Annotated in this window: 53 protein-coding genes and 1 pseudogene (1 of these 54 running past the window's edge); 27 read left to right on the top strand and 27 right to left on the bottom strand. The window is 75.1% G+C overall.

Going from position 1 to position 55718, the window contains the following annotated elements:
• Positions 1–366: 366 nt before the first annotated feature.
• Positions 367–1758, top strand: coding sequence for a streptophobe family protein (locus ACFXPX_RS05450; protein WP_380639628.1), 1392 nt, complete (start codon positions 367–369; stop codon positions 1756–1758).
• A 32-nt stretch (positions 1759–1790) separates the two neighbouring features.
• Here the strand turns inward: ACFXPX_RS05450 and ACFXPX_RS05455 are convergent, their stop codons facing one another.
• The 4 genes from ACFXPX_RS05455 to ACFXPX_RS05470 form a co-directional block, all read right to left on the bottom strand.
• The gene (locus tag ACFXPX_RS05455; protein WP_380526417.1) at positions 1791–2165 is read right to left on the bottom strand and encodes a DUF1304 family protein; all 375 of its coding nucleotides are present in this window, start codon (positions 2163–2165) and stop codon (positions 1791–1793) included.
• Positions 2162–3235 (bottom strand): serine/threonine-protein kinase, encoded by a 1074-nt coding sequence (locus ACFXPX_RS05460; RefSeq protein WP_380526419.1) that lies wholly within the window; start codon positions 3233–3235, stop codon positions 2162–2164. The genes ACFXPX_RS05455 and ACFXPX_RS05460 overlap by 4 nt, the downstream gene beginning before the upstream one ends.
• The gene (locus ACFXPX_RS05465) at positions 3232–3828 is read right to left on the bottom strand and encodes a hypothetical protein (protein ID WP_380639630.1); all 597 of its coding nucleotides are present in this window, start codon (positions 3826–3828) and stop codon (positions 3232–3234) included. The genes ACFXPX_RS05460 and ACFXPX_RS05465 overlap by 4 nt, the downstream gene beginning before the upstream one ends.
• Before the next feature lie 109 nt (positions 3829–3937).
• A complete protein-coding gene (locus tag ACFXPX_RS05470) occupies positions 3938–6331 on the bottom strand; it encodes an FHA domain-containing protein (RefSeq protein WP_380639632.1) in 2394 nt (797 codons plus the stop codon).
• A 137-nt stretch (positions 6332–6468) separates the two neighbouring features.
• Here ACFXPX_RS05470 and ACFXPX_RS05475 point away from each other — a divergent pair, with 137 nt between their 5' ends.
• Positions 6469–7818: an acyltransferase gene (locus tag ACFXPX_RS05475; RefSeq protein WP_380526425.1), complete on the top strand. Its 1350-nt coding sequence runs from the start codon at positions 6469–6471 to the stop codon at positions 7816–7818.
• A 182-nt stretch (positions 7819–8000) separates the two neighbouring features.
• Here ACFXPX_RS05475 and ACFXPX_RS05480 read toward each other — a convergent pair whose 3' ends face one another.
• From ACFXPX_RS05480 to ACFXPX_RS05530, 11 genes are all read right to left on the bottom strand, one after another.
• A complete protein-coding gene (locus ACFXPX_RS05480; RefSeq protein WP_375886904.1) occupies positions 8001–8969 on the bottom strand; it encodes an alpha-ketoacid dehydrogenase subunit beta in 969 nt (322 codons plus the stop codon).
• Positions 8966–10006 carry a thiamine pyrophosphate-dependent dehydrogenase E1 component subunit alpha gene (locus tag ACFXPX_RS05485; protein ID WP_380639634.1) on the bottom strand — a complete coding sequence of 347 codons (1041 nt, stop codon included), beginning with the start codon at positions 10004–10006 and terminating at the stop codon, positions 8966–8968. The genes ACFXPX_RS05480 and ACFXPX_RS05485 overlap by 4 nt, the downstream gene beginning before the upstream one ends.
• On the bottom strand, positions 10003–10917 hold the full coding sequence (locus ACFXPX_RS05490; RefSeq protein WP_375886906.1) for a phytanoyl-CoA dioxygenase family protein: 915 nt from the start codon (positions 10915–10917) through the stop codon (positions 10003–10005). The genes ACFXPX_RS05485 and ACFXPX_RS05490 overlap by 4 nt, the downstream gene beginning before the upstream one ends.
• A gap of 26 nt (positions 10918–10943) precedes the next feature.
• Positions 10944–11954: a 4-hydroxyphenylpyruvate dioxygenase gene (gene hppD, locus ACFXPX_RS05495; protein WP_380526430.1), complete on the bottom strand. Its 1011-nt coding sequence runs from the start codon at positions 11952–11954 to the stop codon at positions 10944–10946.
• A gap of 80 nt (positions 11955–12034) precedes the next feature.
• Entirely contained in the window at positions 12035–13300 is a 1266-nt protein-coding gene (locus ACFXPX_RS05500) for a beta-ketoacyl-[acyl-carrier-protein] synthase family protein (RefSeq protein ID WP_380592042.1), read from the bottom strand.
• Positions 13297–14928: a class I adenylate-forming enzyme family protein gene (locus tag ACFXPX_RS05505; RefSeq protein WP_380639636.1), complete on the bottom strand. Its 1632-nt coding sequence runs from the start codon at positions 14926–14928 to the stop codon at positions 13297–13299. The genes ACFXPX_RS05500 and ACFXPX_RS05505 overlap by 4 nt, the downstream gene beginning before the upstream one ends.
• Before the next feature lie 217 nt (positions 14929–15145).
• Positions 15146–15664 (bottom strand): hypothetical protein, encoded by a 519-nt coding sequence (locus ACFXPX_RS05510; RefSeq protein WP_380639638.1) that lies wholly within the window; start codon positions 15662–15664, stop codon positions 15146–15148.
• An 18-nt stretch (positions 15665–15682) separates the two neighbouring features.
• The gene (locus ACFXPX_RS05515) at positions 15683–16879 is read right to left on the bottom strand and encodes a beta-ketoacyl synthase N-terminal-like domain-containing protein (protein ID WP_380639640.1); all 1197 of its coding nucleotides are present in this window, start codon (positions 16877–16879) and stop codon (positions 15683–15685) included.
• Positions 16876–17157: an acyl carrier protein gene (locus tag ACFXPX_RS05520; RefSeq protein WP_380639642.1), complete on the bottom strand. Its 282-nt coding sequence runs from the start codon at positions 17155–17157 to the stop codon at positions 16876–16878. The genes ACFXPX_RS05515 and ACFXPX_RS05520 overlap by 4 nt, the downstream gene beginning before the upstream one ends.
• A complete protein-coding gene (locus ACFXPX_RS05525) occupies positions 17154–17429 on the bottom strand; it encodes an acyl carrier protein (RefSeq protein WP_360243150.1) in 276 nt (91 codons plus the stop codon). Before ACFXPX_RS05525 ends, ACFXPX_RS05520 begins: the two co-directional genes overlap by 4 nt.
• Before the next feature lie 55 nt (positions 17430–17484).
• A complete protein-coding gene (locus ACFXPX_RS05530) occupies positions 17485–18918 on the bottom strand; it encodes a class I adenylate-forming enzyme family protein (RefSeq protein WP_380639644.1) in 1434 nt (477 codons plus the stop codon).
• A gap of 188 nt (positions 18919–19106) precedes the next feature.
• Between ACFXPX_RS05530 and ACFXPX_RS05535 the strand changes: the two genes are divergently transcribed.
• The 4 genes from ACFXPX_RS05535 (at position 19107) to ACFXPX_RS05550 (ending at position 23467) form a co-directional block, all read left to right on the top strand.
• Positions 19107–20207, top strand: coding sequence for an alpha-hydroxy acid oxidase (locus ACFXPX_RS05535; RefSeq protein ID WP_380639646.1), 1101 nt, complete (start codon positions 19107–19109; stop codon positions 20205–20207).
• Between the two features lie 42 nt (positions 20208–20249).
• On the top strand, positions 20250–21056 hold the full coding sequence (locus ACFXPX_RS05540) for a class I SAM-dependent methyltransferase (RefSeq protein WP_380526447.1): 807 nt from the start codon (positions 20250–20252) through the stop codon (positions 21054–21056).
• 114 nt (positions 21057–21170) lie between these two features.
• A complete protein-coding gene (locus tag ACFXPX_RS05545) occupies positions 21171–22106 on the top strand; it encodes an alpha/beta hydrolase (protein WP_380526449.1) in 936 nt (311 codons plus the stop codon).
• A 59-nt stretch (positions 22107–22165) separates the two neighbouring features.
• A complete protein-coding gene (locus ACFXPX_RS05550) occupies positions 22166–23467 on the top strand; it encodes a PLP-dependent aminotransferase family protein (protein ID WP_380526476.1) in 1302 nt (433 codons plus the stop codon).
• Between the two features lie 79 nt (positions 23468–23546).
• Here ACFXPX_RS05550 and ACFXPX_RS05555 read toward each other — a convergent pair whose 3' ends face one another.
• The 4 genes from ACFXPX_RS05555 to ACFXPX_RS05570 form a co-directional block, all read right to left on the bottom strand.
• Positions 23547–24311, bottom strand: coding sequence for an ABC transporter permease (locus ACFXPX_RS05555; RefSeq protein WP_375886935.1), 765 nt, complete (start codon positions 24309–24311; stop codon positions 23547–23549).
• Positions 24312–24353: 42 nt separating this feature from the next.
• Positions 24354–25328, bottom strand: coding sequence for an ATP-binding cassette domain-containing protein (locus ACFXPX_RS05560; protein ID WP_375886937.1), 975 nt, complete (start codon positions 25326–25328; stop codon positions 24354–24356).
• Positions 25329–25489: 161 nt separating this feature from the next.
• Complete coding sequence (locus tag ACFXPX_RS05565) at positions 25490–26674, bottom strand: glycosyltransferase (RefSeq protein ID WP_380639648.1); 1185 nt, start codon at positions 26672–26674, stop codon at positions 25490–25492.
• The gene (locus tag ACFXPX_RS05570; RefSeq protein WP_380639650.1) at positions 26671–26970 is read right to left on the bottom strand and encodes a hypothetical protein; all 300 of its coding nucleotides are present in this window, start codon (positions 26968–26970) and stop codon (positions 26671–26673) included. Before ACFXPX_RS05570 ends, ACFXPX_RS05565 begins: the two co-directional genes overlap by 4 nt.
• 232 nt (positions 26971–27202) lie before the next feature.
• On the opposite strand from ACFXPX_RS05570, the gene ACFXPX_RS05575 reads away from it, so the two are divergent.
• The 5 genes from ACFXPX_RS05575 to ACFXPX_RS05595 all read left to right on the top strand — a co-directional run bounded on the left by ACFXPX_RS05575 (position 27203) and on the right by ACFXPX_RS05595 (position 32068).
• On the top strand, positions 27203–28135 hold the full coding sequence (locus tag ACFXPX_RS05575) for a 3-oxoacyl-[acyl-carrier-protein] synthase III C-terminal domain-containing protein (RefSeq protein WP_375886944.1): 933 nt from the start codon (positions 27203–27205) through the stop codon (positions 28133–28135).
• Positions 28136–28227: 92 nt separating this feature from the next.
• Positions 28228–28518, top strand: coding sequence for a phosphopantetheine-binding protein (locus ACFXPX_RS05580; protein WP_375886946.1), 291 nt, complete (start codon positions 28228–28230; stop codon positions 28516–28518).
• A gap of 4 nt (positions 28519–28522) precedes the next feature.
• Positions 28523–29353, top strand: coding sequence for a hypothetical protein (locus ACFXPX_RS05585; protein WP_380639652.1), 831 nt, complete (start codon positions 28523–28525; stop codon positions 29351–29353).
• Positions 29350–30027, top strand: a complete 678-nt coding sequence (locus ACFXPX_RS05590; RefSeq protein WP_380526459.1) for a 4'-phosphopantetheinyl transferase family protein — start codon at positions 29350–29352, stop codon at positions 30025–30027. Before ACFXPX_RS05585 ends, ACFXPX_RS05590 begins: the two co-directional genes overlap by 4 nt.
• A gap of 100 nt (positions 30028–30127) precedes the next feature.
• Entirely contained in the window at positions 30128–32068 is a 1941-nt protein-coding gene (locus ACFXPX_RS05595) for a condensation domain-containing protein (RefSeq protein ID WP_380639654.1), read from the top strand.
• A 29-nt stretch (positions 32069–32097) separates the two neighbouring features.
• On the opposite strand, the gene ACFXPX_RS05600 is transcribed toward ACFXPX_RS05595, so the two are convergent.
• Both ACFXPX_RS05600 and ACFXPX_RS05605 read right to left on the bottom strand, forming a co-directional pair.
• A complete protein-coding gene (locus ACFXPX_RS05600; protein WP_380526463.1) occupies positions 32098–32766 on the bottom strand; it encodes a hypothetical protein in 669 nt (222 codons plus the stop codon).
• Positions 32767–32882: 116 nt separating this feature from the next.
• A complete protein-coding gene (locus tag ACFXPX_RS05605) occupies positions 32883–33515 on the bottom strand; it encodes an RNA polymerase sigma factor (protein ID WP_375886958.1) in 633 nt (210 codons plus the stop codon).
• Between the two features lie 223 nt (positions 33516–33738).
• Between ACFXPX_RS05605 and ACFXPX_RS05610 the strand changes: the two genes are divergently transcribed.
• The 6 genes from ACFXPX_RS05610 (at position 33739) to ACFXPX_RS05635 (ending at position 38366) form a co-directional block, all read left to right on the top strand.
• Complete coding sequence (locus tag ACFXPX_RS05610) at positions 33739–34542, top strand: SAM-dependent methyltransferase (RefSeq protein WP_380592062.1); 804 nt, start codon at positions 33739–33741, stop codon at positions 34540–34542.
• 177 nt (positions 34543–34719) lie between these two features.
• Positions 34720–35607 carry a hypothetical protein gene (locus tag ACFXPX_RS05615; RefSeq protein WP_380639656.1) on the top strand — a complete coding sequence of 296 codons (888 nt, stop codon included), beginning with the start codon at positions 34720–34722 and terminating at the stop codon, positions 35605–35607.
• Between the two features lie 94 nt (positions 35608–35701).
• Positions 35702–36493, top strand: coding sequence for an SDR family NAD(P)-dependent oxidoreductase (locus ACFXPX_RS05620; RefSeq protein ID WP_380639658.1), 792 nt, complete (start codon positions 35702–35704; stop codon positions 36491–36493).
• A complete protein-coding gene (locus ACFXPX_RS05625) occupies positions 36490–37269 on the top strand; it encodes a polysaccharide deacetylase family protein (protein WP_380639660.1) in 780 nt (259 codons plus the stop codon). The genes ACFXPX_RS05620 and ACFXPX_RS05625 overlap by 4 nt, the downstream gene beginning before the upstream one ends.
• Before the next feature lie 65 nt (positions 37270–37334).
• Positions 37335–37526, top strand: a complete 192-nt coding sequence (locus ACFXPX_RS05630) for a hypothetical protein (protein ID WP_380526474.1) — start codon at positions 37335–37337, stop codon at positions 37524–37526.
• A 564-nt stretch (positions 37527–38090) separates the two neighbouring features.
• A complete protein-coding gene (locus ACFXPX_RS05635; RefSeq protein ID WP_380639662.1) occupies positions 38091–38366 on the top strand; it encodes a hypothetical protein in 276 nt (91 codons plus the stop codon).
• Between the two features lie 7 nt (positions 38367–38373).
• Here ACFXPX_RS05635 and ACFXPX_RS05640 read toward each other — a convergent pair whose 3' ends face one another.
• The 3 genes from ACFXPX_RS05640 to ACFXPX_RS05650 all read right to left on the bottom strand — a co-directional run bounded on the left by ACFXPX_RS05640 (position 38374) and on the right by ACFXPX_RS05650 (position 41598).
• Positions 38374–39453 carry a hypothetical protein gene (locus ACFXPX_RS05640; RefSeq protein WP_380639664.1) on the bottom strand — a complete coding sequence of 360 codons (1080 nt, stop codon included), beginning with the start codon at positions 39451–39453 and terminating at the stop codon, positions 38374–38376.
• Between the two features lie 13 nt (positions 39454–39466).
• Positions 39467–40411, bottom strand: a complete 945-nt coding sequence (locus tag ACFXPX_RS05645) for an NAD-dependent epimerase/dehydratase family protein (RefSeq protein WP_380528584.1) — start codon at positions 40409–40411, stop codon at positions 39467–39469.
• Positions 40412–40473: 62 nt separating this feature from the next.
• The gene (locus ACFXPX_RS05650; RefSeq protein ID WP_375886979.1) at positions 40474–41598 is read right to left on the bottom strand and encodes a DegT/DnrJ/EryC1/StrS family aminotransferase; all 1125 of its coding nucleotides are present in this window, start codon (positions 41596–41598) and stop codon (positions 40474–40476) included.
• A 390-nt stretch (positions 41599–41988) separates the two neighbouring features.
• Between ACFXPX_RS05650 and ACFXPX_RS05655 the strand changes: the two genes are divergently transcribed.
• The 4 genes from ACFXPX_RS05655 (at position 41989) to ACFXPX_RS05670 (ending at position 47356) form a co-directional block, all read left to right on the top strand.
• Positions 41989–44205, top strand: coding sequence for an MMPL family transporter (locus ACFXPX_RS05655; protein ID WP_375886981.1), 2217 nt, complete (start codon positions 41989–41991; stop codon positions 44203–44205).
• Positions 44206–44456: 251 nt separating this feature from the next.
• Positions 44457–45920 carry a sensor histidine kinase gene (locus ACFXPX_RS05660; RefSeq protein ID WP_380639666.1) on the top strand — a complete coding sequence of 488 codons (1464 nt, stop codon included), beginning with the start codon at positions 44457–44459 and terminating at the stop codon, positions 45918–45920.
• On the top strand, positions 45917–46591 hold the full coding sequence (locus ACFXPX_RS05665) for a response regulator (RefSeq protein WP_380592073.1): 675 nt from the start codon (positions 45917–45919) through the stop codon (positions 46589–46591). The genes ACFXPX_RS05660 and ACFXPX_RS05665 overlap by 4 nt, the downstream gene beginning before the upstream one ends.
• Positions 46592–46702: 111 nt before the next feature.
• Positions 46703–47356: a hypothetical protein gene (locus ACFXPX_RS05670; RefSeq protein WP_380639668.1), complete on the top strand. Its 654-nt coding sequence runs from the start codon at positions 46703–46705 to the stop codon at positions 47354–47356.
• 86 nt (positions 47357–47442) lie between these two features.
• On the opposite strand, the gene ACFXPX_RS05675 is transcribed toward ACFXPX_RS05670, so the two are convergent.
• Together ACFXPX_RS05675 and ACFXPX_RS05680 are read right to left on the bottom strand one after the other, a co-directional pair.
• A complete protein-coding gene (locus ACFXPX_RS05675) occupies positions 47443–48192 on the bottom strand; it encodes a DUF4097 family beta strand repeat-containing protein (RefSeq protein ID WP_380639670.1) in 750 nt (249 codons plus the stop codon).
• Positions 48193–48369: 177 nt separating this feature from the next.
• Complete coding sequence (locus ACFXPX_RS05680) at positions 48370–49200, bottom strand: SAM-dependent methyltransferase (protein WP_380528576.1); 831 nt, start codon at positions 49198–49200, stop codon at positions 48370–48372.
• A 244-nt stretch (positions 49201–49444) separates the two neighbouring features.
• Between ACFXPX_RS05680 and ACFXPX_RS05685 the strand changes: the two genes are divergently transcribed.
• From ACFXPX_RS05685 to ACFXPX_RS05710, 6 genes and pseudogenes are all read left to right on the top strand, one after another.
• Positions 49445–49792 (top strand): PRC-barrel domain-containing protein, encoded by a 348-nt coding sequence (locus ACFXPX_RS05685; RefSeq protein WP_375886992.1) that lies wholly within the window; start codon positions 49445–49447, stop codon positions 49790–49792.
• Positions 49793–49891: 99 nt separating this feature from the next.
• Positions 49892–50158, top strand: a complete 267-nt coding sequence (locus ACFXPX_RS05690; RefSeq protein ID WP_030553044.1) for a metal-sensitive transcriptional regulator — start codon at positions 49892–49894, stop codon at positions 50156–50158.
• A gap of 329 nt (positions 50159–50487) precedes the next feature.
• Positions 50488–51921 carry an endonuclease/exonuclease/phosphatase family protein gene (locus ACFXPX_RS05695; RefSeq protein ID WP_380639672.1) on the top strand — a complete coding sequence of 478 codons (1434 nt, stop codon included), beginning with the start codon at positions 50488–50490 and terminating at the stop codon, positions 51919–51921.
• 14 nt (positions 51922–51935) lie between these two features.
• On the top strand, positions 51936–53936 hold the full coding sequence (locus ACFXPX_RS05700; RefSeq protein WP_380528571.1) for a phosphocholine-specific phospholipase C: 2001 nt from the start codon (positions 51936–51938) through the stop codon (positions 53934–53936).
• 96 nt (positions 53937–54032) lie between these two features.
• A pseudogene (locus ACFXPX_RS05705) lies at positions 54033–54505 on the top strand (VOC family protein).
• Between the two features lie 4 nt (positions 54506–54509).
• Positions 54510–54959, top strand: coding sequence for an SRPBCC domain-containing protein (locus ACFXPX_RS05710; RefSeq protein WP_375887002.1), 450 nt, complete (start codon positions 54510–54512; stop codon positions 54957–54959).
• 33 nt (positions 54960–54992) lie between these two features.
• On the opposite strand, the gene ACFXPX_RS05715 is transcribed toward ACFXPX_RS05710, so the two are convergent.
• Positions 54993–55718, bottom strand: partial view of an aromatic acid exporter family protein gene (locus ACFXPX_RS05715; protein ID WP_380639674.1) — the 3' portion only. The gene runs 522 nt beyond the window's last position; 726 of the gene's 1248 nt are visible here — the last part of the coding sequence; its start codon lies beyond the right edge, outside the window — the gene reads right to left on this strand; it ends in the stop codon at positions 54993–54995.

The following is a 55718-nucleotide window of genomic DNA, read 5'->3' on the forward strand; positions in this document are numbered from 1 at the left end:
CCCGCCGCCCCCGCCGGGCCCGGGGGCCCCCGCGGGGCGGGGGGGGGGGGGCGCCCCGCCCCCCCCCCCGCCGGCCCCCCCCCCCGACGGGGGGCCGGCCAGCGGGCCGGACGGGGGACCGGAGGGCGGGCCGTAGGGCGGCTCGCTCGGCGGGCCGGACGGGGGCGGTTGGGAACTCATCGAGGCTCCGTTTCGCAGGCGGCCGACAGGAACGGTCGGCACGGGAAGCTCCTGCCACTGGGTTCCATTTCTCCCCCGGTGCCCCGTTCGCCGCAACAGCAGGTGGCCCCGCCGTCGCCGAGCGTGCCCCGCGGCGGTCGGTCACCCTGGGAACGGACCAGGCCCGTTCGAGCAGAGGGAGGCGGCATGCAGCAGCCCACCACCGGGGCCGCCGGCCCGCCCGGAGCCGTCCGCGGCTGGCTGGACGCGCTCGCCGCGGTGCTGGCCGGACTCGTCGCGATGGCGGCGGTGGCCGCGCTGGGCCTCTGGCTGGCCGGGGCGAGCGACCTCCCGGAGGGCGGCTTCCCGCCGGTGCTCGCCGCGACGCTGGCGCTGGCCGTCGGCGGCTCGGTCCAACTCGACGGCGGCGCGGGCAGTTTCGCGGCGGTGGACGCCGGGGTCAGCGCGATGCCGCTGAGCGTCTCGCTGGTCGGCGCGGTGGTGATCGCCGAGGTGTTCCTGCGTCAACTGCGCTTCCGTGCGGTCGCGGGAGGCGGTGAACTGCTGGGCCGGATCGCCCGGACGGTGGTGCTCTGGCTGATCGCCCTGGTGGTGATCACCGTCACCGCCAAGCACACCTTCGTGATCCAGCTCGGCGGCAGCCTGGTGGAGACCATCGGCGGCGCGCTCGGGCTCACCCCGGAGGTCGGCTTCCACGCGGACGGCGCCACCACCATCGGCGTCGGGCTGGCCTGGCTGCTGCTGGTGTTCGCCGCGGTCTTCGCGGTCTCCCGCCGGGCGCCGCTGCCGCGCGGCCTGTTGCGCTACCAACTCGCCGTCCGCCCGGCCGCGTTCGCGCTCTGGACGGTCCTGCTCGGGTACGTCGCGATCGGCGCGGTGGCCGGGGTCGTCACCGCGCTCGTGCACGGCAACGCCCGCTCGACCATGGCGGTGCTGCTGCTGGCCCTGCCCGACCTGGTCTGGCTGGCCTTCGGCCTCGGCCTCGGGGCCGTCTGGCACGGCCGGCTGGTCGGCGCGCTCGGCCTGCCCGTGCCCCAACCGCTCAGCGCGGTGCTGCGCGCCCCCGGTGGGGGGTCGGCGACCATCGACCTCGGCACCCTGGCCGAGCACGACGCGCGCAGCTGGTGGCTGCTGCCGGTGGCCGCCGTGCTGCTGACCGCCGCCGCCTTCCTCGCCGCCCGCCGCTCACCGCGCCGCGTCCGGCTCTGGCAGCACTCCGTCCGCTTCGCGCTGGCCACCGCCGTCACCGTGCTGCTGGTGGGCCTGTGGACCCGGATGGACGCCGACTACGGGCTGTCCGTGCTGGGTGTCGGCCTCGGCGAGGGCGGACTGGGGGACCTGCTCGGCGCGGTGCTCGGCGGGGACAACCCGGTGTCGGCGCTGGGCAGCGGCAGCCTGACGCTGCGCCCGGAGCTGTGGACGGCGGTGCCGCTGGCGGCCGGTTGGGGACTGCTGACCGGACTGCTCGGGGCGCTGTTGGCGGCCCGGGTGCGGCACCCCGGGGAGGTCACCGGGGAGCTCGCCGGGGAGGGCGCCGGGGAGGGCGCGGAGAGTACCGGAGCGGGCACCGGCGGCTGAACCCGGAGCGGGCACCCGTACCCGCCCCGGGCTCAGAGCAGTTCGGCGAGCAGGACGGCCGCCGCCGGGACGGCCTGGGCGAGCGCGCCGCGCCACAGCTTCGGCTCCGAGACGAACAGGGTGGTCCCGCCGGCCACCAGGAAGGCCGCGATGTAGAGGATCACCGGCCGCCCCGCCCCGGAGTGCCCGGTGTGCAGCAGGACCAGCCCGGCGACCAGCCCGAGGGCCAGGAACAGGTTGTAGAAACCGACGTTGAACCGCCACAGCCGGACCTCCGGGGCGTCCGCCGTGCTGCCGGTGAGCAGGTAGCGCACCCTCGGGTGCCCGTACAGGTAGCTCTCCAGCGGCCACACCACGAGGTGGATCGCGGCGGCGAGCATGGCGAAGACCTGGCTCACGGCGTTCATGGTCGACGGCTCTCCAGAGCTTCCTGGGACGGGCCCTGACGGTCCCGGTACGGCGGGTGGACGACCGGGCCGGCCCAGGCGGGCGGGTCCGGCACCGGGGTGGGGCCGGAGGCGCGGGCGACCGCGGGGACCACCCGGGTGGGCGGGCCGTCCGCCGTCCAGGGCGCGGGCCCGGTGGACGCGCGCAGCTCGGCGACGAACTGCAGGCAGCTGTCGTACCGCTCCCCGGGCGTCTTGGCGAGCGAGCGGGCCACCACGGCGTCGACCGCCTCGGGGAGGTCGGGGCGGTGCCGGCGCAGTTCGGGCGGCGGGTCGTTGAGGTGGGCCCAGAGCAGTGCGAGGTCGCTCTCCCGGCGGAACGGCGGGGTGCCCGCGAGCATCTCGAAGACCACGCAGCCGAGCGCGTACTGGTCGCAGCGCCCGTCCAGCGGCCGGCCGGAGATCTGCTCGGGCGCGGCGTAGTCGAGGGTGCCGACGATCTGGCCGACGCTGGTCAGCCCGCTGAGCGAGAGGGACTTCTTGGTGAGGCCGAAGTCCGCCAGGTAGAGGTGCTCGGGGTGCTCGCTGTCGGTGCCGGCGGCGACCAGGACGTTGCCGGGCTTGACGTCCCGGTGCACCAGGTCGTGGTCGTGCGCGGCGTCCAGGGCGGAGGCGATCTGCAGGGCCAGCCGGGTGGCGCGCTCGATCGGGAGCGGGGCGTCCCGGTTGATCAGCGCGCGCAGGTCGCCGCCCTCGACGTAGCGCATCGCCAGGTAGAGGATGCCGTCGTGCTCCCCGGCCTCGAACACCGGGACGATGTGCGGGTGGTCGATGCCGGCGGCGGCCTCGGACTCGTGCATGAAGCGCTGCCGGAACACCTCGTTGCGGGCCAGCTCGGGGGCCAGCAGCTTGACCGCGACGGTCCGGCCGAGCCGCAGGTCCTTGGCCCGGTAGACCACGGCCATCCCGCCGCGCCCGATCTCCTGCTCCAGCCGGTAGCCCGCCACCCTCCGCCCGACCAGGCCGGCGGGCAGCCCGTCGGTCGAGGGCGAGGACGGGTCGGAGGCCGGGGGTGGCTCGGCCGGGGTCACGGCTCACCCGTCCGGGTGGGCGCGTACGGGCCATGCGTCTGCGGGTCGGGCACCGGTGCCGCTCCCGGCGCGCCCGCGGACCCGACGGCTGCCTGCCGGTCGGTGGCCGGTGGCCGGTCGGTGGCCGCGTAGGTCTGCAACTGGAGCCCGTCGCAGTAGCACCAGCGGTCGTGCACCGGGTCGAACACCCAGAGCGCCTCGCCGTCCGCGACCAGGCCGATCCGCAGGCCGCGGGTCCGCTCCCGGAAGGACTCCAGGTCCAGGGCGCCCGTGGCGAGGTCCTCCAGCAGGGCGCGGTGCCGGGCGAGTGCGGCCCCGGCCTCGGCGAGGGCGGGCCGGGGGTCGGCGGTGCGGGCGGGCGGTCCGTCCGCGGCGGGGGGCGGCTGGGGGAGCACGACCAGCAGCCGGGCGTCCACCCAGGCGGTCCAGCCGTTGGAGCAGAGCACCTGGGCCCAGTCGCCCTGCCGGGCGATCAGCCGGACCGGGAGCAGCGGGTCGAGCCGGGCGGAGGGCCGTGCCGGGTCCGGCGCCGTCCAGGTCGCCAGGCCGTCCGGCGGGGCGACGTGGGTGGGGCGGAACGCGAACTCGTCCATGGGCGGGTACATTCCCTCCGCCGCGCCGACCGGTGCCGGGGGGGCAGGGGTCGCGAGCGGCATTCGCACCGCAGTTCGTCTCCCACTCTACCGGCGGGGCCGGGGGCGGCTACTTGCGCATGACGCTCGGCTCGTGCCGCCGCAGCAGGGCGAGCACCGCCAGCCCGTACGCCGCCGCGAGGGCGGCCAGCGCGCCCATGGAGACCAGCCAGCCGGTGCGCTCGGGGCGGAACATCGGGTCCGCGGTGATCGGGCTCGGTACGGTGAGCCGGTTCAGGTCGACGGTGCGGGCCATCGCCGACAGGCCCCACCGGGACGGCACCAGCCAGGCGAACTGCTCCAGGCCGGGCACGCCGTGCAGCCGGAGCATCAGGCCGCTGAACACGACCTGGACGATCGCGAGGAGCACCAGCAGCGGCATGGTGGTCTCCTCCTTGGCGACCAGCGCGGACACCACCAGGCCGAGCATCATCGAGGTGAACGCCAGCAGCGCGACCGCGATGATCAGCTCCGGCAGCTGGGGCATCAGCACACCGGTGGTCACCGGCGGCGGGGCGTTCGGGCGGGGCTGCGCGGTGAGCGCGACCCCGGCCAGGCCGACCACCGTCAGCACCGCGGCCTGCGCCACGGTGACCGCGCCGAGCACCACCACCTTCGACACCAGGTACGCCGACCGGGACAGGCCGACCACCCGCTCCCGCCGGTAGATCGCGCGCTCCTTGACCACCTCGCGCACCGCGTTGGCCGAGCCGGTGAGCACCCCGCCGAGACAGAGCGTGAGCAGGCAGTTGATGGCGTTCTCGTCGGTGAGGCGGCTGCCGGCCATCGCCCGGCACATCAGGCCGATGACGAACGGCAGCACGATCATCACGGTCAGGAACAGCCGGTCGGCGGCGAGCACCGCGGCGTAGCGGCGCACCAGCGTGCCCAGCTGGGAGAACCAGCCCTGCGGCTTCTCCCGGCCGACGGGCCGCGCGGCCGCCCCGGCCGCCCCGGCCGACTCCGGCGGGCGGGCCGGGGGCACCGGGTGCGCCGCCTCGGCCGCCACGTACCGCTGGTACTGCGGCGAGGCGCGGAAACGCTGCCGGCAGAGCCCCTCGGCGTCGTTCTCGAAGGCCTCGAAGGCCTCCGGCCACTCCGCCTCGCCGAAGTACGCCAGCGCCTCGGTCGGCGGCCCGTAGTAGGCGGTCCGCCCGCCGGGGGCGAGCACCAGCAGGCGGTCGCACACGTTGAGGCTCAGCACGCTGTGCGTCACCACGACCACCGTGCGGCCGTCGTCGGCCAGCCCGCGCAGCAACTGCATCACCGAGCGCTCCATGCCCGGGTCCAGGCCGGAGGTCGGCTCGTCCAGGAAGAGCAGCGAGGGCTTGGTGAGCAGCTCCAGCGCTATGCTGACCCGCTTGCGCTGGCCGCCGGAGAGGCTGGCGATCACCTGCTGCTCCCGCGCCTCCAGGCCCAGTTCGCCGATCACCTCGGAGACCCTGCCCTCCCGCTCCTCCTTCGCGGTGTCCCCGGGGAAGCGCAGTTCGGCGGCGTACGACAGGGCGCGGCGGACGGTCAGCTGGGTGTGCAGGATGTCGTCCTGGGGGACGAGGCCGATCCGGCGGCGCAGCTCCGCGTAGTCGCGGTAGAGGTCGCGCCCGTCGTACAGCACGGTGCCCTCGTCGGCGGGGCGCAGCCCGGTGAGGGCGTTGAGCAGGGTGGACTTGCCGGCGCCGCTCGGGCCGGCCACCGCGAGCAGGGCCTTCTCGGCGAGCGGGAAGCCGACGTCGTCCAGCAGCACCCGGTGGTCCGGGCCGACCCGGACGACCAGGTGCTGGACGTCCAGCGAGACCTCGCCGGTGTCGGTGTACTCGACCAGCCGGCCGTCGGCCAGGCAGAGCGAGGAGTGGCCGATGCCGACCAGGTCGGCCGGGCCGACCGGGGCGCGGCGGACCGGGCGGCCGTTGAGGTAGGTGCCGTTGTGGCTGTCCAGGTCGACGATCTCGTGCCCGCCGTCGGGCAGTTCGCGCAGCTCGGCGTGGTGGCGGGAGACCACCAGGTCGTCCAGGACCAGGTCGTTGTCGGGGGCGCGGCCGATCCGCAGGGCGCGGCCGGGCAGTTCCAGCACGGCGCTCGGGCTGCGGAAGGTGCCGGAGCTGCGCGGGGCGAGCAGCACCGTGCGCTCGCCGGGGGCGGGGCCGGGCAGGCCGGCGAAGGTCGCGGACGGGCCGGTGGCCGGGTCGCCGAAGCGCAGCCGGGTGCCCGGGCCGACGTCCTCGTGGTCGATCCGGTGGCCCTGGTCGTAGGTGCCGTTGGTGCTGCCGACGTCCTCCAGCAGCCAGTGGCCGTCGGTGGCGCGCAGCACCGCGTGGTGCCAGGAGACCCGGGGGTCGTCCAGCACGATCTCGCTGGTCGGGTCCCGGCCCAGGTGGTAGGCCCGGGTGGGGTCGATCAGCCGGGATTCGTGGTCGGTGACCAGGACGAGGGGCGGCGCGGTGGGTGCGCCGGGGCGCTGTCCCATGCTCGGCATTCTATCGTCGGCGGGCCCGAACGGCCTTTCCGGATCCTGACATTGGACTGGACCACTGCCTCGGCGTAGCACTATCGTTCGGCGTGCCCGCAGGCCGGACCACCGGCCGGACCACCGGATGGGAACCCATGACGATCTGGCCGCATCCGCGCAGCTCCCGGACCGTCCGCGCCGGCCGGGCCGACGGCCGGGTGCTGCGCCTGGGCCTGATGGACACCATGCTCGCCGACCTCGCCGTCTCCGTCGTGCTCTGCTTCGACCGGCCGCTGGACGAGGACCGGCTCGCCGCAGGCCTCGCCCTCGCCCTGGAGCGGGTGCCGGTGTTCGCCGGACGGCTGCGCACCGAGGACGGCGCGCTCCGGGCGGTCTGCGACGACTCCGGGGTGCCGCTCGCGGTCTACACCGTGGACGGCACCCTCGCCGAGGCGATGGGCCGGGTGGTGGCGGCCGGCTCCGAACTGGTCGACCCGGTGGACGCCGTCGCCGCGCGCACCGGCGGTGCCCCGCTGTTCACCGTACGGATCACCCGGACCGCCGACGGCGGGACGGTGCTCGGCTGCTCCTGGCACCACGCGATCGGGGACCTGCACAGCTTCGTGCTGCTGCTGCGGATCTGGTCCGCGGCGGTCGAGGGCGAGCCGCTGCCGGAGGCCGAACTCGTCGACGACCAGGACGCGTTGCTGGCCGCCGTACTGCCGGCCGAGGACTGCGGACGCCCCGGCTTCCGGCTGCCGGAACCGGCGGAGGCGGAGCAGCTGGCCCGCGAGGTCGCGGCCGGACCGCGCGCCAACCGGACCGTCCAGATCGCCTTCACCGAGGCCGAGGTCGACCGGATGCGCGAGGAGTTCGGAGCGGCCGCCGGGCGCCGGCTCTCAGCCGGGGACGCGCTCTGCGCCCATGTGCTCGCCACCCTGCGGGAGTTGGACGGTGACCAGGCCGAGCGGATGCTCACCGTGCCGGTCAACGCCCGCCGCTGGCTGGGCCTTTCGCCCGCCCTGGTGGGCAACCTGCTGAGCGAGGTGCACGTGCCGCACCGGCCGAAGGACGGCCCGGCGGTGCTGGCGGCCGCGCTGCGGACGGCGGTCGAGGAGTTCCCGACCGCCCACCTCAACCTGCGCTCCAACCTGGACTTCCTGGCGGGGCTGGGCCGTTCACGGATGGGGGAGTGCGTGCCGCTGGGCTTCGACCCGCAGCAGCGCCGGTTCAGCTTCTCCAACTGGAGCCGCTTCGGCACCTATCGGGTGAGCTTCCAGGGCCGCTCCCCGGTGTTCGTCAGTCCGGCCGCGAACTACCCGCTCCCCTGGGTGAGTTGGACCATCGAGGGGTACCGCGGCGAGGGGTGGCTCAGCACCGTGGTGCTGCCCGCCCGGCTCGCCGCCCGGGTCCGCGGGGCGGACGGCCGGGCGGCGCTGCACCGGTTCCGGCTGGCGGGCGACGAGCCGCCCGCCTCGGCGGCGGTGCTGCCGAAGGTGCTGTGAGCCCCTCCGGTGCGGCCCGGAAGGCCTGCTCGATCGCCCGGCGGCGCCAGGAGGTCCGCCACCGGGCGGGGGCCGACACCCGCCCGGCGCATGCCCTCGACCCACCGTCACGGTGGTGGCCGGGGGGCCGTGACGGCGGGCCGGAGGTGTCGGGGCCGGGGCTGGGGGTGCCGGGGCGGCGGTCAGCGGGCCTTCACGACGGACCGCAGTGCGTGCCGCAGCTGCTCGCGGCCGGGCTGGACGGCCCGGTCGAGGGCGGGGGCGAAGGGCAGCACCGCGCCGTCCGGGCGGGTGATCCGGCGCGGCGGGGCGATCAGCCGCATCTCCTCGGCGGCGGTGGCGAGCACCTCGGCGCCGAAGCCGCAGCTGCGGTTGGAGTCGTCCACGACGACCAGCCGGCCGGTGCGCTCCAGCGACTCGGCGAGCGCCGGCCAGTCGAAGGGGTGGACGGTGCGCGGGTCGAGCACCTCGACCGAGAGCTCCGGTGCCAGCTCCTCGGCGACGGCCAGGGCGTCGTGCACCAGGTGCCCGAGGGCGACCAGGGTGACGTCCGTGCCGGGTCGGTGGATCCGGGCCCGGCCGAGCGGCACCGGGGCGAGTTCCCAGGTCACCGTCTCGCGCACCGCCAGGGCGGCCGCCGGGGCGAACACCACCACCGGGTCCGGGTCGCGGATCGCCGAGCGCAGCAGCCCGTAGGCGTCGGTCGGGGTGGCGGGCACCACGGTCTTCACCCCGGCGTGCGCGAACAGGCTGTACGGGTGGTCGGAGTGCTGCCCGGCCCAGCCGTCCCGGGAGCCCGAGCCGGGCACCAGGCAGGTCAGCGGGACGGCCGCCTGGCCGCCGGTCATCAGCGAGAACTTGTGGGCCTGGTTGACGAGTTGCTCGAAGACCAGGAAGAGCAGCGAGGGGATCTGGAACTCCAGCACCGGCCGCCGCCCGGCCAGGGCGGCGCCCATCGCCATCGCGGTGAAGGCCTGTTCGGAGAGCGGGGTGTCCACGATCCGCTCCGGGCCGAAGCGGTCCAGCAGGCCCAGGGTGGGGCCGGCCAGGCCGGCGCCGATGTCCTCGCCGAACACGCAGACCGCCGGGTCCTCGGCGAGTTCGTCGGCCAGGGCCCGGTTGAGCGCCTTGGTGTACGAGAGCCTGGTCACGCCGACACCCCCGCCCGGGGCCGCAGACCGTCGGCGTACAGGTGGTCCAGCGCGCCGGCCGGGTCCGGGTGGGCCGAGGCCAGGGTGAACTCCTCGGCGGCGGCGAGCTGTTCGGCCACCGAGCGGTCCAGTTCGGCGACCGCGGCCCGGTCCAGCGGGGCGGCGGCCCGGGCCAGCGGGTCGCGCTCGCGCCAGGCCGCGACCTCCTCGGGGGTGCGGTAGCGCAGTTTCATCCGGCGTTCCATGGTGTGGTGGCCCTCGTAGCGGTAGGTGCGGCACTCCAGGAAGCCGGGGCCGCCGCCCGCGCGGGCCCGCTCGACCGCGCGCAGGGCGGCGGCCCGGACGGCCTCGGTGTCCATGCCGTCCACCTGCTCGGCGGGGATGCCGAAGGCGGCGGCCCGGCCGGTGGCGGTGCCCGCGACGGCGGTCGCGGCGGGCAGGGTGGTGGCGTAGCCGTTGTTCTCGCAGACGAAGAGCACCGGCAGCCGCCACATCGCCGCGAGGTTGAGCGACTCCAGCAGCACGCCCTGGTTGAGCGCGCCGTCGCCGAAGAAGGACACCGCGACCGGGCTGCCCTCGGTCCCGCTCTCGGCGTGCGTGGCGTGCGTGGCGTGCGTGCTGTGCTTGGCGGCCCAGGCGGCGCCCACCGCGATCGGCGCTCCGGCGCCGACGATGCCGTTGGCGCCGAGGATGCCCAGCGAGAGGTCGGCGGCGTGCATCGAGCCGCCCCGGCCGCCGTTCAACCCGTCGACCCGGCCCGCGAGTTCGGCGAGCAGCCGGTCCGGGGCGGCGCCCCGGGCGAGCACGTGGCCGTGGCCGCGGTGGGTGCTGGTCAGCCGGTCGGCCGGGCCGAGCGCCGAGCAGACGCCGACCGCGACGGCCTCCTGCCCGATGTACGGGTGGATGCCGCCGGGGATCGCGCCGGACTTCACCAGGCCGAGCGCCAGCTCCTCGAAGCCGCGGATCAGCCGCAGCATCCGGTAGCGCTCGGCCGGGGCGGCCAGCGGGGCGATCGCGGCCGCGGGCGGTGCCGTCACAGCGTTCCCCGCCAGACCGTCGGGCAGAACGCCGGGTCGGCGTAGTCCGGTCGGCCGTCGGCGGTGCGGCGCACCAGCACGTCGTGGTTGTACACCACCGGGCCGCCGTCCGGCCCTTCGTGCCGCCGGTACTCGTTGGCGCCGTCCTGGAGGTGCAGCGAGACGGCCCGGCGGGGGAAGGAGGCCAGGTTGGGGCCGCTGCCGTGGTAGGTGCGGCAGTGGTGGAAGGACATGTGGCCGCGCGGGATCAGCATCGGGACCTTCCGCACCCGCTGCCCGTTGAACGCGGCGTTGGCGTCCAGGATGGCGTCCAGCTCGGAGTTGTCGCGGTCGGCGAAGTGCCGGGTGGAGTCCTCGCCGGAGGGCATCTCCCGCCAGCGGTGGCTGCCGTCGACCATGGTGATGGTGCCGTTCTCCTCCCGGCAGTCGTGGAACGGGATGAAGGCGGTGAGCATGGACTGGGAGGTCGAGGTCTGCCAGTAGTGCTTGTCGAAGTGCCAGGGCACGTGGTTGCTGGGCTCCCCGGGCACCGGGGGCTTGTAGATCAGGGTGGCCTGGAAGATCCGGATCTCCTCGGCCCCGGCGAGCAGTGCGGCGACCGCGCCGACCAGCGGCTTGCGCAGGATCGCGCCGATCGCGTCGCTCTCGTGGTGGACGTAGTCGTTGTGCCGCTGGACCGGCCCGTGCGAGGGCTCCCAGGCGGCCAACCGGGGCGGGCGGACGGGCAGTTCACGGTCCCGGTGGCCCGCGTAGTACAGCTCGGTGGCGGCCTGGAGGGTGTCCAGCTCCTCGTCGGTGAACAGCCGGCGGGAGAGGTACCAGCCGTGCTCGCGGTAGTGCGCCACCTCCTCGGGGGTGGGCAGCAGGGCGTGCTCGGCGTCGGTGAGGCGGAACTCGGTGGCGGTGGTCATCGGTGGTGCTTCCCTTCTGGGGGCGGTCAGCGGGCGGCGGCGGAGGTCTGTCGCTCGACCGCCTCGTAGAGCGCCTTGATGTTCGCGGTGCCGAACGTGCCCGCGCCCTGGCGCTCGATCAGTTCCAGGAAGGAGGTGCGCCGCGGGTGGGTCGAGCGGGCGAAGATCTGGAACAGCTGGCCGCCGTGGTCCTGGTCCACCAGGACGTGCAGGTCGCGCAGGGTCTCCACCGGGATGGCCGTCCCGCCGAGCCGCTCGGTGAGCGCGTCGAAGTAGGCGCCCGGGGTGGTCAGGAACTCCACGCCGCGGGAGCGGGCGGTGCGCACGGCGGTGGCGATGTCGTGGGTGCTGAACGCCAGGTGCTGCACCCCGGCGCCGCCGTGGGCGGACAGGAACTCGTCGATCTGGCCCGGGCGGCGGGCGGTGTCGGGCTCGATCAGGGTGAAGGTGACCAGGCCGGAGGAGCTCTGCACCACGGTGGAGTCCATGGCCTGCTCGCCGACCTCGATGTACTCCTCGAAGATCGCGTGGAAGCCGAGCGCGGCCTCGCAGAACCGTACGGCGTCGGCGAGTTCGCCGCCGGGCAGGCAGATCGCGACGTGGTCGAGGGCCTCCAGTAGCCCGGGGCCGGTGCTCCCGGTCGCCCCGTCGGCCCGGTCCGCCCCGGCCGCGTGCATCGAGGTGAACCGCAGGGCGGTGTCGCCGAATCCGGCGATCAGGCAGGCCTCCCGGTCCAGCACCCGGGCGCCGTGCCGTTCGGCCCGCTCCAGGGCGGCCCGCGGGTCGGTGCAGCCGAGGGCGAGCGCGGCGACGCCGTCGCCGTGCCGGGCGACGTAGGCGGACACCGGGTGGCCGGGGTCGGCGGCGGCGGTCAGGCGCAGCCGGATCGAGCCCTGGGCGAGGTCGATGGTGCGGGTGCCGTCCGCCGAGGTGGTCGGGGGTGCGGCGGTGAAGTCGTAGTCGGCGTGCAGTTCGGCGGCGGTCTTGTCGGCGTCCGCGCAGTGGAACTCGACGCGGGCGATGGTCTGGATGGACAACGGGATCTCCCCCCGGAGGGATGGTGGTTCGAGGAGCGGCGCGCTGCCGGGCGGCGCTGCCCGGCGAGGACCCGCGGGAGCTAGCGCGTGGCGTCGACGGGGCGGACGGAGGCCGGGCCGAGGATCAGGCTGAGGTTGTGGCCGCCGAAGGCGAAGGCGTTGCTCAGCGCGGCGCGCACCGGGGTGGACCGGGCGGCGCCCCGGACGTGGTCCAGGTCGCAGGCCGGGTCCGGGTCGACCAGGTTGAGCGTCGGCGGCAGCGTCCCCCTCGCCACCGCCAGGGCCGTCACCGCTGCCTCCAACGCGCCTGCGGCGCCCAGGAGATGGCCGGTGGAGCCCTTGGTGGAGCTGACCGCAGGCCGGTGCGCGCCGAAGACGGCGTGCAGGGCGGCGGTCTCCGCCACGTCACCGAGCTTGGTGCCGGTGCCGTGGGCGTTCACGTAGTCGATGTCCTCCGGGGCCAGGCCCGCGTTGGCGAGCGCGGCGCGCATCGCGTCGGCGGCGCCGGCGCCGTCCGGGCGGGGCATGGTCGGGTGGTGGGCGTCGGTGGAGGCGCCCCAGCCGAGCACGTCCGCGTAGCCGGTGGCGCCGCGCGCGGCGGCGTGGCTCGCGCTCTCCAGGACGAGGACGGCGCTGCCCTCGCCCAGCACGAAGCCGTTGCGGCGGCTGTCGAAGGGCCGGCTGGACTGCTCCGGATCCTCCCAGCCCTGCGCCAGGGCACGGGCGTTGGTGAAGGCGGCGGCGATGGTCGGGTGCAGCGAGGACTCGGTGCCGCCGCACACCACCACGTCGGCGTCGCCCGCGCGGATCAGCCGCAGCCCCTCCGCGATCGCCTGGGCGCCGGCCGCGCAGGCCGTCACCACGGCCGAACTGTAGCCCCGGATGCCGTACTTGATGGCGATCCGGGCGGCGGCCATGTTGGAGAGCATGCCGGGCAGCAGGTACGGGCTGACGCCGGGGCGGCCGCGCTCCAGCCGGCGGTGCGACTGCTGCTCGAAGGTCTCCAGGCCGCCGCCCCCGGTGGCCAGCACCACGGCGGTGCGGTGCGGGTCGGCGTCACGGCCGACCACCAGGGCGGCGTCGGCGAGCGCGTCGTCGGCCGCGGCCAGGGCGAGCAGCACGAAGCGGTCCACGCAGCGGGTCTCGGTGGGCGGCAGCACCTCGCGGCCGTCCACGGCGGGGGCGATCCCGGCGGCGGGCAGCCAGCCGTGCGCGGGGTGGTCCTCGGGGACGGCCCGCAGGCCGGAGCGGCCGGCGGCCAGCGCCTCGAACACCTCGGCGGGCCCCCGGCCGAGCGGGGAGACCAGGCCGATGCCGGTGATGACGGCGGCTTCGCGGTCGGTCATCGGGCGCTCACCGCCGCCAGGTGGCGCTCACGCAGCAGGACCTTGCGGACCTTGCCGGTCGGGCCGAGCGGGATGTCGTCGCCGGTGACCACCAGGACCTTGCGGACGGTCGCGGCGGTGGCCTCGTCCAGGGCGGCGACGACGGCCTCGGCGCGGTCGGCCTCGGCTGCGGCGTCCCGGTCGGCGTCCTCGCCGAGGAGCAGCAGCACGTCGGTGACCACCTGCTCGCCGTCCCGGACGGCGACCACCGTGCAGTCCAGCACGTCCGGGCGGGCGGCCAGCACCCGCTCCTCCGACATCGCGGTGAACAGCCGCTTGCCGTCGGCGAGTTCGAGCGAGTCCACGGCCCGGTCGACGTGGTAGTAGTAGCCCTCCTCGTCCCGGTACATCAGGTCCCCGGTGAGGAAGCGGCCGCGCAGCCGGGTGCGGAAGGTGGTGGCCGAGTCGTTCCAGTAGCCGAGGGCCAGGGTCGGTGAGGCGGTGGCGAGTTCGCCGACCTCGCCGGGGCCGAGCGGTTCGCCGTCCGGGCCGACCACTTCGCAGTCGACGAAGGCGTGCGGGCGGCCGACGCAGCGGCCGTAGCGGTCGGTGCCGGGGCCGTGGGTGATGAAGAAGTGCGAGTGGCCCATCTCGGTGGAGCCGAGGCCGTCCACGAACAGCGAGCCGGGCTGCCGGGTGCGGCCCTGCCGGGTGACGGTCTCCCGGCTGCCGGTGGCGATCAGTCGGCGGATGTGCACCTCGTGGGCGCAGTCGCCGGTGTTCCACCAGAGTGCGACGGAGGCCAGGTCCCGTGCGGCCAGGTCGTGGTGGGCGAGGTCCGCCCAGGTGGCGGCGAAGCCGATCACCCCGGTGGGGTGCCACTGCTCGATCGCGTCCAGCACGCCGGCGCCGGACTGGCCGGACAGGCAGGCCAGTTCGGTGTGCGAGCTGAGCGCGAGGTTGAGCGCGATCAGGGTCGCGGCGTGCGGGGCGGGCAGGGCGCTGAGCATCCGGTCCTGGCCCTGCGGGCGGGGCAGCCGCAGCCGGTGGCGGATCGCCGCGTACAGGCCGGCGTGGGAGTGCACGACGGCCTTCGGCATGCCGGTGGTGCCGGAGGAGTGGGTGATCGCCACCGGGTCGCCGGACCAGTGCCGGTAGGGCTCCGGGGCGGCGTCCGGGTCGCCCGCGCCGAGGGTGGAGATCTCCGGCAGCAGCGGTGCGCCCGGGTCGTACTCGGCCAGGGCGGCCAGGTGGGCCGGGTCGGCGAGCACCCCGACGGCGCCGAGCCGGGCGATGTAGCGGGCGGCGCGCTCGGCGTCCAGGTTGGGGTTGAGCAGCGCGGGGACGGCGCCGAGCCGGGCCAGGGCGAGGAAGGCGAGCACGTGCTCGGCGGCGTCGCTCGCGTGCACCACGACCGGGTCGCGCCGGGTGATGCCGAGGCCGTGCAGGGCGGCGGCGCGGGCCCGGACGGCGCGGTCGAGCTCGCGCAGGGTGAGCGGCTGCCAGGCGGGGTGGCCGTCCACCGGGGTGTCGAAGGTGAGCAGCGGCTCGTCGAGCCCCTGGCCGAGGGCGATCCGGGCGGTCAGCACGTTGCCGGCGCCCACGTCGGGGTCGTCCGCGAGCTGGGTGCGGAGACTGCGGATGGTCACGGGGGTGGATCCCTCCCTCGGGGCCGGGGCGGCCCGGGCGGCTGATCGGGTGTCGGGGTGCGGCCGGCGCGGACGGCGGCCGGGCGGGGGTGGGGCGTCGGCCGTGGCGGGGCGTCGGCGGTGCGAGGGTGGGCCGGGCGGGTCGCTGGTGTGCCGGGTACGGCTGCGTCAGGCGGCGGGCCTCATCGATGGCTACGGGCGCCGCCGGCCCGCGGGTTCAGTCGGCGGGCCCGGCGAGCAGCACGGCCACGGCGTGGTCACCGTCGGGGCCCTGCTCGGCGGCGATCACCAGGACGTGGTCGGCGTCCCCGTCGGCCAGCAGCAGCGCGGCCAGCTCGTAGGCGTCCGCGGGGACGGTGCCGGGTACGGCCTCGACCGGGCTGATCGCCACGACGGGGCCGGTCAGGCCCCAGCGGGCGGCGATGTGCCCGAGGACGGCGTTGGGGTTGGACTGGAAGAACAGCAGCGGGGCCGGGCGGTGTCCGGGCTCCGCGCTCCGGTCGATGGCGCGCGCGGTGGCGAGGTCGCCGCCGGCGCTGGCGAGCAGCAGGGCGGTGCGCCCGGGGGCGGGCGGCGGGCCGTGGTGGGCCCGCAGGCAGTGGTCGGCGGTGTCGGCGATCAGCGGGGCCAGGCCGGCGGGGGTGAAGCCGGGCAGCGGTGGCGGGGGCCCGGGGAGGTCCGGGCCGGGGCGGCGGGCCTCGGCGAGGACGCGCGGGGCGGCGGCAGGGGTGGTCATGGTGTGTGGGTGTCCGGGTCAGGCGGCGGCCAGCAGCAGGGCGGTGTTGGCCCCGCCGAAGGCCGAGTTGAGGGTGAGCGCGTAGTCGGGGCGGGTGGTGTGCGGGCCGTCCAGCACGAGGCCCAGCCGGACGTCGGGGTCGGGGCCCAGCCAACCGGCGTTGACCGGGGTCAGTCCGCTCTCCAACGCTCCGACGGTGACGGCGAGTTCGAGCAGGGCGGAGGCCTCCAGCGCGTGGCCGTGCACCGATTTGCTGGAGCTGACCGGCAGTCGGTCGGTGTGCGGGCCGAACACCGTGTGCAGGGCGGTGGCCTCGGCCCGGTCGGCGAGCTCGGAACCGGTGCCGTTGGCGTTGACGTAGCCGACCTGGTCCGGGGTGATGCCCGCGCGGCCCAGTGCGGCCTCGATCGCCCGGGCGACCCCGGTGCCGTCCGGCTCCGGTCGGCAGACGTGGTGGGCGTCCCCGGTCCGGCCCCAGCCGGCCAGCCGGGCGAGTGCGGGAGCCGAGCGCCGTTCGGCGGCCGGGGCGGACTCGACCAGGACGGCGACGGCCGCGTCGCCGAGCAGGGTGCCGGTGCGGCCGGCGCTGAACGGGCGCAGTTCGCCGTCCCGGGCCAGGGCGCGTCCGGCGTCGAAGACGGCGAACACCCCGGGCTCGACCAGGTGGCCGGCCGCGACCAGGACCCGTTCGTGCCGACCGGCGGCGACCAGGGCGGCGGCGTCGGCGACCGCGGTGGCGGCCGCCACGCAGGCGCCGGTGTACACCCGGGTGACGCCCGGCGCGCCCCAGTGCGCCCGGACCCCGGCGGCCACCGCGTCGGCGGTGGCGCGGGTGCGCCCGTCGCTGTGCAGGGCGAGCAGGACGGGCATCGCGGCGCCCTCGGCGGCGGTCAGCCCGGCCTGCCGGCCGGCCTGTCCGATCGCCTCCAGCACGGCCCTGGCCAGCGGGAAGGTGCTGGCCAGCGGTACCGTCCCGGGCAGCAGAGCGGCCCGGGTGGTGCGCCGGCCGGTCACGTCGAAGCGGGTCACCTCGGTGAACGCGGCCTTGCCGTGGGCGGCGGCCTCGGTCAGCGCGGTGAGCCCGCGTCCGGCGGCGCTGAGCACCCCGACGCCGGTGACGACCGGGCGGGCGGCGACCGCCACGGGCCCGGGCGCGGCGGGCCGGGGCGGCGGGCCGGGCGTGCCGGTGCCAGTGCCAGTGTCGGTGCCGGTCACGGCCGCGCTCCGGCGCGGGCGGCCAGCACCGTCGAGCGCAGCAGCTCGGTGGCGTCGTCGATCGTCCGCACGGCGCCGAAGTGCTCGTCGTCCAGGTCCAGCTGGATTCCGTAGCGCTGCTCGAACTCGGCGATCAGCCAGGTCAGTTCGAGCGAGCCGAGTTCCTCGGGCACGGTGTCGGCGGCGCGCTGCCCGAACGCCGCCAGCATCGCCAGGACCTCGGCCCGGTCGGGGAGCGCCCCGGGGGCGGAGTCCGCGGGGCGGGCGGAGTCGTTCACGCCGCGCTGCCGGTGGCGGCGGGGAGGGCGTCGATCCGCTTGACCACGTCGGCGGTGAACTCGTCCAGGGTCATCATCGCGGTGGTCTCCATCTCGTCCAGGTCGAACTTGATCCCGAACTCGTCCTCGACCTGCACCGAGAGTTCGGCCAGGGCGAGCGATTCGAGGTCCAGTCCGGCCGGGCCGAGGTCGGTGTCCCCGGTGACCTCGGAGACGTCGTACTGCATCTCGGTGAGGGCGGCCAGAACGAACGCGCGGATGCGGTCCTGCATGAGTGGGCTCCTTGTCGGGGTTGTCCGGAGGGTGTCCGGCGGGTGGTGCGTCCGGTCAGCGCACGGTGGCCGCGGCGGTGTCGCGCAGGGCGGCCGGGTCGCGCAGCAGCTTTCCGGTGGCGGTGCGGGGGAGGGCGGGCAGCAGGACGAGGCGGCGCGGCCGCTTGTAGGCGGCGAGCCGACGGGCCAGCCCGTCCTGGAGGAGGGCGGGTTCGGCCCCGGCCTCGACGGACAGGTACGCCTCGATCGCCCCGTCGTCGAAGACGACGACCGCCTCGCGGACCTCGGGCAGCGCGGCGAGGGTCTGCTCGACCTCGGTGAGGTCGACCTTCAATCCGCCGATCGAGACCTGGGAGTCGAGCCGGCCGTGCACGGTGACCAGGCCGGTCGCCTCGTCCAGGGCGGCGGCGTCGCGGGTGTGCAGCCAGCCGTCCGACCAGCGGCCCGGGTCGTCCAGCCCCGGGTACGGGGAGGTGGCGGCGCCGAGCTGCAGCTCGCCGGCGACGAGCCGCATCCGCATGCCGTGGACGGGGCGCTTGGCGGGGTGCAGCGTTCCGTCGAGGTCGGTGGCGATGACCCCGGTCTCGGTCATGCCGTACATGGTGCCGAGCGGTACGCCGTACCGTTCGGTGAACAGCGCGGGCAGGCCGGGGCGGACCAGTTCGCCCGCGACGACCATCCGGCGCAGCTGCGGCAGCGCCGGGGGAGTGACCGTCCCCGCCAGCAGCTCGGCGTGGAAGGGCACTCCGACGACGGTGGTCGGCCGCTGGTCGGCGGCGACCGCGGCGAGGATGCCGGCCGCCGTCATCCGCTCCGGGACGGTGAGCACGGCCCGGGCGTGCAGGGCGTTGAGCAGCCCGCCGACCAGCCCGAGCACGTGCACCACCGAGGACAGCAGGACGACCCGCTCGCCCTCGCCGGGGAACTCCACCAGCCTGCGGTAGCAGTCGAGTTCGCGCAGCAGGTCGGTGGCGGTGCGGGCGATGACCTTGGCCGGGCCGGTGGACCCGGAGCTGAGCTGGATCAGGGCGTGCCCGGTGCGGGCCGGGAGCCCGTCCGGCAGCGGGACGGCGACCGGCTCGACCTCGGAGAAGCCGCGCAGCGCCGCGGCGGGCCGGTGGGCGGAGCCTACCAGCACCTGCGGAGCCAGCCGGGCCACCGCCGCGTCCACTTCGTGGTCGGTCAACCGGTGGTCGAGCAGTGCGACTTGGGCGCCGAGCCGCCAGCAGGCCAGCAGTTCGGCGACGAAGGCCACCGAGGGCGGCAGCCGCAGCGCGGCGGTGCCGCCCGGGCCGAGCCCGGCGGCGGTCAGTCGGTCGCACTGGTCCTCGACCAGGGCGCGCAGGGCGTCCCGGTCGAGGGGTGCGCCGAAGTGCAGGCACTCCTCGCCGCCCGGTCCGGCCAGCAGCGACCGTTCGACCCAGTCCTGCGGGGCGTCGGCGTGCGGCGGGGCGGAAAGCGGAAGGGAAAAGCGGGAAAAGCCGGTCAACGCGGCTCCACAACAAGTGAGGGGATTTGACATGGACGCAATGGGCGTCGTTCTCAACCAATACGGTCAATTCCGTTGCCAGACCTTGGCACAGACGTTTGGTCAAATCAAGGTCTATACCAATGTGCTCGTTGCTCCTACGCTGCCGAACCGGGACCGGCCCGCGCGTGGCCGTCCGGGAAACGAGGATGCCCGTGGGAGCACTCACGCTGGCCGGGATCGAGCACGCCGCACGCGACCGACTCCCCCCGGAAATCTGGGACTTCATCGAAGGCGGCAGCGGCGCGGAACGCACTCTGACGGCGAACCGGGAGGTGTTCGGGCACTATGCACTGCGCCCGCGCACCCTGGTCGACGTCTCGGCCTGCGACCCCGCGCTGACCCTGCTCGGCGCCCCGCTGCGGATCCCGCTGGGCATCGCCCCGATGGCCTACCACCGGCTGGTCGACCCGGAGGGCGAGACCGCCACCGCGCGCGCCGCCGGGGCGGCCGGCGCCCTGCTGGTCGCCGGGATGTTCGCCAGCCGCACCCTGGAGGAGATCGCCGCGGCCGCCACCGGCCCGCTCTGGCTCCAGCTCTACTGGCTGCGCCGCCGCGACGCCCTGGCCGCCCTGGTCGAACGCGCCGAGGCGGCCGGCTTCCGGGCCCTGGTGCTGACCGTGGACGCGCCCAGGATCGGCCGTCGGCTGCGCGACCTGCGCAACGGCTTCGCCGTCCCGCCCACCGTCCGCGCGGTCAACCTGGACGAGACCCTGATGTCCGCCAGTCACCGCGCCACCGACGGCGGTTCCGGCATCGCCGAGCACGCCCGCGAGCAGTTCGACCCCACCCTGAGCTGGTCCGACCTGGCCTGGCTGCGCGAGCGCACCCGGCTGCCGCTGGTCCTCAAGGGCGTGCTGACCGCCGAGGACGCCCGGCTGGCCGTCGAGCACGGCGTGGACGCCCTCCTGGTGTCCAACCACGGCGGCCGCCAGCTCGACGGCGCGCTGCCCGCCCTGGCCGCCCTCCCCGAGGTGGTCGACGCGGTGCCCGCCGAGCTCCCGGTACTCCTGGACGGCGGCGTGCGCACCGGCACCGACATCGCCGTCGCCCTCGCCCTCGGCGCCCGGGCCGTGCTGATCGGCCGCCCCGCCCTGTGGGGCCTCGCCGTCGACGGCGAGGCCGGGGTGCACCGGGTACTCCGCCTGCTGCACGAGGAACTCGACCACACCCTGGCCCTGTTGGGCCGCCCCCGGCTCGCCGACCTGGGCCGCGACGCCCTCGCGCGCTGGCCCCGCCCGGTCGGCTGAACCGCGCCGTACCCGCAGCCCGTTCCTCCAGAAGGAGAACCGATGACCGAACCGACGAGCAGGACCGACGACCGCTTCCCCGGCTGGGACTGGGACGACCCGGACGGGCTGGAGACCCGCCTGGACGCCTTCAGCGCCCAGGTCGCCACCTGCAAGACCCTCGAAGCCCGCCCCGGCGCCCTGCCGCACGACCACCACGACTTCCGCGAACTCGGTCTCACCGGCATCGAGTTCGCCGCCTTCCGGACCGCCCACCCGGAAGGCCTCGGCACCGACCTGGCCACCCTGCGCGGCGCCGCGGCCGACGGCGGGCCCGGCCCCGCCACCGAGCCCGGCACCCTCTACCGGGTCGACGGCGACCGCTGGTTCACCCAGCTGGACGTCTCCCGCCCGCTGCCCTTCGCCGACGCCAGCGTCGACTGGGTCTACGCCGAGCACCTGATCGAGCACGTCACCCTGCCCGTCGCGGTCGGCTGGCTGCGCGAGGCCCGCCGGATCCTGCGCCCCGGCGGCGTCCTGCGCCTCACCACCCCCGACCTCGCCCGCTACCTGGTCGGCTACGCCACCGGCGACGGCTTCCTCGGCAAGCACCGCCGCCGGCTCGGCACCCTGGGCTTCGGCCCGCCGATGCCCGCCCGGCCGGCCTTCCTGGTCAACCAGATCTTCCGGTACTACGGCCACCAGTGGATCTACGACCTGGACGAACTGCGGCACGTGCTGACCCTGGCCGGGTTCACCCCCGACCAGATCCGGCACTGCGCCTACCGCCAGGGCCTCCGTTCGGACGTCGCCGACCTCGACACGGCCTTCCGCACCGACGAGACCGTCTACGTCGAGGCCGACCGCTGAACCGGGGCCGAACCCCTGGCCGACCACAGCCCGCCGCAACCCCGCCGCAACCCCGCTGAACCCCCGCCGAGCCGCCGCCCGGCCCCGGCCGGGCCACCGAACGGACCGCCACCCATGCCCCTGCACCCCCAGGCCGAGGCCTACCGCGCCCACCGCGCGCGCAGCGGCGCACCGCCGCTCTACACCCTCACCCTCGCCGAGGCCCGCGCCGCCGACCTCGCCGACATCCGCGCCGCGTCCGGTACCCCCGAGCCGGTCGCCGCCGTCGAGGAGCACCGCATCCCCGGCCCCGGCGGCGAACTCGCCCTGCGGCTCTACCGGCCCGAGCCGCCCGGCCGCCCGCTGCCCGCCCTGCTCTACCTGTTCGGCGGCGGCTGGACGCTCGGCTCGGTCGACACCAGCGACGCGATCTGCCGCCGCCTCACCAACGCCGTCGGCTGCGTCACCGCCTCCGTCGGCTACCGCTCGGCCCCCGAGCACCCCTTCCCCGCCGCCCTGCACGACTGCCGCGCCGCCCTGGAGCAACTGGTCGCCGGGGCCGCGGACTTCGGCATCGACCCGGACCGCCTCGCGGTCGGCGGCGACAGCGCCGGCGGCAACCTCGCCGCCGCCCTGACCCTGCTGCTGCGCGCCGAGGGCGGCCCGACGCTGCGCCACCAGCTGCTGGTCTACCCCAACACCGACCACGCCGCCGACACCCCCTCGCTGCGCGAGCACGACGACCCGCTGCTGTTCAACCGCCGCTCGGCCGCCTGGTACTGGGGCCACTACCTGGCCGACCCGGCCGACGGCGCCTCCTCGTACGCCTCCCCGCTGCGCGCCGCCGACCTGTCCGGCCTGCCGCCCGCGACCGTCCTCACCGCCGAGTACGACCCGCTGCGCGACGAGGGCGAGCGGTACGCCGAGGCGCTCCGCGCGGCCGGGGTCCCGGTGGACCTGCGCCGCTACCAGGGCATGCCGCACGGCTTCTTCGCCATGACCGGCACCCTGGACGCCGCCGCCGAGGCCCAGGCCCACGCGGCCGCCCGCCTCCGGGAGGCCCTGCGGTGACCGACCACGACCCGACCGACCACGACCCGACCGGCGTCGACCGGATCGCTGACGGCACGATCGCCGACGACCCGACCGACCTGGCCCTCGCCGACCTGCACGGCTCGCTCGCCGACCCGCTGCTGGACGCGATGACCTTCCTCAACGAAGTCACCACCCGCTACCCCGGCGCCGTCTCCTTCGCCCCGGGCCGCCCCTACGAGGGCTTCTTCGAACCCGAGGACGTCCCCGCCTACCTGGACGGCTACCTCGACCACCTGGCCGACCGCGGCCTCGACCGCGACGCCGTGCGCACCGCGCTGTTCCAGTACGGCCCCACCAAGGGCATCATCGCCGACCTGGTCGCCCGCACCCTCGCCAACGACGAGGGCCTCACCGTCGACCCCGCGGCCGTGGTGCTCACCGTCGGCGCCCAGGAGGGCATGCTGCTGGCCCTGCGCGCCCTGTGCGCCGGCCCGCAGGACGTGCTGCTGGTCAGCTCGCCCTGCTACGTCGGCGTGACCGGGGCGGCCCGGCTGCTCGACCTGACCACCCGGCCGGTCCCCGAGGGCCCCGACGGCGGCCCCGACCCGGCGGCCGTCCGCGCCGCCGCCCGGGAGGTGCGGGCCGAGGGCCGCCGCCCGCGCGCCCTGTACGTCGTCCCGGACTTCGCCAACCCCTCGGGCACCAGCATGCCGGTCGCCGCCCGCACCCGGCTGCTGGACGCCGCCGCCGAGGAGGGCCTGCTGGTCGTCGAGGACAACCCGTACGGCTTCTTCGCCCGCACCCCGGGCCCGCGGCCCACCCTCAAGGCGCTGGACCGCCGCCGCCAGGTCGTCTACCTGGGTTCCTTCGCCAAGACCTGCTTCCCCGGGGCGCGGGTCGGCTACGTGGTCGCGGACCAGCGGGTGGCCGGCCCGGGCGGGCGCCGCAGTCTGCTGGCCGACGAACTGGCCAAGGTGAAGAGCATGACGACGGTCAACACCCCCGCGCTCAGCCAGGCCGTCATCGGCGGCATGCTGCTGGCCCACGACTGCAGCCTGCGGGCCGCCAACGCCCGTGCCACGGCCCACTACGCGGCCGGGATGGACACCCTGCTGCGGGAGCTGGACCGGCACTTCCCGGCCTCCGAGCGGCGCCGGCTGGGGGTGGACTGGAACCGGCCCGAGGGCGGCTTCTTCGCCGTGCTGACGGTGCCGTTCCGGGCCGACGACGCGGCCATGGAGCGCTGCGCCCGGGAGTTCGGGGTGCTCTGGACGCCGATGGCGCCGTTCTACCCGGCGGGCGGCGGCGAGCACCGGCTCCGGCTCTCGATCAGCTCGCTGACGCAGGCCCAGATCATCGACGGTGTCGCCAAGTTGGCGGAGTTCATCCGCTCCTGAGCGGGGCGGAGACGGCAGCGGGGCCCGGCTCGCGGGTGCGAGCCGGGCCCCTTCCGTACCTCCGGTCGGCGTACCCGCGTCAGCGCACCCGGGTGGAGAACAGCCGGGCCGACCAGTACACCGCCAGGACGGTCATCAGCACGACCACCAGCAGGCCCTGCCAGACCGCAGGGTCCCCGGCGTGCCCCGAGAACAGCGCGCGCATGCCCTCCACCGCCCAGTAGAAGGGGTTCCACCGGGCGAGCTGCTGTTGCCACTGCGGCGCCAGGGTGAGCGGCAGCAGCACCCCGGAGAGCAGCGCGATCGGCTGGGCGATGGTGTTCACCACCGGCGACATGGCGGCGTCGGTGGGCACCATCAGCGCGATCCCGTAGGAGATCGCGGAGGTCATCAGCGCCAGCAGGGCCAGCAGGACGTAGGCGAGCAGCAGGTTCAGCGGGCTGACCCGCAGGCCGAACGGCAGCGCGATCAGGGTGATCAGCACGGCCTGCACCAGCAGCGCCACCATCTCGCGCAGGGCCCGGCCGAGCAGCAGCGCCAGTCGGCTGACCGGGGTGACCCGGGAGCGCTCGATGATCCCGGCCCGCAGTTCGCCCAGCAGGCTGAAACCGGTGAACAGCCCGCCGAAGATGCACAGCACGGCCAACAGGCCCGGTACGTACACCTGGTAGGTGTCGGCGTAGCTGCCGGAGCCGTCCGGGGTGAGCACCTTCTTCAACAGCGGGGCGAACAGCACCAGGTAGAACAGCGGCTGGATGATGCCGACGGCGATCCAGATCGGGGTGCGGATCATGAGCAGCAGCTGGCGCTGGAGGATCAGCCAGGTGTCGCGGGCGAGCTTCACGGTCTCCCCAGGGGGTCGGGCAGGCAGGGCGGTGGGGCTGGATCAGGACTGCTGCAGCGAGCGGCCGGTGCGGGCCAGGAACACGTCGTCCAGGCTGGGCCGTTGGAGCTGCACGGTGCCGGGGGTGACGCCTGCCGCCTCCAGGGCGCGCAGCAGCCGCGGGATGGCGGCCGCGCCGTCCTCCAGGTAGAGCCGCAGCCCCTCGTCGCCGTTGGCCTCCAGCCGGTGCAGGTACGGCTGCGGGCGGAGCACCGCCGCGGCGCGTTCGGCGACGTCCTCGCCCGGGAGGAGCCCGAGCAGCACGACGTCGCCGGAGATCTCCCGCTTGAGCGCCTCGGGCGTGCCCTCGACCACCACCTGGCCGTGGTCGACGATGGCGACGCGGTCGCAGAGCGCGTCGGCCTCGTCCAGGTAGTGGGTGGTGACGACCACGGTCATGCCCTCGGTGCGCAGTCGGCGGATCTCCTCCCAGACGTACGCCCGGCTGGCCGGGTCCAGCCCGACCGTGGGCTCGTCCAGGAACAGCACCTGCGGCTGGTGGATGACCCCGAGGGCGATGTCCACCCGGCGGCGCTGGCCGCCGGAGTAGGTGGCGCACGGCCGGTCGCCGAAGTCGCCCAGGTCGAAGGCCTTGAGGGCGTCCTCGGCGGCCTGTACGGCCCGGGCCTTGCCCGCGCCGTACAGCCGGGACTGGAGCACCAGTTCCTCGCGGGCGCTGACGGTGTCGGTGGTGCCGCCGCCCTGGGCGACGTAGCCGATCCGGCGTCGGACCCCGGCGGGGTCGGTGAACAGGTCGGCCCCGGCGATGGTGGCCCGTCCGCCGTCGGGGCGGATCAGGGTGGCCAGCATGCGCAGGGTGGTGGTCTTCCCGGCGCCGTTGGGGCCGAGGAAACCGTAGATCTCGCCGGCGGCGACGGACAGGTCGATGCCGCGCACGGCGTCGACGGTGGAGTCCTCGCCGCTTCGGCGGGAGGTCTTCTTGCGGTAGGACTTGCGCAGTCCCGCGGTCTCGATCAACCGGAACTCCCGTACGGGGATGGGCTGCCACGGCACCCGGGAAAGGGCGGGCTCGGCGCCTGGGAAAGGCGGTGTTGCTGCGACACCCTAGAGGCGGACCAGGCCCGGAGACAATGGCCTAGACCAATGGACGTGTGATCACCTGTTCTGCTAAGGGGCGGTCACGGGGCGGTCACCGGGGGCTGAGGCCGAGGGCCCAGCGCCTCCAGCCGGTCCGCAGCCGCCGTCGCGCCGCCGCCCGCCAGCAGGTCCCGGCCGACCTGAACCGCGCGGCCCCGGTGCTCCGTGGAGTCGAGTACGGCGGTGAGCGCCGCCGCCAGCCGCTCGGGCGTGACCCGGGCGAACGGCACCCGCAGGCCCGCCCCGGCCGCCGCCACCTGCGCGGCGACGAAGGGCTGGTCGTGCCGGATCGGCGCGGTCACCAGCGGTACCCCGTGCGCCAGCGCCTCGCCCACGGTGTTCATCCCGCCGTGGCAGAGCACCGCGTCCAGCTCGCCGCGTGCCAGCAGCTCCAGCACCGGCGCCCGGTCCACCGCCACCGCGTGCGGGGGGAGTTCGGACGGCGGGGGCAGCAGCTCGCGCGGCGCCGCGAACACCGGCTGCACCTGCGGGCCGCACAGCTCCAGCGCCCGGACGGCCCGGGCGAGGAAGTCGGCGCCCAGCTCTCCGGCCAGCGTGCCCATGGTGACCAGCACCCGCCGCCGCCCGGGCAGCAGCCGCTGCCAGGGGAAGTCCGGATCGTGCGGGCGCGGCGCGAGCACCGGCCCGACCTGCGCGTGGTGCGGCGGCGCGGCGCTCCCGGTCAGCGCCGGCCCGGTGGTGGCCAGCACCAGGGCGGGGGAGAAGCGCGGGTCCAGGTACTCCTCGGCGGGCAGCCCGGCCCGCTCCCACAGGCCGCGCAGCAGCCCGGTCATCCAGGCCTCGACCTGCGGCAACGCCCGGTAGGGGTGGCCCAGTTCCATCGCCCCGGGCGCGAAGGACGCCCACGGCAGGCCGTGCCGGTGCGCGACCAGGGCGCCCGCCGGGGTGTGCTGGTCGACCAGCAGCACGTCCGGCCGGTACTCCCGCACGAGGGTGTCCAGCGGCTTCGCGGTGAACCGGGCGTACGGGACGATGAAGCCCTCCCAGAGCGAGCGCAGCGCCGCCAGGCCGTGCCCGCCCTGGGCCCGGAAGGCCCGGGTGCCGGTGCCGAGCACCCGCGCGTCCGGGCCGAGCAGCGGGCGCAGCACCGACTCCGTGCCGGTCCAGGCGACTTCGTGACCGCGTGCGGTCAGTTCGGCGGCGATGCCCGCGGCTGGGTTGACGTGTCCGGTGAGCGGTGGCATCACCAGCAGGAACCGGGTCATCGGCGGTCCTCCTCGGGGAGCAGGGCCTGGAGGTCGGCGACGGTCAGCGCCTCCAGGGCGGCCAGGTCCAGTCCGGCCCGCAGGGCGGCCAGGTCGGCGGCGGGGCCGAAGCGTGCGGGCAGCCGGACGGCCAGCTCGGCGAGTTCGCACTCGTCCAGCAGCAGGTCGCCGTCCAGGCGGGCGTGCGGGGCCAGCCGGTCCGCCCAGGCGGGCGGCGCGCCGGCCACCTCGGCCAGCAGGGCGGCCAACACCCGGTTCAACGGCTCTGCGGGGAGGGCTGGTTCACGGTCTGACATGGGAGGTTCTCCCGTCCGGTCGACGGTGCGGAGTGGCGTGCGGAGTGGTGTGCGGGGTGACGTGCGCAGTGGCGGTGCGGAGTGGGGTGGCGCGGCGGCCCCGGTGGAGCGGCCCGCGCGTGGCGCGGGGGGCCGGGGAGGGCGGCTCCGAGGGCGCCCGAGGAGGCGGTCGCGCAGGAGAAGCGCCCGAGATCACTTGTGCGACCAGGCGGGCGTCGGAATACTAGCCCGGGTGACCGCACTGGAGGCAGTGGCCGTTCACCTCCCCCCACACGCCGTGCCCATCGAGGCGGTGGGCGAGCGCATCGGCCTGACCCCACGTCAACTCCGTCTCTTCCGCCGCTTCCACGGCCTGGACCAGCTGCGGCTGGATCCGGGCGGGACGCTGCCCGACCTGCTCGACGCAACCCTCGACGACCTGCCGGAGCTGCGCGGACGCGAACAGCACGTCCGCTTCGTGATCCACGCCCGCAGCATGCCGGTGGCCGTGCCCTACCCGCTCAACCCCCTGCACGAGGTGCTCGCCGGCCGTGGGCTGGCGCACGCGAGCGCCTTCACGGTGACCCACCACGCCTGCGCGGTGGGCCTGTTGGCCATCGACCTGGCGGGCCGACTGCTGGCCGGCGATCCCGACCCGCAGGCCCTCGCCCTGGTGCTGGCGGGGGAGAAGACCTTCACCAAGGACGCCCAGGTGGTGCCGGAGACCGGGATCTTCGCCGAGGGCGCGGCCGCCTGCCTGGTCAGCGCGGACGGGCCGCAGCACCGGGTGCGCTCCTTCGCGGTGCGCCAGCGCCCGGAGTTCGACGGCCGGCTGGCCGAGGACGCGGAGCTGCTCGCCCGCTACCAGCGGGAGTACCCGAACGTCATGGTGGAGGCGATCGAGGCCGCCCTCCAGCAGGCCGGTCTGGACCTCTCCGACCTGGCCGCGGTGCTTCCGCACAACGTCAACCAGGCGTCGTGGCGGATGATAGCGCGGCGGATCGGCTATCCGCTCGACCAGGTGGTGCTGGACAACGTGCTGTCGGTCGGGCACAGTTTCGCTGCGGACAGCCTCATCAATCTTCACACCGCCACCACGCGGGGGCTGATCCGCCGCGGCGACCACTACCTGATCGCCGCCGCCGGTATCGGGGCCACCTTCTCCGCGATGGTGATGCAGTACTGACGCTCCGTCAGTCGACCGCTCGAACCACCGGGCGCGTTTCCCACGTTGTCAATCCAGAGCACACTTCCCACGCACGACGGGACGGGACACCCATGTCAGAATCACTGGTCCAGACCACTGACCCCGAGCTGCGCGAGCGGATCCTGCACGGCATCGGCGAACTCCTGCCACGCGTGCTCAAGCGCGAGCTGCCCGAGATCCCCGCGGACGCCTGCCTGTTCGACGACCTCGGCCTCACCTCGGCCGGCACCATCGAGCTCATCCTGGAGCTGGAGGAGTCGCTCGACATCCAGGTGGACGTGGAGCAGATCACCGAGGACGACCTTCGGTCGGTCACCAAGCTGGCCGACTACGTCGCCGGGCACCTCATCGCCGAGGACTGACCGGGTGCCCGTCGGTCCCCCCGGTTCCCCTGTCGGCCCTGCCGCTCCGACCGGTGCGCCCGCCCCGGCCGGACTGCGGATCACCCGGGTCCTCGCCCGGTGCTCCGACGGCCGTTCGGAGGCCTCGCTCGACCCCGACCTGCGGGTCTTCGTCTCGGACCTGGTCCGCCCGTACGGCCTGCCGCTGCGCGAGGACCTGCTGCGCGAGGGCGTCGGCCACTCCTACGAGGAACTGGCCGCCGGGCTGCTGCGCGAGGCGGTGGGCGAGGACGAGCCGGTGGACCTGCTGATCCTCGCCTTCGACACCCCGGACGTGCGCCCCGGCGCACCGTCCTCGCTCGCGCTCAGCCGGTCCGTCCCCGGCGGGCCGCTGGCCTTCGCGGTCTGCGACCAGGGCAGCGCCGCGGCCTTCACCGCCCTGCGGCTGGCCGCCGAGTACCACCGCACCGGAGCCTGCCGCCGGGCGGTGGTGGTGCTCGCCGAACAGACCGCGCTGCACTACGAGCCGGCCGAGCCGGTGGCGCTGCCCCGGCGGCACGCCGTGGTGGTGCTGGTCTGCGAGGAGGAACCGGGCGAGGGACTGACCGTGCGGCAGCAGCACCACCCCGCCGACCGCCCGGCGTCCGCCGTCCGGGCCCGGACGGCGGAGCTGGGCCCCGGGGCGGCGGTGCTGGACGCGACCGGCACCGCCGACGGGCCCGCCGCGCAGCCGTTCACCGGCCCGTGGGCGGAGCTCGCCGAGCGGCTGCCCGAGTGGCGGGCGCAGCGGCGCCCGCTGCTGGTCGCCGGGCTGGACCGCCGGCTCGGGGTGCTGAGCACCCTGGCCCAGCCGTGACCGCCGTCGACCTGCGGCTGATCGACGCCGATCAGCCGGCCGAGGTGGTCGCCCGGCTGTGGCGGACGCTGGACGCGGAGGAACGGGCCCGCGCGGTGCGGGCGGACGCCGTGCGGCGGAGCCGGTTCACCGTGGTGCGCGGCGCCGTCCGGGAGCTGGTCGCCGAGCGGCTCGGCATCCGCCCGGCCGAGGTGGTCTGGCGGCGGGGCCGGCACGGCAAGCCGGAGCCGGTGGGCGCGGGCGGGTTACGGGTGAACTGGTCGGCCGCGGAGTCGCTGGCGGTGCTGGCCCTGGCCGAGGGCCGGGCGGTCGGCGTCGACGTGGAGCGGCTGCGGGAGGCCCGGCTCGCCGAGCGGATGGCGGCCCGCTGGTTCCCCTTCGAGGAGGCGCGCTTCGTCGCGGAGGCGGCCGAGCCCGCCGAGCGGGCGGCCCGGTTCACCGTGCTCTGGTGTCGCCGGGAGGCTTGCGTGAAGGCGTACGGCGGGCGGCTGGTCCAGGCGCTCGGGGTGTCCGTGGCGGGCCCCTCCCCGCTGTCGGTGGCGGATCCCGGCCCGCTCGGGGCCGGTCCGGTGGGGCTGCGCGACGTGTCCGTCCCGGAGCCGTACCGGGCTGCCGTCGCTCTGCTCGGAGACTGTCCTGATCAGGTCAACTCCCTTTTCTGGTCAGCGAGTTGATTGACCGTCGGCTCGCCTGGACGATCACCGGCGGCCGCTGGTAGCGTCCGCCCGTACTCCCCGCTGAGACCTTCCCGGCGAGCCGAAGGGCACGTACGACGTGACTGCGCACCACGCTGCACCGCGAGCTGCCGACCCGCACGAGACCGACCCGCACCAGACCGACCCGCACGACGCCGATCCGCACGACGCCGACCCGTACGAGGCGGCACCGCACGGCCCGGCCCGGGCGCACCGGCGGATCACCGTCCGCTTCGCCGCGACGACCGGCGGCTCGGGGCCGCTCACCCGGGGCCAGGACAACATGATCCGGTGCATCCGGCGCGACGCCCCCGAGGCGATCAACAAGGAGTCGGTCTGGCCCGTGCCGCCCGGCGCCTCGCTCGCCGCCGGCCTGGACGCGCTGCGGCTGCTGGTCGAGCGGCACGAGTCGCTGCGCACCTCCTTCCCGCCTGGCCCCGGTCCGGACGCCTTCCCGGTGAGCCAGGTGGTGCGCGGGGACGGCCGGTTCGCCGTCACCGCGGTCGAGGCGGGTGGTCTGGATGTCCGTGAACTCGACGCACTGGCAGCTGAGTTGGGTCAGGCCGACGTCGCGGTGCCGGTCCCTCTGGACATCGTGCCGAGGATCCGCTTCACCCTGCTCGTCGACGGGCAGCGGCTGCTCCGGCTGATCGCCGTGGTCTGCCACGCCGGTGCCGACGGCGCGGCCACCGCGCTGCTGATCCAGGACTGGTACGCCCTCGCGGCCGGGAAGGAGCTCCCGCCCGTCAGCGCCCCGACGCCGATCCAGATCGCCGCCGCCGAACAGAGCCCGCAGGGCCGCCGCCGGGCGGCCGGTGCGTTGCGGCACTGGGCCCGGGTGCTGGGCAGCGGCCCGCAGGTGGTGTTCGCCGACTCCCGGATCACCGGCCCGCCGAGCGGCCCCGCCGCCCTGATGGTGCGCTCCCGCACCGCGGCCGCCGACCTCGCCGCGGTCTGCCGCCGCACCGGCGCGAGCCCCTCCGTCGTCCTGCTCGCCGCCTTCTCCGCCCTGGTCGCCCAGCGGGCCGGGCGTGCGGAGCTGGCCGTCTCGGCGCTCTCCGCCAACCGCCAGCGCGCCGCGCTGCTCGACCACGTCGGCACCCTCGCCCAGGACGCCCTGATCCTGCTCGACACCGGCACCGCCGACCTCGACCAGCTGATCGGGCGCACCAAGTCGGCCTCGCTGAGCGCCTACTGGCACAGCGTGCTGGACGCCGAGCAGGTCTGGCAGCTGGTGGAGGACGCCGCACACGTGCGCGGCTCCCGGTTCGCCCGCCAGGTGGTCGTCAACGACCTGAGCCTCACCATCCCGGCCGCCGTCGCCGACGCCCAGCCGGCCGCCACCGCCGACCCCGAACTCACCCCGCTGCCGGCCCCGCCGCTGCCCGTCCGGCTGATGTTCACCATCCTGCGGATCGCCGGGAGCCTCGACTTCGCCCTGATCTCCTGCCCCCAGGTGCTCGACCCCGAGGAGACCGAGCGCTTCGCCCGGGCCCTGCTCGACCTGCTCGCGAAGGCCGCCGTGGGGCCCGTCCCGCTCGCCGAGCTGCACGCGGCCCCCGGTCCGCCCGCTGCTGCTGCTGCTGCTGCTGCTGCTGCCGGCGGCGACGCGAGCGGCGGTGACTGGCAACTCGTCGACGGGGCCCGGATCGACCTGGCGGCCGTCCGCGGCCTGGTCGGTGCCGCACTCGACACCGCCCTGGACACTGCCCTGGACACCGGCCTGGACACCGGCCCGGACACCGGACCCGGCGGCGGCCCCGACCCCGCTCCGGCCTTCCGCCCCGACTGTCGGGTCACCGTCGAGGACGGCAGGTTGACCGTCGACCTGACCACCGCCGACCCCCACCTGACCCCCGCCGACGTGCACCGCGCGGTGGTCGCCGCGCTCCCCGGCCGGGACACCGCGATGGCGCCGCAGCACTACCGGATCCACCACCTCGGCCCGGACGGCGAGCGGCTCGCCTCGGGCAGCGGCCGTGACCCGGAGGTCGTCGCCCGGTTCTCGGCACTCACCTGAACGTGGGACCGCGGGGCCGCCGGGGGTCGTCACCCCAACGGGTCCCGTCGGTCCTGCGGTTCCTCCTCGCCGAATGCCCGGGAGAGGTCCCAGGAGCACGCCGAGGTCGCGCCGGAGGTGAGCCCCCACGGGTTCGGCACCTCCTCCTCGTCCCCGTCCTGCAACGGCAGCCGGTCGATCACCGCGACCAGCGCGGGCGGCAGTTGCGGGGCCAGCCCCCGGTGCACCCGGGCGAGGATGTCCCGCCGCGCGTCCTCCGGCAGCAGCGGCCGGCTCATCCGCAACGGCCTTGGCCCGGGCGGGCGTTCGGTCGTCGACAGTTGTTCGGACCAGGCCCGCCAGTAGTCGGCGTCGTCGGTCTCGCCGAGCATCAGGTGGTGCAGGTGGAGGCAGTACGCGGCCGTCCCGCTGCCCGAGCCGGCCGCGAAGCGCCACCAGAACTCGGCGCCCTCCTCCTTGCCGGTGGCGTACAGCAGGGCGCCGAACACCTCGGCCCCCTCGGGCTGGATCCGGCGGGCGTTGACCAGCAGGTCCAGCCCGCGGGAGGCACAGGGCGCACCCAGCACCAGGGCGACCACCAGGCCGAGTTCGAAGGCGGCCTGCTCGTGCTCGGTGGGCAGGTGGGCCGGTGCGGCGGTGATCCGGGCCTGCCGCAGGGCCGCGATCCGCTCGGCGTGGGCACGTTCGGACCGGGGCACGTGGAACACCGCGCGCCCCCCGTCTGCCGCACGCTCCCCGCTCACCCCGTCGGCCGCACCCGCCCCGTCCCCACGTCGCTCCACCCCGTCCCGACGTCGCTCCACCCCGTCGGCGTTCACGCTTCGCCGCCGCGGTCCGGCAGTTCACCCACCCCGAGCCGGCGGGCCAACCGCTCCCGGGCGTGCCGCAGGTTGGAGTGCACCGTGGCCACCGGCCGTCCCAGGTAGGCCGCGATCACCTTGGCGTGCAGGCCCAGCAGGTAGCGCAGGATCACCACGTCCCGCTGCCGGTCCGGCAGTTCGAGGATCGCCGCGTACAGCCGTACCTCGTCCGCCTCGCTGTGCAGCAGCCCGTCGGCGACCTGCTTGAACGCCCCGATCACCGCCGCGAAGGTGACCGCCTCCACCTCGACCGGCTCCTCGGCCGACACCCAGTCCCCGACGTGCCGGTTCGCCAACCGCCAGGCGTACGCGGCCGGTTCCTCGAACCGCAGCACCTGGGGCCAGCAGCGGGCCAGGTCGGCCTTGACCGCCTCGACCACCAGTACGGCGTCGGTCTGGCTGCCTATCCTGGTCAACGCGAGGGCGTGCCAGGCGGGTTCGTGGGTCTCGCAGAAGGCGGCGTAGGTGAGGTCCAGTCGCAGGCCCGGCTCCATCACCGCCATCCGCTCCACCCCTGCGGCACCGGCGTGCTCCACTGCCGTCCCGCCCCGGTACCCGCGCGCGGGGGCACCCCTGTCGATCGTCATCGAGCCTGCTTTCCGTGGCCGTCGGCTGCGCACCGGGCCACCCGAGGGTCGGGCTGTCCGCGCCCATCCTCATTCCATCAGGCCCGTCACTCCAGGCTGCAAAGCGAATACAGATTGTCATCCCATCCGATTCCATGCGAATTCGGGCCGGCCGAGGGACGATTGGCCCCCGGACGCGGTGGGCAGCAATCGGACGGTGTCCACGGAGCCGAGGGGGAGGGCCATGAGCCTCTACGACGGGGTCGACCTGCGGCTGAACGTGCCGCACTCGGCCCGGATGTACGACTACTACCTGGGCGGCTTCACCAACTTCGCCGCCGACCGCGAGGCCGCCGGCCACGTCCTCGCCATCGCCCCCTGGCTGCGCGACGCCGCCCGCGCCAACCGCTCCTTCGTGCACCGCTCCACCCGCGCCCTCGCCCAGGCGGGCATCGACCAGTTCCTGGACATCGGCACCGGCATCCCGACCTCGCCCAACCTCCACGAGGTCGCCCAGAGCGTCCGGCCCGGGGCCAGGGTCGTCTACGCCGACAACGACCCCATCGTCCTCACCCACGCCCAGGCCCTGCTCACCGGCACCCCCGAGGGCCGAACCGCCTACGTCGAGGCCGACGTCACCGACCCGGACAGCCTGCTCGCCGCACCCGGCCTGCGCGAGACCATCGACCTCACCCGCCCGGTCGCGCTCTCCCTCAACGCGCTGCTTCACTTCGTCCCCGACGCCCACGGCGCCCATGAGCTGGTCGACCGCCTCAAGTCCGTCCTCGCCCCCGGCAGCGCCCTGGTGATGACCCACGTCACGCCCGATTTCGCGCCCGAGGAGATCCGCCGGATCGTCGGCATCTACCAGGCCGCCGGCACCGCCGCCCAGGCCCGCACCCACGCCGAGTTCGTCCGCTTCTTCGACGGCTGGACCCTCCTCGAACCCGGCGTCGTCCCCACTCCGCACTGGCGGCCCCAGTCCGACGAACCGGCCGTCTCGGCCTCCGACGCCACCGCCTACGCGGGCGTGGCGCTGCGGCCCTGATCCCACGGTTCCGGTCCGCCGACGCGCACCCGTCCCGGGACGGACGCGCGTCGGCCCGGGGCGAGCCGGGAAGAACCGGCGTGAACCGGGACGGTCGGGACGCCGCCCACCCGTGCACCCCCGCCGCGCCGGGCCCAGACTGAGTGGTGAACCGCTGCCGCCCCGCGAGGGAGACGCATGCTGCTGGGACTCACCACCGCGCTGGTCGCCACCGTCTGCTTCGGCTTCGGGGCGGTGTTCCAGGCGCGCGGGGCGCGGTCGGCGCCGCGCGCGGACCGGGTGCGGGCGGGCCTGCTGGCCGCGCTGCTGCGGTCCTGGCAGTTCATCCTCGGGACGCTCCTGGACATCCTCGGCTTCGTGCTGAGCATCGTCGCCCTGCGCAGTCTCCCGCTGTTCCTGGTGCAGGCCGTCACCAACGCGAGCCTCGCCGTCACCGCCCTGGCCGCCGTCTGGCTGCTGGGCGCACGGCTGCGCCGCAGCGACGCGGCGGGCATCGCCGCCGTCGTGGTGGGCCTCGGCCTGCTGGCCCTGGGCTCCGGCAAGGAGGGCCAGGAGTACGCCCCGGCGGCCTTCCACTGGGCGCTGCTGGCGACCACCGCCGTGATGCTGCTCGCCACCCTGGTCCTGGTCCGCCGGGAGGGCACCCCGGCCGCGGCCGGCCTCGGCCTGCTGGCGGGCGTCGGCTTCGGGATCACCAGCCTCGCCGTGCGGGTCCTGGACGCCTCCACGCTCACCGCCGTGCTCACCGATCCGGCCGCGTACGCCCTGGCGGTCGGCGGACTGGGCGGCTACCTGGCGTACGCGCTGGCCCTGCAGCGCGGCACGGTGACGGCGGCGACGGCGGCCGGGACGGTGGCCGAGACCTTCGGCCCGGCCCTGGTCGGGGTGGTGTCGCTGGGGGACTCCGCGCGCCCCGGCTTCGCCTGGTGCGCGCTGACGGGCTTCGCGGTCGCGGTGGGCGGCACCTTCCTGCTGTCCCGCTTCGGCGAACTGGAGGGCGGCCCGGCCGAACTGTCGGCCCCGCACCCGGACGCCGAGGCCCAGCCGGCCGTACCGCCCCGGTAGCCCGGACGGCTCCTCCGTGCGAAGGTGACGTGCCGGACAAAACGGACGGCAGAACGCCCACGGACCCGGCAGGTGCGCGATGACGGAGGAAGCCGTGACGTCGGAGGACGCCCAGGCCCGGCCCCGGCGCTCGGGGTCGACCGACCGCCCCGTCGCCCTGATCACCGGCGCCTCCTCGGGCATCGGCCTGGCCACCGCCACCCGACTGGCCGACGCGAACTGGCGGACCCTGCTCTCCGGCACCGACCGCACCCGCCTGGACGCCCTCGCCGAACGCACCGGCAGCGTCGCCCTCCCCGAGGACCTGAACAAGCCGGACGGCGCCGCCCGCCTCGCCGAGGCCGCGCTCGCCGCCGCCGGGCGGGTGGACGTCCTGGTCGCCAGCGCCGGCCTCGGCTGGCGCGGCCCGTTCGCCGACACCCCGTCCGACACCCTCGACCGGATGATCGAGGTCAACCTGGCCGCCCCGCTGCGGCTGATCCGGCTGCTGCTGCCCGGGATGCTGGAGCGCCGGCACGGCCGGATCGTGCTGCTCGGCTCGATGGCGGGCCAGGTCGGCGTGCGCGACGAGTCCGGCTACTCGGCCACCAAGGGCGGACTGACGATGTTCGCCGAGAGCCTCTGGTACGAACTGCGCGGTACCGGGGTCGGCGTCCGCCTCGTCCTGCCCGGCGCGGTGGACACCCCGTTCTTCGACCGCCGCGGCACCCCGTACCAGCGCGAACGCCCGCGCCCGGTCTCGGCGGAGCGGGTCGCGGACACCGTGGTCGCGACCATCACCACCGAGCGGGACCGCCTCTACGTCCCGCACTGGCTCGGCTTCCCGGCCCGGATCCACGGGGTCGCGCCCGGCGTGTTCCGCCGGATGGCCGCCCGCTTCGGGTGAGCCCCCCGGCTCCGCCGGCCCCCCTGGCGCCCCTGGCCCGTCGGGCGGGCACCGGCCTCGCCCTCGCGGCCGGCCTGGAGTTCCTCCACCTCGCCCCGGCAGCGGTCCGCCTCCCGCCGCTGCGCCGCACCCTGGCCCGCCGCACCGCCGGGTACGGCACCGCCCCGGGCCACCTCGCCCTCACCTTCGACGACGGCCCCGACCCGCGCAGCACCCCGTACGTCCTGGACGCCCTCGACGCCCTCGGCGCCCGCGCGACCTTCTTCCTGCTCGGCGGGATGCTGGAACGGGCCCCGGACCTCGGCCGGGACCTGGTGCTGCGCGGCCACGAGGTGGCCGTGCACGGCTGGCACCACCGGCAGCAGTGGTACCCGGCCCCGGCCCGCGACCTGCGCGAACTGCGCCGCGCCGCCGAGGCGGTGACCGACCTGTGCGGCGTCCGCCCGCACTGGTACCGCCCGCCGTACGGCGTACTGACGGCCGGTCCGGCGCTGGCCGCCCGCCGGCTGGGCCTGCGCACCGTGCTGTGGACGGTCTGGGGGCGGGACTGGACGGCCGAGGCCACCGGCGAGTCCGTCTACGCCACCGCCCGCCCCGGCCTCACCGCCGGCGCCACCCTCCTGCTGCACGACTCCGACTGCACCTCCGCCCCGGACTCCTGGCGCGCCACCCTGGCCGCCCTCCCGCTGATCGCCGCCCACTGCCGCGCCCGCGCCCTGACCCTCGGCCCGCTGCGGGACCACGCCGTCCCACCCCTTGCCCACGGCGCACGGTAGTTGGGACCATCGACGAGGTCGCGCCCACCACGGGGGCGGGCGCGCCGACAACGGGGGAGGCAGCCATGCCCGACTGGTCAGGCGGACTGGCGCACGCGATCGCGGCGGCCGGCATCGTCACGGCGGCCCTGAGCGGAGCCGTCGCGCCGGACGCCGACGCCCAGGCGGGCCCGGACCGCTACGGCACCGCCACCGTCACCGTCCAGGGCGCCCAGGACATCCGGGACACCCAGGGCCCGACCTACATCCCGGCCTAGGGTCCGCGCCCGGAAGCCCCCGGGGCCCCCGGAAGCGCCTGGACCAGGGCCTTGCCGACGCTTTACCCTCCCGTGAAGCCGTCCGACCGCACCCGATGCGGTCGGCAATTCCAGGTGGGGGTCGGAGAGTTGTCGAAGCGGGTCGGTATCCGTGTCGGGCCGGCGGCCCTGGCGTCCGTGCTGCCGGTGGCGGTCGCGGGGGTGCTCGTTGCGGGGGCGCTCGTCTCGGGTTGCTCGTCGGCCGGCGGGGACGGTCCGGCCGCGACCGCCCCGACCCCGGCCCGACTGCGCTCGGACACCGAGCCGTTGCAGCGCCGCTTCCCGGAGCTAGGGCCTGTCCGGCGGATCTTGCCAGGCGCGCGACGCCGGGCACCCCGCCTGGACGCACGCCCGAATCGCCCAAGTACGTCCAGTACGAGGCCGACTCGGGCGCACGCCCAGCCGGGCGCCCAACGCCGCGCGCTGATCTGCCAAGATCCGCCGGACAGGCCCTAGGCCCGCTGTCCGGGGCGACGTGGGTCGGCGCGGTGCTGGGCGGCGGTACCGGGCCCGACCGATGTGCGCGTGGACGGCTTCGCGGGGATCGAGCCCGCCACGCTCGCCGCGATCACCGGGAGCGGGAGCGGGGGCGGCAGCTGGCAGCCTGGGCCGCTCGGCTGCCCGGGTCTCCCGGACGTGCTGGAAAGGGAGTTGGGCGACGGCCGGCAGGCGACCTGGCTGCACAGCGAGGACTACGACCGCTCGGTCACCCACGGCCGGTACACCGGGTCGTTCTTCTTCGACCGGGAGCGCAGCCGGGTCTTCTTCTGCACGGTGAACCCCGAGGCCCACGGCGGCTGAGGGCCGCTCACCCCAGCCCCACCCGTTCCAGGGCCGCGCCGAAGCCCTTGCTCCAGGCGTCCGGGGTGGCGCCGGGCGAGGGGTCGGGCTCGGGCCGGCCCAGCGCGGCCAGCGCGTTGCGGACCACCTCGGCCGGGCGCGCGGTGGCCACGTCGGCGTGGCCGAGCTCCAGTTCGTGCTGGAGGTTGTCCCGCCCGTGGCCCTGGACGACGTCGAGCAGCAGCAGCCGGCGCCCGAGGGCCCTGGCCTCGCTGCAGGTGTCGCCGGAGCTGGTGACGACCAGGTCGGCGGCGGCCATCAGGGCCGGGATCCGGTCGGTGTAGCCGAAGGCGTGCAGCCGCGGCTCCCGGCGGGCGGCCGCCCGCAGCCGCAGTTCGAGCTCCCGGTTGCGCCCGGCCACGGCGAGCACGTGCGGCCCGGCGGCGGCCAGCGAGGCGGCGGTGCGGGCGATCGGCCCGAGCCCCCAGGAGCCGGACATCAGCAGCACGCACCCGGCGTCCGCCGGCACACCCAGGTCGGCCCGGGCCTCGGCCCGGCCGGGCGGCCGGTAGAACGGCTGCCGCAGCGGTGCGGGCAGCACGGCGACGTCGGCGTCGGGCCGGTAGCGGCGCACGGCGCAGGCGGCGACCTCGGAGGTGACCAGGAACAGGTCGGTGCCCTCCTGCACCCAGAGCCGGTGCGGGGTGACGTCGGTGCAGAACACGAAGTGCCGGAACTCCCGCCCCGCCAGCCGGTTGACCGCCGAGCTGGCGGTGGCGAACACCGAGACCACCAGCTGCGGCCGCTGCGCCTCGACGAGCGCGCCGAGCGCCGGGACGAGTCGGCTGCGCGCGGCCGCGTCGGCGAGCAGGGCGAGCCGGGCGCCCGGGCGCAGCGCCGAGAAGTGGAACGCGTCGTAGACCCCGGGCAGGTCGAGCAGCCGCCGGAAGACGGCTTCCCCGGCGGCGCCCGACCGCTGCCCGAGCAGCGCCATCGCGTCCACGGTGGCGGTGCTCCAGCCGCGCTCGCGCAGGGTGTCGGCGCAGGCCTGGGCCATCACGTCGTGGCCCTGGCCGAGCGAGCCGGAGACCAGCAGGGCGTGCGGCATCGGGCGTTCCGGGTCAGCCGGCGGCGGGGGCGGCGGCGCCGGCCCGGTACCAGTCGGCGTAGCGGTGCACGCCGTCGGCGAACTGGGTCCTCGGCGACCAGCCGAGCAGCCGTTTCGCCTGGGCGGAGGAGATCCGCCGCCCGGTGTAGTCGGCCTTGCGCCCGTCGATGTGCTCGATGGTGACCGGCCCGAGCAGCCGGTCGACGGTGTCGGCGATGTCGCGCACCGAGACGGCCGTGGAGCCCTCCAGGGCGAAGGTCTGGTCCTCGGCGGCGGGGGAGAGGGCGCGGACGTGGGCGTCGGCGAGGTCCTCGACGTAGACGAAGTTGCGGCTCTGCCGGCCGTCCCCGGCGATGGTGATCGGCCGTCCCTCCAGCGCGGCCTGGACGAACCGGGCGACGACCAGTTCGTCGCGCATCCGCGGACCGTACGGGATGCCGTAGCGCAGGATGGTGAAGTGCTGCCCGTAGAGCTCGCGGTAGCTGTGCACCAGCATCTCGGCGGCGAGTTTGGTGGCCACGTACAGGTGCCCGCTGTGTTCCAGCTCGATCGGTACGTGCTCGTCCAACTCCTGTTCCCCGCCGTCGAGTTGGTCGTCGGTGAGGGCTGCTCCGTAGACCCAGACGGTGCTCGCCAGGACGGTGCGGCTCAGTCCGCTGCGCCGGGCGGCCTCCAGGACGGCCTCGGTGCCGTCGATGTTGGTCCGCACCGCCCGGACGGGGTCGGCGGACACCTGCTCGACGTCGGCCATCGCGGCCAGGTGGTAGACCACCTCGCTGCCGGCCAGCGCCGAGGTCAGCGCGGGCAGGTCGAGGATGTCGAGGCGGGCGTGTTCGGCGTCGGGGTTGAGGTACTGGTCGGTGGTGTCCACGGCGAGCACCTCGTGGCCGGCCGCGATCAGGTGGTCCACGACGTGTGAGCCGATGAACCCGCAGCCCCCGGTGACGGCTATCCGCACGGTCTTGCTCCTTTCGGTCCGGCTGTCCGGCTGTCCGGCTGTCCGGCTACGCGGCAGGCCGGCTAGCCGGCCATCCGCCGGTGCACGGTGGAGACGGCCTCGACGACCAGCTCCGTCTCGTCCTCGGTCATGTCGGAGTGCACCGGCAGGCAGACCTGCCGGGCGCAGACGTCCTCGGCCACCGGCAGCGGACCGCCCCGGTAGGGGGCGAGGACGGGCTGGAGGTGCAGCGGCAGGTCGTAGACCTCGCCGGACATCCGCACCCCGTACTCCTCGGCCACCGCCTTCTTGAAGGCGGCGCGGTCGACGCCGGGCGCCAGCAGCGCCACGTACTTGTAGTAGTTGCCGCGGCTGCCGGGCGGTTCGAGCACCGGCCGCAGGCCGTCGACGCCGGCCAGTGCCGAGTCGTAGCGGCGGGCGACGGCCCGGCGGGTCTCGATGAACTCCTTGAGCCGGCGCAGGTGCACGGCGCCGACGGCGGCGTGCAGCTCGCTCATCCGCCAGGAGTACCCGAGCCGGACGTGGTGGTTGGTGCCGAAGGAGCCCTTGCCCTGGTCGCGGTGGATCCGGGCCTCGTCGCGCAGCTCGGGCGACTCGGTGAGGATCATGCCGCCCTCGCCGCTGGTGGTGACCTTGGTCGGGTAGAAGGAGAAGGCCCCGGCCAGGCCGAAGGTCCCGGCGGCCCGGCCGCCCAGGCTGCTGCCGTGGGCGTGCGCGGCGTCCTCGACCAGCGGGATGCCGCGCTGGTCGCAGAGCTCGCGCAGGGCGTCCACGTCCGGCGTGACGAGCCCGCCGATGTGGACGAGTACGACGGCTGCGGTATCCGGGGTGAGGGCGGCGGCCAGGGTCTCCGGGGAGAGCGCCAGGGTGGCCGGGTCGACGTCCGCGAACACCGGGCGGCCGCCCGCGTGCACCACGGCGCCGGCCGTGGCGTAGAAGGTGACGGCGGGGACGACCACGTCGCGGCCGCGCACGTCGACACCGCGCAGGACGATCTCCAGGGCCGCCGTGCCGCTGCTCACCGCGACGGCGTGCGAGGCGCCGTGCTCGGCGGCGAAGGCCTGCTCGAACCGCTCGGTCCACGGGCCGAGGGTGAGGGCACCGGTGGTGAGCATCTCGGTCACGGCGTCGGCGACGGCAGCGCGGTCGTTCTCGTCGAACACGATGCGGGCGGCTGGCACGCCCATGGGGCACCTCCGGCGGCGGGCTGGGGTCAGCACCGATCGGGACGGGTCGGCCCGGACCGGGGCAAAACGGTCGGGCCAGTGGCCCATCACGCTACTGGGCCGGGGCGGTCGCGGCCCGTCGTCACCCGCCGGCCGGGTGACCCGGGACTGCTCCCGCCGCAGGCCAACGGGCTGCTCCCGGCTGCTCCCGGTGCGGGGCGTGCGCTCCTCCGTACGGGGGAGGGCCCTACTGCGTCCGCAGTACGCAAACGGCCTGCGCAGGGACGACGACGGAGCAGGGGTCGGCGATCAAGGATTGGTCATGCTGCGAGCGGACCGCCTCCGGGGGCCCGTTCCCGCACCCGTCCCCTCCGCGCACCTGCTTCCGAATCCGAAGGAGCCCGTTCCCCCGTGGCAACGATCCTGTACCGCCTTGGCCGATGGGCCTTCGCCCGGCGCCGGCTGGTGACCCTGCTCTGGGTCGCCGTGCTGGCGCTCGCCGGAGTCCTGGCGGCGAAGGCGCCCGCCGCACCCGACGACGGATTCTCGATGCCCGGCACGGAGGCGCAGAAGGCCTTCGACCTGATGAACGAGCGCTTCCCCGGCGGCCACGCCGACGGCGCCTCGGCCCGCCTGGTGTTCGTCGCGCCCTCCGGGCAGAAGATCACCGCCGGGCCGAACCAGCAGGCCGTCGAGAAGACGGTCGCCGAGCTCGCCCACGGCGAGCAGGTCACGGCCGCGGTGGACCCGTTCAAGATGCCGGGCGCGGTCTCCAAGGACGGCTCGACGGCCTACGCGACGGTCAGCTACTCCGCCAAGGCGGGCGAGGTGTCCAAGGGCGCCACCGACGCCCTCCAGCAGGCCGCCCAGCACGGCCGGGACGCCGGGCTCAAGGTCGAGATCGGCGGCAACGCGCTGATGGCCAAGCCCGACGCGGGCGGCAGCAGCGAGGCGATCGGCATGGCGCTGTCCGCCGTCGTCCTGGTGATCACCTTCGGTTCGCTGGTCGCCGCCGGCCTGCCGCTGCTCACCGCCGTGATCGGCGTCGGCCTCGGCATGTCGCTGATCACCGCGTTCGGCAGCGTGCTCGGCCTCTCCTCGACCACCGGCACGCTCGCCATGATGCTCGGCCTCGCGGTCGGCATCGACTACGCCCTGTTCATCGTGTCCCGCTACCGGGCCGAGCTCGCCGAGGGCCGCACCCAGCAGGAGGCGGCCGGCCGGGCCATCGGCACCGCCGGCTCCGCGGTGGTCTTCGCCGGCCTGACCGTGGTGATCGCCCTCGCCGGGCTCTCCGTGGTCGGCATCCCGATGCTCGCCAAGATGGGCATGGCCGCCGCCGGGACGGTCGTCATCGCCGTGCTGGTCGCGCTCACCCTGGTGCCCGCGCTGCTGGGCTTCATCGGCCGCCGGGCGCTTCCCCGCAAGACCCGCAAGGCCCAGGCCGACGGCGACGGCGCGGCGCGGCCGGTCGGCGCCAAGGAGAACGGCGGCTCCCGCTGGGCCCGGTTCATCGTGCGCCGCCCGCTCGCGGTGCTGCTGCTCGGCGTGGTCGGCCTCGGCGTGCTCGCCGCTCCCGCGCTCGACCTGCGCCTCGGCCTGCCCGGGGACGAGGCCAAGCCCACCTCCACCACCCAGCGCCGTGCCTACGACCTGCTGTCCGAGGGCTTCGGCCCCGGCTTCAACGGGCCGCTGACCGTCCTGGTGGACGTCAAGGGCACCGCGGACCCGAAGGCCGCCGCCGGCGAGGTCGCCAAGAGCGTCTCGGCCGTGCCGGGCGTGGTCACGGTCACGCCGCCGATGTTCAACAAGGCGGGGGACACCGCCCTGCTCAACGCCATTCCGGCCACCGGCCCGGCCGAGAGCGCGACCAAGGACCTGGTCCACACCATCCGCGGCCAGGCGGCCGGCCTCAAGGCCTCCACCGGGGCGACGGTGCTGGTCAGCGGTACGACGGCGATGAACATCGACGTCTCGCAGAAGCTCAGCGACGCGATGCTGCCCTACCTCGCCGTGGTCGTCGGCCTGGCCGTCCTGCTGCTGCTGGTGGTCTTCCGCTCCGTCCTCGTCCCGCTCAAGGCGGCGCTCGGCTTCCTGCTCTCGGTGGCCGCCGCGCTCGGCGCGGTCGTCGCGGTCTTCCAGTGGGGCTGGCTGGCCGACCTGATCGGCGTGGAGCAGACCGGTCCGGTGATGAGCATGATGCCGATCTTCATGATCGGCGTGGTCTTCGGCCTCGCCATGGACTACGAGGTGTTCCTGGTCACCCGGATCCGTGAGGCCTTCGTCCACGGCGAGGAGCCGGGCGAGGCCATCGTCACCGGATTCCGGCACAACGCCCGGGTGGTCACCGCGGCCGCCTTCATCATGATCGCCGTCTTCGCGGGCTTCATCGGGATGAGCGAACCGATGATCAAGATGATGGGCCTGGGCCTCGCCGCGGCCGTCGCCTTCGACGCCTTCGTGGTCCGGATGACGATCGTCCCGGCCGTCCTCGCCCTGCTCGGCCGCCGCGCCTGGTGGCTGCCGAGCTGGCTCGACCGCCTGATACCCGACGTCGACGTCGAGGGCAGCAAGCTGCACACCGCCGCCCCCGAACCGGCACCGGCCAAGGAGCCGGTCACCGTCTAGGTCCTGTCCGGGCCTGGGCCCGGCGCACCCGGTGACACCGGGCCCGGCCCGAGCACCCCTCGGGCCGGGCCCGGCGCCACCCGGCTCGGACAACGGTTCGAGCCCCACCCGTTACCGTTGCTGTCGGGGCCGCCGTCCGCGCGCAGGCCCCGGCTCGGCGTTCCGCACCCCGCACCGGGGCGCGGCGCGACACCGACTGGCAGAACCCGGCGAGGGTGCCGCCAGGGCACCCCGACCCGGAGAACAGGACGATGAGCGACACCTGGCAGCGCCTGCGCCGTGAGCACCCCCGGGCGTTCGACATCGCCGGCGGCACGGCCCTGATCGGGATCACCGCCCTCGGCGCCACGATCGACCAGAACAGCGGGCGCTTCGCCCCGGTCGACCTGCCCACCGGCCTGCTCGCCCTGATCGCCGCGGTGGTCGTGTTCTTCCACCGCCGCCACCCGCGCGCCGTGGTCGCCGTCACGCTGCTCTGCACGATGCTGCTCGCCGTGGTCAGCCCCCGGCTCACCCCGACGCTGGCGACCCCGCTGCTGCTCGCGCTCTACTCCCTCGCCACCCGCACCGACCGCGCCACCGCGCTGCGCGCCTCCATCGTCACCGCCGTCCTGCTCAGCGGGATATCGCTGTTCCTCGGCCCCGGCGGCCCGCTCGGCGAGCGGCTCGGCGTCCTCGCCTGGGCCCTGCTGCCCGGCGCCCTCGGCGATTCCATCCGCAACCGCCGCGCCCACCTCGCCGCCATCGAGGAACGCGCCGAGCGCGCCGAACGCACCCGCGAGGAGGAGGCCCGCCGCCGGGTCGCCGACGAGCGGATCCGGATCGCCCGCGACCTCCACGACGTCGTCGCCCACCACATCGCCCTCGCCAACGCCCAGGCCGGCATCGCCGTCCACCTCATGGACAGCCACCCGGTGCAGGCCCGCGAGGTGCTCAGCCACATCACCGACGCCACCGGCTCCGCCCTCCAGGAGCTGCGCGCCACCGTCGGCCTGCTGCGCCGCGCGGAGGAACCCGCCCCGCTCGAACCCGCCCCCGGCCTCGACCGGCTGCCCGAGCTGATCAACGCCTTCGAACGGGCCGGCCTGCCGGTGCGGCTCGCCGTCGAGGGGGAGGCCCGGCCGCTGTCGCCCGGCGTCGACCTCACCGCCTTCCGGATCGTCCAGGAGTCGCTGACCAACGTCGCCAAGCACGCCCACGGCGCCGACGCCGAGGTCACCCTCTCCTACAGCGGCAGCCGGGTCGCCGTCAGCGTCGCCAACAGCCGCCCGACCAGACCCGGGCGCCCCCGCACCGCCCTGCTGCCGCCGCCCGCCCCGGGCGAGAGCGGCTTCGGCCTGATCGGCATGCGCGAACGGGCCGGTGCCGTGGGCGGCCGCCTCACCGCCGACCGGCAGTCGGACGGCGGCTACCTGGTCACCGCCGAACTCCCGCTGCGCACCGGTGCCCGGGAGGACGTCGCGCCCCCGGCGGTGGACACCGCCCGGGCCGTGAGCACGCCCGGACCGGGCCACCCGGCCGGGCCCGCCGCCAGGGACCGGCCCGCCCACGCCTTCTGGCGCGACTGCACCGTCCGGCCCGTCCGCCCCACCGGCTCCGGCCACCCCACGGACTCCGACCGCCCCACCGGCCCCGTCGGCTCCCCCGACCGGGCCGCCCCCGCCGACCCGACCCGACCCGATCACGCCATCCGGAAGGACAAGGACCGCGCATGACCATCCGCGTGCTGCTCGCCGACGACCAGGCCCTGCTGCGTGGCGCCTTCCGGATGCTGATCGACGCCGAGGAGGACATGGAGGTGGTCGGCGAGGCCGCCGACGGTCGGGAGGCGGTGGAACTCGCCCGGGCCACCAAGCCCGACCTCGTGCTGATGGACATCCGGATGCCCGGCGCCGACGGCCTCGGCGCCACCGCCGAGATCTGCGCCGACGAGGAGCTCTCCGGCACCCGGGTGCTCATCCTCACCACCTTCGAGATAGACGAGTACGTGGCCCAGGCGCTGCGCGCGGGCGCCGGGGGCTTCCTCGGCAAGGGCGCCGACCCGAAGGAACTGCTCGCCGCCGTGCGCACCGTCGCGGCCGGCGAGGCCCTGCTCTCGCCCGCCGCCACCCGCGCCGTGATCGAGCAGTTCCTCGCCCAGCCCGACCCGGCCGCCGCCGCGTCCGCCGAGCGGCTGGCCGTGCTCACCGCCCGTGAGCGCGAGGTGATGTCGATGGCCGCCACCGGGCTCACCAACGAGGAGATCGCCGAGCGGATGTTCGTCAGCCCGTTCACCGTCCGGACCCATGTGCACCGGGCGATGTCCAAGCTGGACGCCCGGGACCGCGCCCAGCTCGTCGCGATCGCCTACCAGTCCGGGCTGGTCCCGCCCGGCCGCCCGGTCTGACGCGACGTCAATCCTCCGTCGCGGAAGCCGTTCAAGATCCGGTCCTGGCCGAAAACCGACTCCGAACTGGTGTATCAGCGAGTAGTCTTCCGATGACTCAGAATGAGGAGGATGTTCGTGGAAACCAAGGACACGGCCGGCGAGGTGCGGATTCTCCAGCCGTTGCCCGAGCGCACGGGGGGCGGGTCGCAGGCGTTCGAGCTGCGGCTCGCACGTCTGCTCCGCGTGCTCGGGGCCGAGGTCGCGACGGGGGCGGACTACGCCGGTGCGGCCCGATGGGAGGTCCACAAGGCGCTCACCGGCCGGTCCGAGCTGCCCGAGGAGTACTTCGAGCCGCTGTTGGAGGCGGCGGTCCACGACCCCAACCCGAGCTTCAACCGCCGCTTCGTCGAGCCCGCCCTGATCGCCTTCGGCCAGCGCCGGGTCCGGCTGGCCCTGCTCGACTACCTGCGGACCGGCACCAACCCGGAGCGGGCGGGCGCCGCCCGGGCCTGGTACTGGACGGCGCTGACGGTCCGCGGTGGCCGGCACGCGACCGCCGACGAGGGCGCCACGGTCCGCGACAGCTGGAACCGGGCCGCACTGCGGGAGTTCGTCGGCAACGAGGACCTGGACGTCCGCCGCTGCATCCTGCCCGGCCTGCCCCTGGTGCCGCGCGCCTACCCGGCCGACCTGCACACCCTGGTGGAGGCGGCGGTCACCATCGCCCGCTCCCACCCCGACGAGTACATCCGCCACCGCGCCGAGGTCCAGACCGCCCTCTGACCCTCCGGCCCTCTGCCCCGCCCGCTCCGGGTGCGCGCGGACCGACACGCGCCCCCGGAGCGCCGGCGCCCCCGGCCCGGGGCCGGTCAGCCGGTCTTGACGGTGATGTCGCCGATGTCCGTGCCCAGGTCCAGCTTGTACTTGCCGTTGGGGTCGTTCTGGACGCCGATGTGCTTCTCGCCGATGTCCGTCCCGGCGCTCACGTGGTAGGAGCCGGCGGGGACGGTGACGTGGATCTCGCCGTTGGAGGTGCTGGCCTTGATGTCCTGGGCCTTGCCGGGGGTGAGGTTGATCCCGCCGTTGTCGGTCTTGGCCTGGATCCGGTCGCCCTTGAGCGAAGTTCCCTTGATCTCACCGTTGTTGGTGCGCACGTCGACCGAGCCGGCGGCCTGGTCGACGGAGATGTCCCCGGCGTCGGTGTGGACGGAGACCTCGCCGATCTGGGAGAGGTGGATCCCGCCGGCGGAGGTGCCGCCGCTGACCGGCAGTCCGGCGGGCAGCTCGACGGTGTAGTCCACCGAGCAGTTGTGCCCGCAGCCGCCGAGGACCAGCACCCCGCCGTCGACCCGGGTGCTCGTGCCGGGCTTGCCGCTGTGGTACGTGATCTTCCGGTGGACGGAGACGCCCCCGGTGCCGGTCCTGCCGTGGACGGTGACGTCCCCGGAGGAGTTGTCGAGCTTGACCGCGGTGACCTTGTCGGACACGGTCGCGTCGTCGCTGAACGAGGTGCCGACCGGATCGCAGGCGGTGAGCACCGCGGTGGCGAGCCCGGCGGCCAGGGCGACCCCGGCGTAGCGGTAGGTGAGTCGGTGGACGTGGCGGCGGTCGTGGACCATGGTGGTTCCCCCCAAGTCATGCGCGTGCGTGGCGTGCTGACCCCGTGCGACCGCCCCGCTCCGGAGCCGTCCCGACGACAGTAGCCGGGGCCCCGGGGCCGGGGCGGTGGCAAAAACCCCCCAATCGGCACTCCGGCCAGCACCACCCCGTTCCACCGCACCGCATGTGACGTCGGGTCAGGTCTTGCGCGCCACCGCGCCGTACATGCCCACCCGCTCCGCGCCCGGGGCCGGTTCCCCCTCCGGCCGCCAGAGCGGAACGGTGACCACCCCGGGCTCCAGCAGCTCCAGCCCGTCGAAGAACTCCCGCACCTGCTCCCGGCTCCGCCCGACCAGCGGCGCGGTCGCCTTGTCGTACACGCCGGTGACCCGGTCCCGCACGGCGGCGGGGATGAAGTCGGCCGTGCCGTGCGAGAGCACCAGGTGGCTGCCGGACGGCAGGGCGGCGAGCAGCGTGGCCACCGCCCGGTACGGCTCGTCCTCGTCGCGCAGGAAGTGCAGCACGGCGGCGAGCACCAGCCCGACCGGCCGGGAGAAGTCGAGCAGCCCCTCGGCCCGGACGGCCTCCAGCACCGCCGCCGGCTCCCGCAGGTCGGCCCGCAGCACGGTGGTGCGTCCGGGCCCGGAGCCCGCCATCAGCGCGCGGGCGTGGCTGAGCACGATCGGGTCGTTGTCGACGTAGACGACCCGGGCGGCCGGGTCCACGGCCCGGGCGATCTCGTGGGTGTTGCCGGCGGTGGGGATGCCGGTGCCGACGTCGAGGAACTGGTCGACGCCCAGCCCGGCGACGCAGCGCACCGCGCGGGTCAGGAAGCCCCGGTTGGCCCGGGCGGTGGAGCGGAACTCCGGGTTGGCGGCGAGCGCCTTCTCGGCGGCGGCGCGGTCGGCGGGGAAGTTGTCCTTGCCGCCCAGGTAGTAGTCGTACATCCGGGCCGGGTGGGGCGTGTCGGGCCGCAGGTCGGCCGGTATCCGGGGGTCGCCGGACTCCCACATGCTCGTGTACCCCATGCCTGCCGCCCCTCTGGCCGTCCCGGCCGGGGCGCTCCCCGGGCGGGCTGTTCCCGAACGTCGGCGGACAGCCTAAAGCCCAGGTCAGTGCCCTGGTGGCGGTTGGCCGGCTCGCCCCCGTATGTCCCTTTCGTGGTGCCCCGGCGGCGGTCCCGGCGGAGGATGGGAACTCCGGGGGCCGGCGGCAGGGGCCGACGGCAGTGGCAGCGCGTGACACGGGAGGTCCGGGTCCATGGGAATCGCTATGGCAGACATCCGCGAGTGGCGGGGCCAGGACGTGGTCGACGAGAACGGCAAGCGGATCGGCACGCTGGAGTCGGTCTACGTCGAGACGTCCACCGACGAGCCGTTCTTCGCCACCGTCACGATCGGCGTGATGGCCAAGCGCCGCCTGGCCTTCGTCCCGCTGGAGGGGGCGGTGGCCGGTCCGGCCTACCTGCGGGTGGCGCACCCGCGGAGCAAGGTCAAGGACGCCCCGGCGATCGGCACCGACGACATCCTGCCCGCCACCGACGAGCCCGAGGTGTTCGCCTACTACGAGCTGCCGTACGCGACGGGCGCCGCGGGCGAGCGGCGGCTGGCCCGGCGCTGATCCCGCCGCCCGCTGCGGGACGATCTTCGTCCGGTCGGGAATGAATACCCCACCGGGTACACTTGTCCATCGACAGTCGAGGTGAAAGGCGGCCCGGACATGCAGGTGGACGAGGAGGCGGTCGGCGCGGTCCTGAACCGACTGCGTCGGGCCCAGGGCCAGTTGGCCGGGGTGATCGCGATGATCGAGGCGGGGCGGGACTGCAAGGACGTGGTCACCCAGCTCGCCGCCGTCTCGCGCGCCCTGGACCGGGCCGGGTTCAAGATCGTGGCGAGCGGGATGCGCCAGTGCATGGCCGCCGCCGACGAGGACGGCGCGCCGATGAGCGAGGCCGAACTGGAGAAGCTCTTCCTCGCCCTGGCCTGATCGCCCGAGCCCGAGCCCGAGCCCCGGCCCTGGCCCGCGGCCCCGCCCACGAGGCCGCACCGCGAGCCCGCCCCCGAGGGCCGCGACGGATCGCCCGTCGTGGCCCTCCGCGCATGTCCGGAGCCGGTCGCGCCACGGAGTTCCCGAACCGCCCGATGCCCCGTCACGCGCCGTTCACGTCCCGGTCGCTGACCTTCGGATGAATGAGCCCGCCCCTAGTTGTACAGCCAACTGCGGGCATCCTCCCTCCCAGCCTCCGTGACCAGCCGCGTGCGGCCCCGGCGCCGTCCCCCGGCGGACCGGGCCCGTCGGCGGCGGACAGGACAACCGTGGCCGCAGGCAGCGCCCTGACCCCGACCTCATCCGGCAGCCCCGCCGAAGGCGACCGGCTCACCTTCCACTGGACCACCGATGCCCCCGACGCCAAGAACTGGGTCGGCATCTACGACGGCAGCCGCCAGCCCGGCACCGGCTCCTCGCTGCTCTGGAAGTACACCCCCGGCACCTCCGGCGACGTCCAGCTCGACACCTCCGCGCTGACCGGCGGCCCGTACACCGCCTACCTGCTGGCCAAGGACGGTTACGGCATCCTGGCCCGGACCGCCCCGTTCAGCTTCCGCCCCAAGCCCCCGGTGGTCCGCCCGCACGCCGTCGTCGACTCCTTCACCGCCACCCCGGTCGCCCCCGGCGCGGCCGTGCGGATCCGGCTCGGCGGCCTCTGGTCCCGCCCGGCGGGCAACGCCCCCGGCTCGGCCGCCTACCGCAAGCTCGGCGGCGCGGCCTGGGCCTCGGTCGCCGCCGACGGCACGATCACCGGCACGGCGCCCGCCGCCGCCCGCAACCCCGAGCTGGTCGTGGTCGGCGTCAAGGACAGCACCGGCGCCACCGACACCGTCACCGTGCTCGTCCCCGTCGTGGACCAGGCCGCCCCGCCGCGGCTCAAGGCCGCCAGCTGGAACCTGCACGACGCCGGCAACGGCTGCACCGACGCGCTGGAGAAGCAGCTGCGCGTCGTCCTCGCCCAGGGGCTGGACGTGCTCGCCCTCCAGGAGACGGCCGGCGAGCGGGCGAAGACCCTGGCCGACGCCCTCGGCTGGTACTCCCTCCAGAGCCCGGGCAGCGTCGGCATCCTCAGCCGCTACCCGCTCACCGAACCGACCGCGGCCACCGCCGAGTTGCCCGCCGTCGCGGCCACCGTCCAGCTGCCCGGCGGCCGCGCCGTCCGGTTCTGGGCCGCACACCTCGACGAGGCGGGCTACGGCCCGTACGCCGTGCAGGACGGTGCCACGGCCGCCCAGGTGCTGGCTGCCGAGAACGCCTCGCTGCGGCTCAAGCAGGCCAAGGCGCTGGCCGCCGCCGTGCGCGCGGACGCCGCCCGGCGCCTCCCGGTGGTGCTGGCCGGCGCGCTGTCCTCGCCCTCCCACCTGGACTGGACGGCCGCCACCGCCGCCGCCCACCAGGGCGTCGGCGCGCTCGCCTGGCCGGTCACCAAGGAACTCCAGGCCGCCGGGCTGACCGACACCTTCCGCGAGGAGAACCGCGACCCGGCCAAGGCCCCGGGCGCGACCTGGTCGCCCACCCGCAAGCGCCGCGGCGACCGCCCCGAGCCGCAGGACCGGATCGACGTCGTCCAGTACACCGGAGCGCTGAAACTGGTCGAGGCGCACACCCTGGTCGCCGACTGGCCCCAGCCGGAGCCGAACACCGCCGCCAACGAGTGGCCCTCCGACACCGCCGCCGCCGTCGCCACCTTCCAGCTCTGAGAGGCCAGTTCGTGATGTCCGAGCTCTCCCGCCGCACCTTCGTCGGCGCCTCCGCGGCCGTCGGCGCCACCGCCCTGACCGGCCTGGCCGCCACCCGGGCCGACGCCGCTCCGGCGGCCCCCGCCCCGGCCGCCGCGCCTGCCACCGCCCTGACCGGCACCGTGAAGGACGTCAAGCACGTCGTCGTCCTGATGCAGGAGAACCGCAGCTTCGACCACTACTTCGGCACCCTGAGCGGTGTCCGCGGCTTCGGCGACAAGCAGGCGCTCCAGTTCCCGGACGGCACCGACGTGTTCCGCCAGCCCGATGCCCGCCGCAGCGACGGCGGGGCGATGCTGCCGTACCGGATGGACACCTCGAAGTACAACGCGCAGAACGCCGGCGGCCTCGCCCACGACTGGGCGACCGGCCACCAGGCCATCAACAACGGCGCGATGAACAAGTGGATCGCCGCCAAGGGCGAGCGCACCATGGGCTACTTCACCCGGGAGGACATCCCCTTCCAGTACGCCCTGGCCGACGCTTTCACCCTCTGCGACGCCTACTTCACCTCGCTGGCCGGCCCCACCGACCCCAACCGGCTCTACCTGTGGACCGGCACCTCCGGCCCCGGCCGCGACGGCACCACCGGCCCCTGGATCGACAACACCCCGGTCACGGACAACCCCGTCGCCGACTGGACCACCTACGCGGAGCGCCTCCAGACGGCCGGCGTCAGCTGGCGGGTCTACCACAACCCCAGCAAGGACGACCGCACCGGCGACTACGACGACAACGCGCTCTCCTACTTCAAGCAGTTCCACAACTTCCCGCAGGACGACCCGCGTTACGTCAACGCGATGACCAAGTTCGACCCCACCGACTTCGACCGCCACTGCAAGGACGGCACCCTGCCGACCATCTCCTGGCTGGTCGCGCCGTACCTGTTCTCCGAGCACCCGGAGGCCGGCCCGGCCTACGGCGCGCACTGGGTCAACCAGGCGCTGCAGTCGCTGATGTCCAACCCCGAGGTCTGGCAGCACACCGTCTTCCTGGTCATGTACGACGAGAACGACGGCTACTTCGACCACGTCGTCCCACCCACCCCCGAGCCCGGCACCCCCGAGGAGTTCACCCAGGGCCGCGCCATCGGCCTCGGCAACCGCGTCCCGCTCTGGGTGGCGTCCCCCTGGTCGCGCGGCGGCTGGGTCAACTCCCAGGTGTTCGACCACACGTCGGTGCTGCGCTTCATGGAGGTGGTGACCGGCGTGGCCGAGCCCAACATCTCCGCCTGGCGCCGGGCCGTCTGCGGCGACCTCACCAGCTGCTTCGACTTCGCCGCCCCGGACACCTCGATCCCGAAGCTGCCGGACACCAACGCCCTGATGGCCAAGGCCGACGCGGGCACCAAGCTGCCCGGTGTCGCCCTCCCCGCCACCGGCGCCCAGGCGATGCCCGTCCAGGAGCGCGGCGAGCGCCCGCACCGCCCGCTGCCCTACCAGCCCTGGGCCGACGTCGCGGTGGACCGCAGGAGCGGCAAGGTCACCTGCACCATGAGCAACGACGGTTCGGTGGCCTTCCCGTACACCGTCTACCCGAACATCCTGCTCCCGTTCGCGGGCACCCCGTACACCGTCGCCCCCGGCGCCAACGCCACCTACGTCTGGGACGCGGCCGCCACCGACGGCCGTTACGACTTCACCGTGCACGGCCCGGACGGCTTCGTGCGCCGCTTCGCCGGGACGGTCGTCCGGGACGGGCAGGACGGCCAGAACGACATCGGCGTGCCGATCGTCACCGCCGACCTGCACGGCAGCCTCAGGCTCACCCTCCAGGTGGCCAACGACGGTCTGACGGACGTGGCGTTCACCGCCGCGCCCAACGACTTCGCGGGCAGCCCGCAGACCGTCTGGGTCAAGCCCGGCAAGCAGGTCGACCTGTCCTGGCCGCTGGACAAGCAGGGCCGTTACGACGTCGTGGTCACCGCCCACACCGGCCAGCGCTTCGTCCAGCGCTACGCGGGCTGGGTGCACTGACCCAGGGGCGTGCCGAGACCGGCCGGGGGCGCCGAACCGGTGACCCCCGGCCGTGGCTCGGCCGCGCTGTCGGAGCCCGCCGCTACCGTCGGGCCCATGCAGAAAATCACCACCTTCCTCTGGTTCGACGACCAGGCCGAAGCCGCCGCCGCCCTCTACACCTCGCTGTTCCCCGGCTCCGCGATCACCAAGGTCACCCGCTACGGCGAGGGCGCCCCCGTGCCGGCCGGCACGGTGATGACCGTCGAGTTCGAACTCGCCGGCCGGCCCTACACGGCGCTGAACGGCGGCCCGATGTTCCGTTTCACCGAGGCGATCTCGCTCCAGGTCGAGTGCGAGGACCAGCGGGAGGTCACGACCTCTGGACCAAGCTCACCGCCGACGGTGGCGAGCCGGGCCCGTGCGGCTGGCTCAAGGACCGCTACGGCCTCTCCTGGCAGATCACCCCGCGCATCCTGCTCGACCTGGTCGGCGGCGAGGACCGGGCCAAGGCCGACCGGGTGACGGCGGCCATGATGCGGATGGGGAAGATCGAGATCCAGCAGCTGCTCGACGCGGCCGGGGGCTGAGGCCGTGACCGCCTTCCGCCACCGCAGCACCGTCTACCTGCGCGCCACCCCGGAACGGGTCTGGCACGCGCTCACCAACGCCGACGAGTCCGGCCTCTACTGGGGCCACCGCAACGTCTCCACCTGGCTGCCCGGCGAGCCCTGGGAGCACCGGCGCACCGACGACTCCGGGATCGCCGACGTGATCGGCACCGTCGAGGTGGCGGACCGCCCGCACCGGCTGGTCACCACCTGGGGCGGACCGGAGGGCGAACGCCCCGGCGGGCCCTCCCGGGTCACCTTCGAGCTGCGGCACTGGCAGGACCTCACCCGGCTCACCGTCACCCACGAGGACCTCGCCGACGAGCCCGAGCGAGCGGACGCCGAACGGGGCTGGTCGGCGGTGCTGTCCAACCTCAAGACCTACCTGGAGACCGGCCACCCGCTGCCGCAGCAGCCCTGGCTGATGCCCTGACCTCCACCGTCCCCCGGCCTCCCGTCACCCGGATCAGCGCCCGGCCCCCGCCGCCGGGCGCTCCCGTTCCTCCCGCCGCCGGCCGCGGCGGGCGCGGCGCAGCCCGGTGAGGCGGGAGAACCGCTCCCGGCCGGCCAGCGACGCCCGGTCCAGCTCCTCCATCAGCCGCCGACTGCGGTGCTCCAGGTCCAGTTCGTCCAGGATCCGGTCGACCTCGGCCAGCATCGCGCCGTGCAACTGCCAGGCCTCCGGGTGCTGCTGGACCTTGCGCAGCAGGACCTGGGCGACGTTCTCCCGGCACGTCCAGGCCGCCGCCAGCTCGGCGGTCAGCCGTTCCTCCGCCTCCTCGGCGTTGCGGCTCACCTGGGTGGTGACCAGCACCGCGAAGCTGACCATCGCCCCGCCGACGTGCGCCAGCAGTTCCTCCAGCCCGACCGCGACCTCCGGCGGGAACAGCCGCTCCGACGGTCCGCGCCGCTTGGCCAGGTCGGTGACCGAGCGGGCCAGCACCCGGATCACCACCACGCAGATCTCCAGGGTGTCCAGCCCGGTGCGCAGCACCAGCCGGGAGAGCAGGCCCTCGCTGATCCGGGGGTTGAGGCGCAGGCTGTCCTCGGCCTGGCGCAGCGCCGCGTCCACGTCCGCGATCGCCTGGTCGAGCCGCCGGGCCTCGTGCAGCCGCTCGGCGGCCCGGGCCACCGGGGTGGGGCGGCCCAGCTGCTCGGAGATGTCGACCAGCAGCTGACGGGCCCGCCGGGC

The sequence above is a fragment of the Kitasatospora sp. NPDC059146 genome (genome assembly GCF_042786665.1).
GTDB lineage: Bacteria > Actinomycetota > Actinomycetes > Streptomycetales > Streptomycetaceae > Kitasatospora.

What these genes read in the sequence shown, in the direction of transcription:
- ACFXPX_RS05450 (WP_380639628.1), top strand. Translation starts at nt 367, where the DNA reads ATGCAGCAGCCCACCACCGGGGCCGCCGGCCCGCCCGGAGCCGTCCGC.
- ACFXPX_RS05455 (WP_380526417.1), bottom strand. Translation starts at nt 2,165, where the DNA reads ATGAACGCCGTGAGCCAGGTCTTCGCCATGCTCGCCGCCGCGATCCAC.
- ACFXPX_RS05465 (WP_380639630.1), bottom strand. Translation starts at nt 3,828, where the DNA reads ATGGACGAGTTCGCGTTCCGCCCCACCCACGTCGCCCCGCCGGACGGC.
- ACFXPX_RS05470 (WP_380639632.1), bottom strand. Translation starts at nt 6,331, where the DNA reads ATGGGACAGCGCCCCGGCGCACCCACCGCGCCGCCCCTCGTCCTGGTC.
- ACFXPX_RS05475 (WP_380526425.1), top strand. Translation starts at nt 6,469, where the DNA reads ATGACGATCTGGCCGCATCCGCGCAGCTCCCGGACCGTCCGCGCCGGC.
- ACFXPX_RS05490 (WP_375886906.1), bottom strand. Translation starts at nt 10,917, where the DNA reads ATGACCACCGCCACCGAGTTCCGCCTCACCGACGCCGAGCACGCCCTG.
- ACFXPX_RS05500 (WP_380592042.1), bottom strand. Translation starts at nt 13,300, where the DNA reads ATGACCGACCGCGAAGCCGCCGTCATCACCGGCATCGGCCTGGTCTCC.
- ACFXPX_RS05510 (WP_380639638.1), bottom strand. Translation starts at nt 15,664, where the DNA reads ATGACCACCCCTGCCGCCGCCCCGCGCGTCCTCGCCGAGGCCCGCCGC.
- ACFXPX_RS05525 (WP_360243150.1), bottom strand. Translation starts at nt 17,429, where the DNA reads ATGCAGGACCGCATCCGCGCGTTCGTTCTGGCCGCCCTCACCGAGATG.
- ACFXPX_RS05535 (WP_380639646.1), top strand. Translation starts at nt 19,107, where the DNA reads ATGCCCGTGGGAGCACTCACGCTGGCCGGGATCGAGCACGCCGCACGC.
- ACFXPX_RS05540 (WP_380526447.1), top strand. Translation starts at nt 20,250, where the DNA reads ATGACCGAACCGACGAGCAGGACCGACGACCGCTTCCCCGGCTGGGAC.
- ACFXPX_RS05545 (WP_380526449.1), top strand. Translation starts at nt 21,171, where the DNA reads ATGCCCCTGCACCCCCAGGCCGAGGCCTACCGCGCCCACCGCGCGCGC.
- ACFXPX_RS05565 (WP_380639648.1), bottom strand. Translation starts at nt 26,674, where the DNA reads ATGACCCGGTTCCTGCTGGTGATGCCACCGCTCACCGGACACGTCAAC.
- ACFXPX_RS05570 (WP_380639650.1), bottom strand. Translation starts at nt 26,970, where the DNA reads ATGTCAGACCGTGAACCAGCCCTCCCCGCAGAGCCGTTGAACCGGGTG.
- ACFXPX_RS05580 (WP_375886946.1), top strand. Translation starts at nt 28,228, where the DNA reads ATGTCAGAATCACTGGTCCAGACCACTGACCCCGAGCTGCGCGAGCGG.
- ACFXPX_RS05605 (WP_375886958.1), bottom strand. Translation starts at nt 33,515, where the DNA reads ATGACGATCGACAGGGGTGCCCCCGCGCGCGGGTACCGGGGCGGGACG.
- ACFXPX_RS05610 (WP_380592062.1), top strand. Translation starts at nt 33,739, where the DNA reads ATGAGCCTCTACGACGGGGTCGACCTGCGGCTGAACGTGCCGCACTCG.
- ACFXPX_RS05615 (WP_380639656.1), top strand. Translation starts at nt 34,720, where the DNA reads ATGCTGCTGGGACTCACCACCGCGCTGGTCGCCACCGTCTGCTTCGGC.
- ACFXPX_RS05630 (WP_380526474.1), top strand. Translation starts at nt 37,335, where the DNA reads ATGCCCGACTGGTCAGGCGGACTGGCGCACGCGATCGCGGCGGCCGGC.
- ACFXPX_RS05640 (WP_380639664.1), bottom strand. Translation starts at nt 39,453, where the DNA reads ATGCCGCACGCCCTGCTGGTCTCCGGCTCGCTCGGCCAGGGCCACGAC.
- ACFXPX_RS05650 (WP_375886979.1), bottom strand. Translation starts at nt 41,598, where the DNA reads ATGGGCGTGCCAGCCGCCCGCATCGTGTTCGACGAGAACGACCGCGCT.
- ACFXPX_RS05660 (WP_380639666.1), top strand. Translation starts at nt 44,457, where the DNA reads ATGAGCGACACCTGGCAGCGCCTGCGCCGTGAGCACCCCCGGGCGTTC.
- ACFXPX_RS05665 (WP_380592073.1), top strand. Translation starts at nt 45,917, where the DNA reads ATGACCATCCGCGTGCTGCTCGCCGACGACCAGGCCCTGCTGCGTGGC.
- ACFXPX_RS05670 (WP_380639668.1), top strand. Translation starts at nt 46,703, where the DNA reads ATGTTCGTGGAAACCAAGGACACGGCCGGCGAGGTGCGGATTCTCCAG.
- ACFXPX_RS05675 (WP_380639670.1), bottom strand. Translation starts at nt 48,192, where the DNA reads ATGGTCCACGACCGCCGCCACGTCCACCGACTCACCTACCGCTACGCC.
- ACFXPX_RS05680 (WP_380528576.1), bottom strand. Translation starts at nt 49,200, where the DNA reads ATGGGGTACACGAGCATGTGGGAGTCCGGCGACCCCCGGATACCGGCC.
- ACFXPX_RS05685 (WP_375886992.1), top strand. Translation starts at nt 49,445, where the DNA reads ATGGCAGACATCCGCGAGTGGCGGGGCCAGGACGTGGTCGACGAGAAC.
- ACFXPX_RS05690 (WP_030553044.1), top strand. Translation starts at nt 49,892, where the DNA reads ATGCAGGTGGACGAGGAGGCGGTCGGCGCGGTCCTGAACCGACTGCGT.
- ACFXPX_RS05700 (WP_380528571.1), top strand. Translation starts at nt 51,936, where the DNA reads ATGTCCGAGCTCTCCCGCCGCACCTTCGTCGGCGCCTCCGCGGCCGTC.